Raw genomic sequence first — 54,648 nt, 5'->3', positions numbered from 1 at the left:
GCGAGCATGTGCACCTCGAACATGCGCTGGAATGTTTCAGCTTCCTCACCCGGTGTCTCCGGGTGCCAGTCCGATGCGTTGTGAACGATCGCGCGTAGGGCGCTGGTGTGCTCCTTGAGTGCAGCGATAAAGGCGTGGATGCCCGCTGCGGCGGAAAAATCGGCATGCAAGGTCACCGCGCCGCGCTCACGAAGGCGAGCCAGACTTGCTCGAGGGGTGCGGTAGCTCACGATTACCGGCTGGCCTTCATCAAGCAAGCGTTCGGCGCAATGCAGGCCGATGCGCTGGCTGGCACCGGTAATCAGTATCGGGGCCGTCGGCTGGGTCATGCTGGGATACCGAGTGGGACGGGGAAAGTCGCGCCGCCTGTGCAAGGCAGCAGTGCCTTGCCAGCTTACACCAGGGTGCGCAACGACCCTACTCTGCGGGCGTTTTCGTGTGTGGAAAGACGGGCATCTACGGTGCTGCTAAGGAGTCTCGGGCGCGTCGGAGGTGGCCTGTGTGGAAAGCTCTGGCTGCAACTCGGGATGCAAACGCTGATGCTGTTCGTACAGATAGGAGCGGATGCGTTCGGCATCTTTGTCCTGCGGATATTCGACTTCGTAGGCAGTCATTCCACCTTCGGCATGGCGGATCCGATGAGCGTCGATCTGAAACGAGTCTTCGCCCGGCAATGCCAGCCGCATGTGCAGATGTTTGGGCGCCTGATGCTTGGCTCCGGCGTCGACCAACAGGCCGTTGGGTGACAACTCATGCACGCTCAGCGCGGTTTCGTTGCCATCGTCGGAAAGTAGTGGCAGCGGTTCGTCCAAGTGTAATCGCCAGGCGCGAAGTACCGGTCCGCGTTCATAGATGGTCGGAGGCGCGAGCTGCAATTGTACCGCCTGGAATTCATCCTGCTTCAGCTGCAGCGGGAACGACATGCAATAGTCCTCGAGCTCCGCTTCGAGGGTCAGGTTGGCCTTCGCAGCCAGTTGCAAGAGCAAGCCGTTGGCCTTTTCTCCGCCGTCGACGCGGAAGCCAGCCCGCGTTTCGCCCGGCTCTGCAGACGAGCCACTGACAAGTTCGTTGATGTAGGCCAGTTCGGCACTGGTCAGATCAGTTTTGCTAGGCATCCCGATTTCCCTCTCAAGGTCAGGGCAGACCCGTCTGCCCATGCCTAATCGCTCCAGAGTGCAGCACAGACCTCTACGAGATCCTTTACCACGTCGGCACTGCGACAACACATGCCCGATGTAATTCCCTTCCGCCTAGCGGCGGCACCGTTTTGAAGTGTAGAACCCCTCTGTCGGGATGAGTGTGTCGGATGCGGCATAATGCTCGGCTTTAATCTAAAACGGAGCTCATCATGAAAGTGGCCATCCTCTCCGGTACCGTCTATGGCACAGCTGAAGACGTTGCCCGCCATGCTGCGACGGTACTCAAAGCGGCGGGGTTCGACGCCTGGCATGATCCGCGCGCGCAGCTGGCGCAGATCCTGGACTTCGGACCGCAAGCATTGCTGGTGGTGACTGCCACCACTGGGATGGGCGAGCTACCGGACAGTTTCGTCCCGCTCTACACGGCGATTCGTGATCAGTTTCCGGCCTGGCAGGGCTTGCCAGGCGGGGTGATCGCACTGGGCGACGCCAGCTATGGCGATACCTTCTGCGGCGGCGGGGAGTTGGTTCGGGAGTTGTATGCCGAGCTGGGCGTACGCGAAGTGCAGGAAATGCTGCGCCTTGATGCCAGCGAAACGGTAACGCCGGAGACCGACGCCGAGCCCTGGCTGGAAAGCTTTGCCGCAGCTCTGCGTGGCTGATAAGTAGGCAAGGCCGGCGGTGGCCTGGCGGCGGTCAGTCTGCCCGGCGAGCGAAGGCTTGCAGGTGCGGATAGAACGCTTGGAAGTCCTGCAGCAGCGGCTCATATAGCCGTTCCATTTCCTCGACACCGGCGAGCAGCCCTTCGGGGCGTGACAAACGCCGGCTCATGCCGGCCACAACCTGCTCCATCACGGAAAACTCCCGATAACTGCCGAGCCAGTCCTGAGCGGCCATGCGCGGCGCGATTAGCGCCAGCGTGCCGGGGAGCTCGGCTTCCTCAAGCAACACCTGATACACCCGCGCGGTGAAATGCTGAAGGGGCTCTTCGGCGTAGTGGGGCCAATGCGCCGCCAGGCAATGATCGAAAAAAAGATCGACCAAGATGCCTGCGTAGCGTCGTCGCTCGCGGGGAAAGCGCTGCTTGGCTTGAAGGACAATCGGGTGGCTATCGGTAAATACATCGATCTGTCGGTGCAGGCGAATGCCCGCTTCGATATCGGCTGGCCATCGGTCCTGTAAGGGCCCTTTGACGAAGTCGCCATAGAGACTGCCGAGCAGCTGCCCGGGCCGCTCGCCGCCGAGATGAAGGTGCGCAAGATAGTTCATGAGGCGAGTCTAGCAGCGCTTGCTTGCGCTCAGCTTGCATCAGGCAGCGTTGGCGATCGGCATCAGCTGCGAAGGACCGTACAGCGCTTCGGCGATCGCATTGTGGCAACGACGGGCGAGTGGGTTACGTTGCGTGTCATGGCTGGATAGCGGGGCCAGCAGCTGGATTTCCACCACTGCTGTATCTTCCGCCAGTAGCCGAAACAGATGTGAAAGCAGATCGTCGTCGCCGATAAAGGGGGCTATCGGATCGATAACGCCGTTGCGCAGATATCGAATCGCAACGGGCTGTACCGGCACACCCGTATCGATCGCACAGGCTAGCAGTCTTGAGTGGAATGTGCGCAGCGAAGTGCCATCGGTTGTGGTGCCCTCGGGGAAAATCAGCACGCTGCTTCCTTGCCCCAGTTCCTCGCTCATCTGCTGGCTGAGCAACGTACTGTCGCTACCGCCGCGCTGGATGAAGCGGGTTCCAGCCTCGGTTGTTAGCCAGCCAATCACCGGCCAATGACGGATCTCGGCTTTGGCGAGGAAGGTCATCGGTTGCAGCAGGCCCAGCAGGGGGATGTCGGTCCACGATAGGTGGTTGGCGACCCACAACATCGGCTTATCTGGCAAATCGCCTGTCACACGAATCTGAAATGGCAATGCCGCTGCGAGCCGCCCCAGAAACGAACGGCACAGCTGCTGACGCGCAGCTTGAGCGGGATTAAAGCCCAGCACCGTGCGCAGTTTCAGGCTGCAGGCCAGTACCAGGCCGTAGAGAATCACCATGGCCAATCTCAAGAGACGAAAATACAGCCTGATCCTGCGCATTCAGACCGCTGCCTTGAAGTGCCGGGCGTAACGCGGGCACAGCTCGTCGCGCTTGAGGAGAATGAAGAGGTCTGCGACCTGAAAATCTGGATCCCAGCAAGGTTCACCGCAGATCTTTGCACCCAGTCGCATGTAGGCCTTGAGCAGCGCAGGTGTCTCAGCGATGACGTTGTCGGGCAACGCGAGCGCTGGTAGCGGGTTTTTAGGGCATGCGTGTAGCAGCTCCGTCGAAAGATGACGTTCGCGCAGTCGCTGCATGATGGCCTGGGCCTGGACGCCGCCGTCGCGCATTGGAATGCTGGCGCAGCCCATGAGATATCGATAGCCACCTTGGTTGAGCACTTCAGCCAGTTCCGCCCAGAGCACGGCGATGGTCGCGCCGTTGCGGTAGGCCGGATGAACACAGGTCCGGCCAATCTCCAGGATCGGCCCTTCAAGTTTCGCCAGGCCTTGTAGGTTGAATTCGTTTTCGCTGTAGAACCGTCCCAATCCACGCGCCGTCTGGTTATCGAGCAGGCGCGTGGTTGCGACAAGCTCCCCGCTGCCTGAGTCGCGTACACCGATATGGCTGCAGTAAGCGTCAAACTCATCGCTGTCCAAACCGGCCTCGCTGCCCTGCATCTGAGCGCCATACTCGCCGTTGAATACCTGATAACGCAGCGCCTGAGCCTCACGTAATGCATCGTCGCCGAGCAGGCGTACCGCCTGCAGTTGTCGCGTCACGCGGGGGAAGGCAATGGTGGTCATGCTCGATCTCCTGGTCAGCCTGGCAGTGGCAATGCATCCGGAGCGCATGGTTGTTATGGTTGGCGTTCCGTCAGTCCGTGATGCCAGAGGCTAGGCAGGGGCGGTGTCACGGTTGTTACGGATCCGTGATGCTTGGATGACGGCATTCAAGCCCCCAGAACCAAGCGAATCTGCTGGAGAGAACCGATGTCTTGGCACACTGTGCTTGGTCCGATTGAACGCTTGCCGCAGCCTGCGGCGCTGGACGATTGGTTTTGCGAGGTACAGGCCAATGGAGGCGGTGACCCGTTCGAGTTGGCGGTGCGCGGCGGCCGTCAAGCCGCCACGCCTGGTCTGGCGTTTCTGGTCGGCTATCAGGCCGCGTTGCGACGGCTCTGGCCGTCGGCGCCAGCGGGTATCGGTGCGCTATGCGCGACCGAGCAGCGTAAGCTGCGCCCGGCGGATATGCAGACTCGGTTGGATAAATTGACGCTTACCGGCAGCAAGGACTTCGTCATTGCTGGATCAGCGGCGGCCTGGTTGTTGGTTCCGGCACGAGACGAGGCGCCAGGCGAGCCGGCAAGGCTCAGCCTGTGCGTCGTGGGTTCCGGTGATCGGGGCGTGACTATCGAGGACATGCCGCCGCTGCCGCTGGTACCGGATATCGTGCATGGGCGCTTGCGCCTCGAGCGGGTGCCATGTCAGCGGTTGGCGGGTGACGGCTGGGACGACTACGTCAAGCCGTTTCGCACGCTGGAAGACCTGTACGTGCTCGTCGCCATGGTCAGCTGGTTGTATGGAATCGCCTTGGAGTGCGCATGGCCGCAGGCGCTGCAGCTCAGGTTGATCGGTCTGCTGGCGGCTGCAGCCGAAGTATCGCGCCTGCCGCCTGCTGAGGTTTCGACGCAGCTGTTGCTGGCTGCGCTCGATGCACAATGGGCCGCAACCTTACCTGCGCTGGATACGGCCCTCGATGAAGGTCCGGTCCATTGGACCAAGCTATGGCAGCGCGATCGCGGCATATTGCAGTTGGCGCGCCACGCACAGGCCAAGCGGCTGGAGAAGGCAGCGGCGGCTTTCGCAATGACGCCTCAGTGTGACCGGGACTGAACGATGCGATAAAGCCACCGAGGCGGGAACTCTGCACGGCGGCGCGAACCTATAACAGGCGTGCCATCACGGCTTACGACAGGAGCCGCTGATCCTGGCGAGGCGCATTCCGTGCCTGAGCGTTCACCGGACAAGGATTTCAATGTCTTCCAGCTGTATCGGTAGTTGCTTCCCCGCGTGGTCTGCCCGAGGCATGCAAGCGTGATGCTCGCCGGCGAGGTGTTTCCGTGGCGCGAAGGTAATCGTTTTCGGTTGCTGCTCGACGGCCCACAATTTTTTCCACAGATATTGCAGCGTATCGATACTGCGCAGCAGCGTGTGGATATCGAGCTTTATCTGGTCGAGGACGGGCTCTGTACGGATCGGCTCGTCGACACGCTGATTGCCGCAGCCGGTCGTGGTGTACGCGTGCGCTGCCTGTTCGATGGCTTCGGTTGCTTGAAACTCGGGCAGAAGACGCGTCAGCGGCTGCTCGACGCAGGGGTCGACCTGCGCCAATACAACCCGCTCAAGCTAACGCTCAAATTCCGCAACCTTCATCGCGATCACCGCAAGCTGATCCTGATTGATGACCTGTGCTGTTTTGTTGGCGGCGCCGGTGCGACAGACGAGTTCTGGAACCCGGCCAAGCCGGACGAGCATTGGCACGAGGCGATGGTGGAAATCAGCGGGTCGGTGATGGAGGACTGGCAGCGCCTGTTCGATGTGCAATGGACCCTGTGCCTCAAACGCCGGATCTGGCAGCTGCCGCTGCCTCGGCAGCTGCCGAAGATACCCGCCGCGCCCGATGCGCTTGATGGAGCAGGGCGAGTGGCCTATTCCGCTGCGCGTCAGCATCGAGACATTCTCCACAGCCTGTTGCGCAATCTGCGAAGGGCTGAGCGGCGTATCTGGCTGGCCACACCGTATTTTCTGCCGACGGGCAAGGTCCGGCGGGAGCTGCTGCGCGCGGCTCGCCGCGGCGTCGAGGTTCGACTGCTGCTGACCAGCCGCAACACCGACCATCCGTCCGTGCGCTATGCCGGGCAGCGTTTCTATCCAAGACTGCTTCGCGCAGGCGTGCGAATTCATGAATATCAGCCACACTTTCTGCACCTGAAACTCGTGTTGGTCGATGACTGGGTGAGTGTCGGCTCGTGCAATTTCGATCATTGGAATCTGCGCTGGAATCTTGAGGCGAACCTGGAAGCGGTCGACTCGCAGCTAAGCGCCGACGTTGCCAGGAGCTTCGAGCACGACTTCAATCAGAGCCTCGAGATCGACCTGCAGCAGTGGCACGCGCGCCCCCTTTACCTGCGGATGTACCAGCGGCTGTGGGGCCTGCTCGATCGGCTCGTGATCAATATCTTCAACCGAAGCGGCTGACGGCACGCGCCGAGCCGTTTATAAAGTGTCCAACTGAAAAGGGAGAGCGTTCTGATGGCTGCGAAGAAAATTCTGATGCTGGTCGGTGACTACGTCGAAGATTACGAAACCATGGTGCCGTTTCAGGCCCTGCAGATGGTCGGTCATACCGTGCATGCGGTCTGTCCGGACAAGAAGGCTGGCGACACCGTGCGCACAGCGATCCACGATTTCGAAGGCGAGCAGACCTATAGCGAAAAGCCCGGCCATAAATTTGCGCTGAACTTCGATTTCGCCGAGGTGCGCGCCGAGGACTATGACGCATTGGTGGTGCCGGGAGGCCGCTCGCCTGAGTACCTGCGGCTCAACGAGCAGGTGATAAAACTGGTGAAGGCATTTGGTGACGCGAAAAAGCCGATTGCCGCGGTGTGCCACGGCGCTCAGTTGCTGGCTGCCGCTGATGTGCTGCGAGGGCGTGCATGTAGCGCTTATCCCGCCTGCGCGCCGGAGGTTCGGCTGGCCGGTGGTGAATTCGTTGATATCGGTGTCGACGAGGCGCATACCGAGGGCAATCTCGTGACCGCTCCGGCGTGGCCGGCGCATCCCGCTTGGCTGGCAGCATTCCTCGAGCTGCTCGGGACCCGCGTCAGCCTGTAATATGCTGCTCCGTTCGAAGGCCCGCTCCGGCGGGCCTTTTTATTCACCCGCAGGTGCTGCCTGCTCAAGCTCCGAGGCCGCAATGTCCCAACCCCAAGACCCGCTCCATGGCGTGACGCTGGAGTCGATACTCGTCGAGCTGCAAGCTCACTATGGCTGGGAAGGGCTGGCGGAGCGGGTCGATATCCGCTGCTTCAAGAGCGACCCCAGTATCAAGTCGAGTTTGACGTTTCTGCGCAAGACGCCATGGGCGCGGGCGAAGGTGGAGGGGTTGTTCGTTCAGCTGCGCCGGAGCCGGCGTGATTAGTTGATGATCTGCGCTGCAACTGGCGTCCTGTAAGCAAAAAGCCCGGCAATGAGCCGGGCTTTTTATTGGCGCTATCGGTTATTGCACCTCTACAGCCAGGTTTTCCGCGATCTTCTTCTGCCAGATCGCCGGCCCGGTGATGTGCACCGATTCGCCGTTGGTGTCGACCGCGACGGTGACCGGCATGTCCTTCACTTCGAACTCGTAGATCGCCTCCATTCCCAGTTCGGCGAACGCCAGCACCTTGGACTTCTTGATCGCCTGGGCGACGAGATAGGCCGCACCGCCGACCGCCATCAAGTACACCGCCTTGTTGTCCTTGATGGCCTCGATGGCGATAGGGCCGCGCTCGGACTTGCCGATCATGCCCAGCAGGCCGGTGCTCTCGAGGATTTGACGGGTGAATTTGTCCATGCGCGTCGCGGTGGTCGGGCCGGCGGGGCCAACCACTTCGTCGCCGACTGGATCGACCGGACCGACGTAGTAAATGAAGCGACCCTTGAGGTCCACCGGCAGCTCTTCGCCCTTGTTCAACATGTCGACCATGCGCTTGTGCGCGGCGTCGCGACCGGTGAGCATCTTGCCGTTGAGCAGAACGGTTTCGCCCGGCTTCCAGCTCTGCACTTCTTCCGGTGTGATGGTGTCGAGGTTGACGCGACGCGCGCTCGGGCCGGCTTCCCAGACGATTTCCGGATAGGCGTCGAGCGGTGGCGGGGTCAGTTCGGCCGGGCCGGAGCCGTCGAGCACGAAGTGGGCGTGGCGTGTGGCAGCGCAGTTGGGGATCATGCACACCGGCAGCGAGGCTGCGTGCGTCGGGTAATCCATGATCTTCACGTCAAGCACGGTAGTCAGGCCGCCGAGGCCCTGCGCACCGATACCCAGTTGGTTGACCTTCTCGAACAGCTCCAGACGCAGCTCTTCGATGCGGTTCTGCGGGCCGCGGGCCTTCAGTTCGTGGATGTCGATGGATTCCATCAGCACTTCTTTGGCCATCACCGCGGCTTTCTCCGCGGTGCCGCCGATGCCAATGCCAAGCATGCCCGGCGGGCACCAGCCGGCACCCATGGTCGGCACGGTCTTCAGCACCCAGTCGACGATCGAGTCGGACGGGTTGAGCATGGCCATCTTCGACTTGTTTTCCGAACCGCCACCCTTGGCCGCTACGTCAACTTCGACCTTGTCGCCGGGAACGATGGAGTAGTGGATGACCGCCGGCGTGTTGTCTTTGGTGTTCTTACGGGAACCTGCGGGGTCGGCGAGGATCGAAGCCCGCAGAACGTTCTCCGGCAGGTTGTAAGCACGGCGGACGCCTTCATTGATCATGTCGTCCAGGCTCATGCTGGCGTCGTCCCAGCGTACGTCCATACCCACGCGCACGAATACGGTAACGATGCCGGTGTCCTGGCAGATCGGGCGGTGTCCGGTGGCGCACATCCGCGAATTGATCAGGATCTGCGCCATGGAGTCACGGGCTGCCGGTGACTCTTCACGCAGGTAGGCCTCGTGCATCGCCTGGATAAAGTCGACGGGGTGGTAGTAGGAGATGAACTGCAAAGCGTCAGCAACGCTTTGTATCAGGTCGTCTTGCTTGATCACGGTCATGCAGCGCGTCCTCTTGGCGGGGCGGAAACAGCGCGTATCGAGACAACGACCGACACGCTCAGGTAAAAATGCGCGGCAGTATAACCTGCCGTAGAGCAGCGAACACAGACGGACCAAAGGTGAAGGGATGCACAGGGAAAACTGGTATGACGCTGCCTGCGACTTGGCGTTGCGCGAAGGGCTGAGGCATCGACGCCCCATTGGCGCGAGCGCAATAAAGACGACCCTGTTTAAGATGATAGTTCGCTTGCCCGACACAACTGCGTATAGGTTTTTTACAAGGGCCGGCGTAAAGTGTGACGAATTGCCACTATGGGAAGGATTCCATGCGCGCTAGTCGTGACGAGAGCGAACAGCAAGCGCTGCAGTTATTGGTGACCAAGCGCTTCGGCATGGCGGCCGCCACCTACGGTCTGGCGTTGCTGCTTACCTGGATCACTGTGGCTGCCGGCTTTTATCAGGCGCCGGTCGAGACAGCAATCGCGGGGTCAGTGATGATTGCGGCCAGCCAGTTGACCTTTTTCTGGGTCTTCTATCGAGGCCATAACCTGCGCTTTCGCGACCCCAGCCTGACCGAGCCACAGGTGCTGGTTGCCCTGGTCTGGCTGACCTTCTTTCTGTTCAATCTCGGCGACAACCGTGGATCGCTGCTGGTGCTGTACGTACTGGTGCTGATGTTCGCGGTGTTTCTGCCACCGAAAAACTTCCTCCGTTACGCCCTGTTGGCACTGTTCAGCTTCGTCGGAATGGTGTTCTTCGACGCGCAAATGGGCTACCTGAACGACCCGCAGACGGCACTGCTGCAAACCGGCGTATTGCTGGTGACTCTGGTCTGGATGTGCTTGTTCGTCGGCTATGTCTACAGGTTGCGTCAACGCATGCGTCAGCGCCGCTTTGCGCTGCAGGCGCATCAAGAAACGCTGCGCGGCATGATGCGACAGCTGGAAGACCTGGCCTCGACCGATGAGCTGACGGGTCTCTACAACCGTAGGCATTTCCTCCGAAAGGCGGAAGCCGAGCTGAGCCGGCTGCGGGCGGGGCATCAGTCAGGCCTGGCCCTGATCGACCTCGACTACTTCAAACGGATCAACGATCTGCACGGGCACGCGGTGGGCGATCGTGTTTTGCAAACCTTTGCATCCGTGGCGCGCTCCTGCCTGCGAGACGACGACATACTCGCCCGCTACGGGGGTGAAGAGTTCGTTCTGTTGTTGCCGAACACCGATGCCGAGCAATTCCGCGCCTGTTGCGAACGCTTGCGCGAGGCCTTCGCCAATGCCCAGCCGCCGGAAGGAAATATGCAGGCCGGTCATTTGAGCCTTTCCGTTGGTTTGACTCTGCTTCATGAAGGCGATGATCTGGACGAATCCCTGCAGCGTGCCGACGACGCGCTTTACCGGGCCAAGGGCAACGGTCGGAATCGGTGCGAGACCAGCTGGGCGACGGTGAATGCCTGAGATCAGCCACGGTGGGCGGACCTGGCGAGTGGCGGAGGGCAGCAACCTGCTCGATGCGCTCAATGATGCCGGCTTGAACGTGCCGTTCAGTTGCCTTGCGGGCAGTTGCCATGCCTGCTTGGTGCGCTGCCTGCAGGGCGAACCGCAGGATGCACGCCCGCAGGCACTCGACTCGGCCCGTCGGCTGGAAGGTTGGAGGCTTGCGTGCCAGTGCAGCGTGACCGGAAATCTCGATGTGGCGACGTTCGATCCTGCGCGCGAGGGGCTTCCGGCACGGGTAGAAGGATTCGACTGGCTAGATGATCGGGTTCTGAGATTGCGCTTGATCCCCGAGCGGCCGCTGCGCTACCACCCAGGCCAGCACGTGCTGTTGTGGAGCAACCATGGAGTCGCCCGGCCCTATTCGCTGGCGAGCGTGCCTTGGGAAGAGCACTGGCTTGAGTTTCACCTCGATTGCCGGCACAGCGGTGCGTTCTGCGACTCAGCTCGCACCCTGACCGTTGGTGACAGTCTGCGCCTGGGCCAACTGCATACGGGCGCGTTGCGTTACGAGCCCGAGTGGCAGATGAGACCTTTATTATTGTTGGCTGCCGGTACGGGAGTTGCCCCGCTTTGGAGCTTGGTGCGCGAAGCACTGCAACACGGGCACCAGGGGCCGATTAGGCTGCTGCATTTCTGCCGGGGCGGGTCCTATCTGCGAGCACCGCTTGAGAATCTTGCGGAGCTAAATGGCAACCTGAGGGTTGAATGCGTCGATTGGGAGCAGGCAGGCAGCCGCCTTCAGTCGCTGCAGGCCACGTCACGCCAGGAGATTGCGCTGATCTGTGGTGGAAAGGCTTTTGTCGAAGACTGCGCCAAGCGCATGTTTCTGGCGGGATTGCCGCGGGGGCAGATACTGAGTGACGCTTTTCTTACGCGTCAGTCCGGAGTTTAAAAGGGTTAGGAGGCATTGACCTCGCTAGGGAAAAGGCGCGCCAGGCGGTACCTGGCGCGCCGCGCCGCGCCGCGCCGATCAGGTCAGGGAATCGCCTACACGCAAGATTTTCATGGTGTTGGTGCCACCCGTTCCGTGATAGGTGTCGCCCTTGGTCAGGATCACCCAGTCGCCAACATTGACGATGTTGCGCTTGAGTAGCTCGTCCACTGCCGACTGGCTGACCTTGTCGGCCGGTAGCGCAGCTGGGTCGAAGGGGATGGTTTGCACGCCGCGGATCATGGCGACTCGGGCCTGGGTTTCGCGATGGGGCGAGAAGGCAAAGATCGGTACCGACGAACGAATCCGCGACATGATCAACGGGGTGTAGCCACTTTCGGTCAGGCTGATGATCGCCTTGACCCCTGGGAAGTGGTTCGCCGTGTACATCGCTGCCAGCGCCGTGCTTTCGTCGCTGCGCTCGAAGCGTTGACCCAGGCGATGGCCGGATTTGGTACTGGTCGGATGTTTCTCGGCACCGACACACACGCGCGCCATGGCCTTGATCGCTTCGACCGGATACTCGCCAGCGGCGCTTTCAGCTGAAAGCATCACCGCGTCGGTGTAGTCGAGCACGGCATTGGCTACATCGGACACTTCGGCGCGGGTCGGCATCGGGTTCTGGATCATCGACTCCATCATCTGGGTCGCGGTGATCACCAGCTTATTGTTGCGGCGCGCGTGCAGAATGATCTTTTTCTGGATGCCCACCAACTCGGCATCTCCAATTTCCACGCCGAGGTCGCCACGCGCGACCATCACGCCGTCACTTGCACGGATCAGACCATCCAACGCTTCGTCATCGGCCACGGCTTCGGCGCGCTCGATCTTGGCGATCAGCCAGGCGCTCGAGCCGGCTTCGTCACGCAACCGCCGAGCCAACTCCATGTCAGCCGCGTCACGCGGGAAAGAGACTGCGAGATAGTCCAAGTTCATGTCGGCGGCCAGCTTGATGTCGGCCTTGTCCTTGGCAGTCAATGCCGGCGCGGTCAGGCCGCCACCGCGACGGTTAATGCCCTTGTTGTCAGACAGCGGCCCGCCGATCAGTACGGTGCAGTGCAGCTCATCGGCTGTGCTGCTGTCCACGCGCATGACCACGCGACCGTCGTCCAGCAGCAGTTCGTCGCCAACACTGCAGTCCTTCACCAGATCCGGATAATCGATGCCGACCACTTCCTGGGTGCCAGCATCGCGGGGGTGGGTGACGGAGAAGCGAAAGCTGTCGCCTTCGGCCAGTTCGATGCGCTTGTTGGCAAACTTGGCGATACGGATCTTCGGTCCTTGCAGGTCACCCAGCAGCGCAACGAAGCGACCATGCTTCGCGGCGATATCCCGTACCAGCTGCGCCCGGGCGCGGTGCTCATCTGGCGTCCCGTGGGAAAAGTTCAGGCGGGCCACATCGAGCCCGGCGACGATCATTTTTTCCAGCACCTCAGGTGAACTGCTGGCTGGACCCAGCGTGGCGACGATTTTGGTACGGCGCGAAGTCATTCAATGCTCCTTTTTCAGAATGGCCGCGAGGCTACTATGCCGGGCGGCTGTAGTCATCGTTGGGCTGCACTACTCTTTCGGCAGAGCATGGAGAGGCGCGCAATGGACATTTAGCTGGACGGATGGACTGCAGTTTTCGCAACGACGGTCGATAATTCGGCATCGGAGGAGTCACCCATGCGCACCCTGTTTATCCTTGTTCTGGCCACCCTCAGCGTAGGCTGCAGCAGCAGAAATGCCCTTGATCGCCATCTCGACGCGGCCTATACGCAATACGAGTTGGGTGATTGCCACAAAGTCATGCTCGAACTCTCCCAGGCCGAGCGGCGCAGTCGACCACGCGATAACCTGCAACCGGAAATATCGCTGCTGCGCGGTCAGTGCTTGGAGCGTCAGGGTCTATTTGTCGATGCGGCACAGACCTATCAGTTCATTCAGTCGCGCTATCCAGCCAGCGAATACGCCTTTCGCAGTCGTGCCAGGCTGGAGACGCTGCGTCAGTTGGGGCACTATCAGCCGGAGGAACGGGTGGTGATCCACGCCATCAAACCCTGACACAAGGCCGGCCAACAGACCGGCAGGGAAGGAACCCATGCGTATCGCAGTACTGATAGTCAGCATTTTGTTGGCCCCGCTGGCGGCCGCCGATATCTACCGCTGGGTTGATTCCGCGGGCAATGTGCATTTCAGCGCGAAGCCGCAGCCAGGTGCGGAGCCGGTCGAGGTTCGGCCGCAGGTGATCGATAGAGACGACGCGACCCGCGAGCGGCAGGCGCGCACGGAGCGCTTCTTCGAGGCTCGTCGCGAAGAGCAGGAGGCGGCCAATGTGGCGGCGAGCGCTAGGCAGGCGCAACGAGAGCGCGAGTGCCAGCAGCTGCAAAACCGTTTGTCACGCCTGTCTCATGGAGGGCGCTATTTCAGTGCCGATGCAAAGGGTGAGCGCGTCTACTACAGTGATGAAGAAATAGGGGCGGCGCGGCGGCAGTTGGCCAGTCGTATCAGTCAGAACTGCAGCTGAGTGGCCGGAGACGGCGGCAGCGATAAAACTTGGCGGCAGGCCCGCAATCGATGGACATGCACAATCAACGCAGTATTCAACGGCATCAATTGCCGTATTACCTCAACGTGTTCAACCATTTCACGGACAAGCCGTTGGGTTTCATTGGCAACCTGTCCGAGTCCGGGCTGATGCTCATCAGCCCCTACCCGATGATGACTGACATACGTTTCGATATGCGTCTGAAAATTCCAGGCCAGCATAGCCAGCTGCGTTACGTCGATTTCAGTGCGATCTGTCGTTGGTCACGCGAAGACGTTACGCCCGGCAGCTTCGATTCAGGTTTCGTATTTGTCTCACCGCCCCGTGAGATTCGCGAAATGATCGATGCGCTGCACCACTACTTCAGCTTTCGTCCCATGCAGCACATTCCACCGGCGCGACTGCCGCGTATCGAGTCAGCCGGTAACAAGGCCGCCGATCAGGATTGCTGCCAAGGTACCTGAACGCCATCTGCGATACGGCCAGCTGTGCGAGGCACAAGCGCTTTCTGCTTGAAAGTGAGCACACATCGGTTACAGCACACCACCTTTCTTCCACGCCAGATAGCGACTGATCAGCTCTGGTCCCAGCTCGTGCGGGCGGGCATCGAGCACTGGCACGCCGTGGGCGAGAAGCTGTTCATGAAGCCGGCCCCGAGCGCTTAGGTAGTCGAGCGTGCCGCAATAATCGAGGGCGTCCTGAAAGCTGCGGACAGGCTGCTGGCGTAGGTTGTCTAGAACCGGCTCGCGCAGGCTCACGACCAGTACACGATGGCGACGGGAAAGCTGCCGGACGGCGCCGAGCAGTGTCTCGTCGTCCTCGTCGCGCAGATTACTCAGGATGATCACCAGTGCGCGGCGTTTCTGCAGCGTCAGCACATCGTTGGCGGCAAACGTGAAATCGGCCGGTCGCTGCGTGTTGGCCAGGTCATAGACGCCATTGAGCAACGCGTTGAGTTGCGTCTGGCCTTTGGCTGGGGCGAAGAAGCGCCGTTGCTCGGTGGCGAAGGTGTAAAGACCCAACGCGTCGCCCTGGCGTAGGGCGACATATCCCAACAGCAGGCTTGCATTGAGCGCATGATCGAAGTGCGTGAGCGGACCGTCCTGGCTACGCATGCGTCTGCCGCAATCGAGCATGAGCAGAATCTGCTGGTCGCGGTCGTCCTGATATTCGCGAACGATGGGTACGCGTTTACGGGCTGTTGCCTTCCAGTCGATCTGGCGCAGGGTGTCGCCTTCCCGAAATTCGCGCAGTTGGTGGAAGTCCATGCCAAGCCCCCGCCTTGGTTGCTGGCGCACACCCAGGCGGCTCAGCCAGCGGTCCACCGCCATCAAGGGCGCACCGTGCAGCTGGGTGAAGTCGGGATATACCTTGGTCTGCGATTGCAGCGGCAGCAAACGGCGTTCTCGCCACAGCCCCAGTGGGCTGAACAAGCGAATCTCGCAGTGCTGGAAATGGAAGTGGCCGCGCCGCATCGGTTGCAGGCGGTAATTGAGCTGGCAGTGCTGCCCCGCTGGTAGCTGCACCTGCTGTGGCAACTCCTGCACGTCGAGCCCGGCCGGCGCATGGTCGAAAATCTCGGCATGCATGGCTTGCGCCTGCGGATGTCGAATCTTGAGCTGAACGTCATGCCAACGGCCCAGGGCGAGATTGCCAGCCAGCACGCGTTGCAGCTCAGGCGAGGGCAGGCGGCGCAGGCGCAAGGCGTCGACAGTGGCCACCAATCCCAGGCATAGCAACAACCCCCACCAAGCCGTATGAGCACCCGTGAACAGGGGGCTGCCGAGCGCCGCTGCGATACCTAGCAACAGTCCTAGGCAGAGCAGGGCGGCGAAGGCGTAGAGCAATCGACGTGACGGATTCATTGAAGGGCTCGCAGGCCGGTTGGCGTCACAGGCGCGGGGCCGCGATCTGCTCAAGCAGCTGCTGGAGCAGTTGGTCCACCGAAGTGCCTTCGATGTCGAGTTCAGGTGAAAGCCTGACGCGATGCCGCAAAACCGCCAGGGCGCAGCCTTTTACATCGTCCGGGACGACGAAATCGCCGCCGCGCAACAAGGCGCGTGCTCGGGCGCAGCGCACCAGCGCGATCGATGCCCGTGGTCCGGCCCCTAGCGCCAATCCAGGCCAGTTGCGGGTGGCTCGGGCCAGCCGGACGGCATAGTCGAGCACCTGATCGTCCAACGGCAGGTCACTGGCAATTTTCTGTAGCGCCTGGACATCCTTTGCCTGCAGCAGAACCCGCAACCCACTGACATCGAGAATATCGGTGCGAACCGATCGAGTGACCTGACGAACCAGGGCCAACTCTTCGTCCGCCTGGGGATAGTCCATGCGCAGCATCAACATGAAGCGGTCAAGCTCGGCCTCCGGCAACGGATAGGTGCCTTCCTGCTCGATGGGGTTCTGCGTGGCCATCACCAGGAACGGCTGCGGCGCGGCGAGCGCGCGGCCTTCGAGGGTGACCTGACGCTCCTGCATGACTTCCAGCAGCGCCGCCTGGGTCTTGGCAGGCGCACGATTGATCTCGTCAGCCAACAATAGGTTGGTGAACACCGGGCCCTTGCGCAACTTGAACTGTTCGCTGGCCAGGTCGTAGACCGCATGGCCGGTGATGTCGCTGGGCATCAGGTCCGGCGTGAACTGGATACGCGCGAAGTCGCCACCAAAGCACCGTGCCAGTGCCCGCACCAGTAGCGTTTTGCCAAGCCCCGGTACGCCTTCAACCAGCACGTGACCGCCCGCAATCAGCGCTGTGAGCACGCCGTCCACCACGTCCTGTTGACCAATGACGGCTTTATGCAGCTCTTGGCGTAGCGCCTGTGCAAGTTGGCTGGCGCGCTGGCGCTGCGTGTTCGGGCTCGTATTCGGAGCCACGTCGTTCGGTTCCGGTGTTGTATCGCTCATAACGCATTCCTGATGCTTTGCAGGCGGGCAACCTGACGGGTGAAATCGGCATTACCCATCTTTTTATCCAGCGACGACCGCATGGCATGGGTAACGGCTTCAATGGGAGTTCGGCTTAGCTGCGCGAGGACCTTGCACAGGTCCGCATGGTCGAGCGCCACCAGATTGGGATGACGGTGCTGAGCTTGACGGAGAATGTCGTTCTGCAGGGTGGCGATCAGGTGCCGCTGTCCGGCGCGCCGGTAGAGAAAATCTGCACTGCCTCGCAAATGCTCTCGAAGCTGTCGGCGACCTCGGTCGGCGGGTTCCAATAGCGGGCCTTGGCGCTGCGCTGCGTGCCAGCAGCCCAGCAGCAGTAACAAAAGTGCGGCGGACAAGGCTTCGGGAAAATAACGCAGCAACCGTTGCAGCAGACCGTCATGGTCGGTGCGATAGATCAGCGTCACGTCGCGGTCCTGGGTGAGATACCACAGCAGCCAGGCATGGTCGTACTGGGCAATCGCATCGTTCTGCCAGATCCAGCTGTCGGTGAGTGCGGTGATCAGGCCGCTCCCGTGCCGCAGTTGCAGCATGTGCGTCGCGCTGGCGCTGTTGGCCCATGCATGCGCACTGCCACCGGCGTCGTAAAGGTGATAGTTGGTGTCGAAAGCGAGATAGGCGGGGGCGTTCTCGTTCTCCAGATAGAGGCGGGTCAGCACGGGGCGCTTCTCTGCGTTGGCAGCAGCATCGGCGACGTGGCTGTCGTCGGGCTTCTCGCTGACTTCGTGCTGCTGCAGGTTCAGCGCATCGAGTAGCAAGTCGCCGCTGCTGCCGGCGTTTTCGTCCCAGATCCGCTCTGCGACAAACACCAGGTGGCCACCCTTATCAACCCAGTGCAACAGGCGTTCGGCCTGGGCGGGCGTCATGGTGCTGCGCTCTCCGAGCAATAAAAGCACCTGCCGACTGTCCTTGGTTTCGGTAAGCCCGCCGAGGCCTTGCGCATGATCGACCGCACGCCCCTGGTCGGCCAGGAAGCGCTCTGCAGCGAGATACGGATTGCCGCGCACTTCCGGTGCCGGTCCATGCTCGATCGTTTCTTCGTAGGGGGTCGCCCTGCTGATTGCAAAAAACAGCATCAGGCCAAGCAGCAGCGCGCCCGCTATTAGCAGCAAAAGACGACGCGGCCTAGTCATGCGAGGCCTCACTGCCAAACACAGTGCGCCAGCGCTGGCAAAGCTCGTCTCGAGTCGCATCGGGAGGCAGCTGGTTCCCATAGGCCAGGCCAAGCCAGTGGCGGGTCAAGGCCTCGGCGTAGTCGAGCAGCTGTGGCTGAGCCTCGTGTCGCAGCAGTTCGAGTATTTCACCCTCGGTATGCGAGCTTTTCAATGGCAGTTGCCGCTCGTGCAATAGGCGGCTGAGAAAAGCCCGGTAGAGCAGCCCGAGCGCTTCACGTGGATGATCGTGCCAAAGCCGCTGCACCTCGGCGATTACGTCGGGCGGAAGGCTTTCGGGTTGCACGTCCAGTCCGAACAGTGCGGAGGGCGCAGGTTGCCGTTGCCTGAATCGCAACGTCTGACGTGGGTTCACGTACAGCTTGATCCAGTCCCGATAGCGCCATAGCAGCCATCCGGTCAGGCCGAACAATGCGGCCCAGAGGAATACTTCGATCACGCTTGCCAGACGGTCGGGGCGCTGTGCCACCAAATCGCTACGTAGCAGCCGTTCAAGCAGGCGCGCGAACCAGCCCGGCTCGCCATCCGCCTGTTCAGTGAAGCGCCAGCGGGTAACGGTCTCGCGGTTTCGGAAAGGTGGCTGGTCGAGTAACTCTCTGATCCGCTCACTGGCTTCCCTGCTGGTCAAGGGCTGCTTGAGCAGGCGATCACTTTGTGGGCCGGAGGCCTCTTTCGTCTGAACTGTTTCGTCTGCATCAGGCGCAGCCAGTGCGGCGTTGGGCACCGGCAGCAACCACAGCCCCATCCCTACTAGCAGTACCGGGAGTAAGGTCTTCACGCGCGCCTGCAGACGACGAAACGTCAGTTCGACATCCCAGGCCTCAAGCGTGGTTCGGCGGTTCAGATACAGGCTGAAACCGCTGGCGACATAGATCGGCTCCCAGATCACCAGCACAAGCGCATACATCAAGTTGGACAAGTGTTCGAGCCATAGCCAGTCGCCGCTCATGCCGAGCAGGTCCTGCCAGTTCCAGTCGGCCAGCATTTGCTGTGGGATGAGCATGTACATCAGCGCGAGGGCACCTAGCCACAACCCCATCTCCAGGTGCATGCCGACCAGAGTCAACCAGGATGCGGCCCGGCTGTCTCGTTGCCCCAGCACAGCGAGGCGCTGCTGGCGGGCCGAGCCACTCAGTTGCTCGAGCTGGAGCACTGGAAGGTCGAAACTTCGAGTCACGCTGAAACGGCGCCAGGTCACGCTGGCAAGCCACTGGGAGCGCAGCAGTTGCGGCAGCGCCCTGAGGCTTTGGCGCAGGGTCGGTGTGTCGCCGAACAGCGCCCTCGACAGGATGAACAGTGGTAGTCGTTCATAGAGCGGCTTGAGCCACCAGAACAGCAACAAAGCAAGCGTCGGGTATTGCCAGAACAACAGGCTGAACAGGGCGAATATCGGCAGCGTCACCAGCGCCCAGCTGAGCATCAGTAGTGCGGCATGACGGCGTGCCAGGAGAACGCCGAGATCCAGCGCCTCCCAGGCGGTGCGAGGACGAATTGCCATGCTGGCATCATTCAGCTGCATGGAGTCGCCGTCCGCTTTGTGACAGATAGGCGCCGACCAGCAGCCACAATAGCGCGCCCACGGCGTATTTGACCGGGGCTGAGGGATAAGTCATCGAAGACCAGTACGCCTCGATAAAGGCAGCAATCAACAGGAACAATATGGCTCCCGCGATCAGTTGCACTGCCGTAGCGGCCGCCAGGCGCAGTGCCTCGCTGCGTGTGTGGCGGCCAGGCGCGACAAGGGCAGCGCCCAGCTTCAACCCGGCCGCACCCGCCAGGGTGATCGCCGTCAGTTCGAAAGCCCCATGGCCGATGACAAATGACCAGAACGGCTGGTCGTAGCCGATTTCGGTCAAATGGCCGGCAATCGCGCCGATGATCAAGCCGTTGAATAGTAGATAGAACAGGCTGCCCAGGCCGAACAGCAGGCCACCGGCAAAGGTCTGGAACGCGATGCCAATGTTGTGCATCACGTAATAGCCGAACATCACCCAGTCGTCAGCTGACCCACGCTCGCCGAAGCGACCGAGACGGCTGGCGTCGGGGTCGTACATGACTTCCATTTCAGCGACCTGCTCGGGGCTGATCAGGCTATAGACCAGTTCCGGAAATGCCAGCACCAACCCGGCCATGCCCAGCAGACTGCCGTAGAAAATCAGACTCGCGGCTGCCAGGTAGCGCCACTCTGCGCGAACCAGCCTGCCAAAACCGCCCAGAAAGAAGCCGAGCAGGCGACCACCTAGCGGGCTACGGTGGCGATACAGTTGATGGTGTCCGCGTTGAACCAGCAGCTGCAGGCGCTCGACAAAGCGCATGCTGTAGCCGCGCGACTGCGCCAATGCCAGCTGCTGGCAGAGCCTTCGATAGGCCGCTGGAAAGTCAGCGATCAATATGGGTTGGTTGCCTTTGCCTCGCTCCAATGCTGCGAGGGTTTCATCGAACGTCTGCCATTCGGCCTGGTGCCGGGTTTCGAACTGGCTCTGCTTCATGCCGGCCCCACCAGACTGCGAGCAATGCCGTGAATTCGAGTCTCTGCCTGCGCTGGCGCAACCTGCAGCGCTTCGGCCAGGATGGAGGCCAGTTCCAGGCGCCTTTCCGCAGACAGCGTCGAATGGCGCTCGGCAAAGGCGATCAGGGCGTGCTGCTCAGCCAGCGTAAGGGGCAGCGGCGCCGCAACTGGTTCAGCCTCCGGTAGTGCGGGCGCGCTGATGTTGCGCTCGCGGTACACGACCACCGTTCCTGCGGCGAGGTCGCCCAATCGTTTGAATGATGGATGCCAGAGGCAGCAGAGCGACCCGAGAAAGTAGCCGAAAGGCAGCATGTCGACGAAACGCAATAGATTGCGGGTCAGGGAAGAGGCCCAGCCGACCGGCGTGCCGTCGTCATGAATGACGCGCAGCCCTAGCCATTGCTTGCCCGGTGTGCGCCCCTGATTCAACACTTCGAAGAGCACCATGTACCACCATTGCACCAGAAACAGCAGCAGCGCACCGACACCCATGCCAAATTTGCCCAACGAAGCGAATGCAAAGCCCAGAATCGCGAGTATCGCGCCTCTTATCAGCAGGTCCACTGCAAACGCCAGCGCGCGCGGTACCAGGCCGGCTGGATGGAGCAGCAAATCTATACCTTCCGGCGTTTCGACGCGGAGCGTGTTATCCAGCAATGCAGTAGTGGCTGAAAGGGCGGATGTCACGGCGTAGGCTCGCTAGTGGGGGACTGGATGCTATGCGCACATCGCGCATCGAGCAACGGCCCGCGATGCCGCGCCCGGCGAATGAAACCATCGAATAGCATCTTCGGCCATAACCGGTTTGGCAGTTCCGATTGATATGCGGGCAGATTGCTCAGGTCTGTGTCGAAACTCCACTCGAACCAAGTGCTCGACCATTCGTTGAGGGCGGTCTGGCGCGCTAGACTGGGGACGACAATCGAGAAGGAAGCTCCCTTGACCTCCAGCATCTTCTGGTACGACTTCGAAACAACCGGCATATCCCCTCGCTGCGATCGGCCTGTGCAAGTGGCCGGTATCCGCACCAACGAGGCGTTGGAAGAAATTGGCGAGCCGCTGAACATCTACTGTCGTTTGAGTGACGACATTCTCCCGCATCCCGCTGCATGCTTGGTCACGGGCATTACGCCCGCCACGCTAGCGGAAAAAGGCCTGTGCGAGGCGGAGTTCGTGGCCCGGCTGCACCATGAACTGGCTGTGCCGGGTACCTGTGGTGCGGGGTACAACAGCCTTCGTTTCGATGATGAAGTGCTGCGCTACAGCCTATATCGCAACTTTTTTGACCCCTATGCCCGCGAATGGCAGGGCGGTAATAGCCGCTGGGACATCATTGACCTAGTGCGCACCGCCTACGCGTTGCGGCCGGAAGGGATTGTTTGGCCTGAAGAGGAGGGAAGGGTCACGTTAAAATTGGAGCGGCTCAGTGCAGCCAACGGTCTTGAACATTTGAATGCACACGATGCATTGTCCGATGTGCGGGCGACGATTGCCTTGGCTCGGTTGCTTCGTGAGCGTCAACCGCGGCTTTACGACTATCTCTACAAGCTACGTCGTAAACATGCAGTGATCGAGCAAGTCCAGCTGCTCAAACCAATGGTGCACATATCGGGTCGTTTTTCCGCGGCGCGTCATTTTCTATCGGTGGTACTACCGCTGGCCTGGCATCCTCGCAACCGTAACGCGTTGATTGTCTGCGACCTGAACGCCGAATGTGCGCCCCTTTGGGAGGAGCAGGCCGAGGCTATTCGCGAGCGGCTTTATACTCGTCGGGAGGACTTGGGCGAGAAACTTCCGATCCCCTTGAAACTCGTTCACATGAACCGTTGCCCAGTGCTGGCGCCAATGAGCGTGCTGCGCCACTCAGATATCGAGCGGCTAGGGCTGGATATCCAATGTTATGAGGCGAGAGCGGCCGAATTACGCGGGCGGGAACCCGAATGGCGCTGGAAGCTTGCCGACATCTATCAGGAGGATGCGTTTGTGGCGTCGTCGGATCCGGAGCAGCAGTTATATGACGGATTCTTCAGTGAGCGTGACCGGCGTTTGTGCGAGCAAGTACGAAACGCTCCGCCGATTGCGAGTGACGCCGCGCCGCCGTTTGATGATCCGCGCTTGCCAGAGCTGCATTTTCGCTACCGCGCACGTAACTTTCCCGAGTGTTTATCGCCGGCCGAAGCCCAGCAATGGCAAGCCTTTTGTAGGCAGCGCCTGATGGTGCCCGAATTTGGCGCACCGAATACCTTGGAACAGTTTGAGCAAGCGTTCCTGGCTTTATTGCCATCGGCAACAGCCGAACAAGCACGTCTGCTGCAACAATGGTCGCTCCATGCTCGCAGCTTGCGTGAACGTTACATGCTCTGAAGATGCTTGGTCAGGGAACAAAAAAGCCATCTGAGCAAGGCTGCGTCAGATGGCTTTTAGGGGTGTGGCGTAAAACTTAGCCCAACAGAGTGGCCCAGCTTTCAACCTCGTCGGAGCCCCATTGTGCTTTCCACTCTTTCAACGTTTTGTGATTGCCACCTTTGGTTTCAATCACTTCACCGTTGTGCGGATTCTTGTACTGCTTGACGCGGCGGGCGCGCTTGGTCGTGGCAGGCGCCTTGGATGCGCGCTGCGGCTTGTTGCTGCGGGCATCCGGATCGAGTAGAGCGATAATGTCGCGAAGCGACTTTTGATATTCGCCCATCAGCTCGCGCAGTTTGCCTTCAAACTCAAGTTCCTTTTTCAGCTTGTCATCTTCTGACAGGGACTTCAGGCGTTCCTGTAGTTCCTTGATAGCTTCTTCAGTAGCGCGGTATTCATTGATCAGCGACATGTCACTTCCTTGGTATAGGTTTGAACGCAAGTGACGGCAATCATAGACAGCTGCCGCGGACAAGTAAATGTTGGCCTGGGTAAAGTTTTGCTTACTTTGTTTCATCGCGGTGCAGGGCGATTCGAAGTGCCTAGTTAAACCTGGCATCGGTGAAGTACTGCACATAATCGAAGGTCGCGACGGATCCCGTCACGCTTAATATGCCGTCTCGATATTTGATAAAAATCGGCTCCCTATCTTTTGGCGGTGTTGTGTTCCCTTGCCCACTGGGGGCCAACGGCAACTTGGCCCTCCGATTATTACGGTTTTAATCGCAGTGTTTCTTTCGCTCTACAGGGTCGACTCGATCCGCGTGCGGGCGGCAGTCCGTGCCATGCTTTGGTCCGGCTGAATAATATGGTGGTGGTTTTCTTCGCTGCGCTAGAATGCCCGGTCTTTATGGGTAAGCCGGAGTTAACTTAAAAATGCGCACATTCAGGCTGGTTATCGCCTGTCCCGACGGCGTCGGCATTGTGGCCAAGGTCGGTAATTTCCTGGCGACCTACAATGGCTGGATCACCGAAGCCAATCACCATTCCGATCATCAGAGTGGTTGGTTCTTCATGCGGCACGAGATTCGGGCCGACTCGCTGCCGTTCGATCTTGATGGGTTTCGCCAAGCCTTTGCACCAATCGCGCGCGAGTTTTCCATGGAATGGCGCATTACCGACTCAGCTCAGCGCAAGCGGGTAGTGCTGATGGCCAGCCGCGAGTCGCACTGCCTCGCTGATTTGCTGCATCGTTGGCACAGTGGGGAACTGGATTGCGACATTCCTTGTGTGATCTCCAATCATGACGACCTGCGCAGCATGGTCGAGTGGCATGGCATTCCGTATTTCCATGTGCCTGTCCAGCCGGGGCGCAAGGACGAGGCTTTTGCCGAGGTGTCGCGCCTGGTTCGCGAGCAACGCGCCGACGCCATTGTACTGGCGCGCTACATGCAGATTCTGCCGGCCGAGCTCTGCGAGGAATATGGGCAGCGGGTGATCAATATCCATCACAGCTTTCTGCCATCGTTCGTCGGGGCAAAGCCTTACCACCAGGCCTCGTTGCGGGGTGTCAAGCTTATCGGTGCGACTTGCCATTACGTGACCGAAGAGCTCGATGCCGGACCGATCATCGAGCAGGACGTGGTGCGCGTCAGCCATCGTGACAGCATCGAGGACATGGTTCGGCTGGGTAAGGACGTGGAAAAGATGGTGCTGTCGCGTGGTTTGCGCTATCACCTGGAAGACCGAGTACTGGTGCATAGCAACAAGACGCTGGTATTCAACTGATCCATCACGACTGGCGCCGGAGGCGAGATGAGCAACCCACTGGACAAGGCTGGCGCGAAGGCACCACCGATTATCGGTAGTGGTTGTACCCAGCGCTACGACCCTGACCAGATGGGCCCTGAGCTGGGGACTGACTTTCCAGATGCCGAAGCACTCTGGAAGCGTCATCTGAATGCGCTCGATGGTGCAGCCGGTGACACTCCGATTGACGATGCTGAACCCAGCAGCTCGATGCCGGCGGGCTAGCGAGGGCTGCAGACCAATCCACTGCTCGTGAGGCTGCGATGAAACAGACAGGCCGCCTGGTATTAGGTGCTGACGCGACGGGCGAACCCAGCGTCCACCCGCTGCATCTGGCCAATCGTCACGGTCTTATCGCCGGTGCGACGGGTACTGGCAAAACGGTGACCTTGCAGCGCCTCGCGGAACAGTTCAGCGAGGCTGGCGTCGCTGTTTTCGCGGCGGATATCAAAGGCGACTTGTGTGGCCTGGGTGCCGCTGGCGATCCGCAAGGAAAGATCGCCGGGCGGATCGCCAGCATGCCCTGGCTCGACCATCGGCCCCAAGCGTACCCGGTGGTCTTGTGGGACGTGCACGGCGTGAGTGGCCATCCACTGCGGACGACGCTTACCGAGATGGGACCGTTGTTGCTAGGCAATCTGCTGGAGCTGAGCGATAGCCAGCAAGCGGCGCTCTATGCGGCATTCAAAGTGGCCGATCGCGAAGCGCTCCTGTTGCTCGATCTGAAAGATCTCAAGTCATTGCTTGCTCATTTGAAACTGCATCCTGAAGTGCTCGGGGACGATGCAGCCTTGTTTACGAGTGCATCGTCACAGGCGCTGTTGCGGCGGCTGGCGACACTGGAGCAGCAGGGAGCCGAAGCGCTCTTCGGTGAGCCGGCGCTGGCGCTTGAGGACATCTTGCAGCCAGCGCACGACGGGCGCGGACGGATCCATCTGTTAGACGCCAGCCAGCTCGTGCATCAGGCGCCCAAAGTCTATGCGACTTTCCTGCTGTGGCTACTGGCTGAGCTGTTTGAACAGCTTCCCGAGCGCGGCGATGCCGATCGACCTCTGCTCGCGCTGTTCTTCGATGAAGCGCACCTCCTTTTCAACGACACTCCGAAAGCCTTGCAGGACAGGTTGCTGCAAGTGGTCAGGCTGATTCGCTCGAAGGGTGTGGGCGTGTATTGCGTCACCCAGTCCCCCACGGACCTGCCGGATGATGTGCTGGCTCAGTTGGGCCTGCGCGTGCAGCATGGGCTCAGAGCCTATACGGTCAAGGAACAGAAAGCCCTGCGGGCGGTAGCAGAAGGTTTTCGCACCAATCCGGCATTTTCGTCTCTGGACACTTTGGCCGGGCTGGGGATCGGCGAAGCGCTGGTCGGCGGTTTCGAGGACAGAGGCACGCCGTCGATGGCTCAACGTGTTGCAGTTGCGCCTCCTCAATCGCGGATCGGGTCGCTAACTGAGCGCGAGCGACACGACCTGATTGCCAGTTCACCCCTTCGAGGCCGTTACGACAGGCCGGTCGATCGCGAATCTGCTTATGAGATATTGCTCGAACGGGCGAAGCAGGCTTCCGACAACCAAACGCCAGTGAAGGCCGCTACGTCAAGAAACGAGGTCGCCGATGCGCTAGGTGACGCTGCCGGGCGGGTATTCAAGAGCGCAATGCGCCAGGCTGCGACGCAGCTGGGCCGGCAGTTGGCACGCGGGCTTCTGGGCTCTTTGTTGGGCGGTAAGCGGTGATCAGATGCGATCAGTTGCGATGGCTAAGCTGTTGCTGACGGCAGGGCGTGCGGTGCATATTTTTACAACGCTGCGAGTTACTTGGCTTCAGCGGCTTGCTCTGACAACTCTTTTTCGATTTTCTGCAACTCCGCCTTGAATACCTGATCGTGAACGGTCGGCTTTTTACGCCATGGCTTCCGCTCGGGATCGGGCTGCGCGGCATAGGTCGTTATTTCCCCGCCATACACAGCCTGGAAACGGTTGGCTTGCTTCTCCAGTTCGGCGCGTAGTTCTTCTTTTGTCACGTCTTGTTTTGCCTCTTTGTTATAGGTCTATTTGCAGCGCGGCGCGCTAAGGGGTGCGAGCTATAGGCTCGAATGAGGCCCGGCTCGGGTTGGGTGTGTGTGCGGTAGGCGAAACATTACTGCAAGCGGGCTAGGCTAAACAAGCGTGCCCGTAAAACTATCCGGTAGTAATGCAATATTGAGTCATATCATGAAGCATGCCCACGCAAGTTATCGCTAAAAGCGGGCTAGCGGTTTGAGCTGTAAGAACAAGTTTTTGCGGTCGGGGTAGTATTTCGAGGAGCCAGCGAGTTTAGCAATGTGTATCCACGGCAGGCGCTTACAAAAAAACCGCGCCTCATCGGGCGCGGTTTTTTTGCCACATCTAGTTAGCGAGCCGACTGGCTGGCCACATCATTCGGCGCACGGCCATATACATCGTCCAGACGCTCGATGTCATCCTCGCCCAGATAGCTGCCCGACTGAACCTCGATAATTTCCAGCGGGATTTTGCCAGGGTTGGCCAGGCGGTGGATGGACGTCACCGGGATATAGGTGGACTGGTTTTCGGTTAGCAGGAACGTCTTGTCGTTGCAGGTTACCTGGGCGGTGCCGGAGACGACGATCCAATGCTCGGCGCGATGGTGGTGCATCTGCAACGACAGCTGCGCACCCGGGTTGACGCAGATCCGCTTGACCTGGAAGCGACCACCCATATCGACCGAGTCGTACCAGCCCCAGGGGCGGTAGACGGCGCAGTGGTTCTGCGTTTCGGAACGGTTCATGGCGTCGAGCTTGTTCACCAGCTTCTTGACGTCCTGGACCTTGTCCTTGTGAGCGATCATGGTCGCGTCTTTGGTCTCGACCACAACGATGTTATCCAGGCCGACTACGGTTACCAGCTTGCCGTTACCGTGAACCAGGCAGTTGCGGCTGTCTTCGACAATCACGTCGCCTCTGGTCACGTTACCGTTTTCGTCTTTTTCCAACACATCCCAAAGCGATGACCAGGAGCCAACATCGCTCCAGCCCGCAGACATGGGCACGACGCATGCCAGTTCGGTTTTTTCCATTACCGCATAGTCAATGGAGTTGTCCGGGCAGCAGGCAAAGGTGGCTGGATCGATAAGCAGCTCTTCGCCGTTCTTGATGCTGCGCTCCAGTGCAACCCAGCAGGTGTCATAGATATCCGGATCGTGCTTCTTCAGCTCGTCCAGGAAAACGCTGGCACGGAACAGGAACATGCCACTGTTCCAGTAGTAGTCACCGGAATCGACGTATTCCTGAGCGCGAACTTCATCCGGCTTTTCAACGAACTGTGTGACGCGGTTAACGCCTTCTGGCAGCCCGTTACGTCCCTCGTGATCGCATTTGATGTAGCCGTAGCCGGTTTCCGGGCTGGTGGCAGGGATACCGAACAGGACCATGCCACCATTTTCGGCTGCATTGGTCGCCAGGGCTAGGGAGCGCTGGAAGGCTTTATGGTCTTCGATGACGTGATCGGCCGGCAGCACCAGCAGCAACTCGTCGCGGTCATCGGCAAGCAACTTCATCGCTGCAATGGCTATTGCCGGAGCAGTGTTGCGGCCGAACGGTTCAAGCATGAGGCCCTGAGTTTGAAGCTTGCGTGCGGCCAATTGCTCTTTGACGATGAACCGGTGTTCCTTGTTACAGACCAGCAGGGGCGCTTGCATGCCTTCGAAGGCCAGGCGCTCAATCGTCTGTTGAAACAGTGTCTGCTCCGCCGTAAGGGCGAGGAACTGTTTGGGGAATGCCTTCCGCGAAAGAGGCCAGAGTCGAGAACCGCTGCCGCCTGAGAGGATGACCGGAATCATGTTGTTTCTCCTGAATCGTTGAGAAGGGAAAGTTCTTCTTGTCCATGTGGGCGGCCAGAGGTCTGTGCTCGCCATACGCTTCTTGGTCGGGCCTTCAGGTGCCGCGTGCCGTCAAGTTCAGTTGTCCTACAGGACCACTGTTTTCGGGGCGAACTGCGTGCTCCGAGCCTGAATGTGGGAGGTGCTGCCTGGTAGTCGATGGGCGCCGCACTTGATATTGCGGAGCTGATAGCGGTTCCGGGGTCGACGCCTGCGAGCGTCTGAACAATCTTGAGCAGGCAGGTGGGCATGCCGTTCAGCTGCGCTCTATCTGCCTGAGGCTGATGCGCCTGGTAGTCGTTGATAAGTACCGATACTGCGCTGATCCGGCCGGTCTGTTCTCTCTTGAACACGCCCGGCGACCTCACGGGTCTGCCTTGGCTGACACGCTGAAAACCTTGTTTTGAATTCCACTGCACGTTCATGTGCGACGTCCCTTTCCGCCTGGAAATGCCGGTACGCGCTTATGATTGCAGGTGCCTTCGGATAGTTCCCCGCTGGCGTGCCGTCGATCGGGGAGTTTTTGACGGGGGTAGAGGATGCGCCAGGCTGCTGGCGCTGTACGCTGTGATTGGCGGGCGGGTTCAGCTCTGGTGTGCAGGGTAGATCGCGTCTGGAGGCGTGATGGCTGGGCTCCCCCCGCCAGGAAAGCGAAGGGGGCACGGCCCGGCGGAGGGAGTCAGGCTTGAGCGTCTCGCAGAAATACCAGGTGATCAGGCGATGAACTGTCAGGGCAATAGCGATAGCCGTCGTAGTCAAAGCTAGTCAGCTGTTCGGGTTTTTTGATGCGTTCCTTGATCACATAGCGGCTCATCAAACCTCGGGCTTTCTTAGCGTAGAAGCTGATGATCTTGTATTGGCCGTTCTTCATATCCTTGAAGTCGACATCGATCACCCGCGCATTCAGTGCCTTGCGTTTCACGGCGCCGAAGTACTCGTTGGAAGCCAGGTTGAGCAAGACGTCGTCACCCTGTGCGGCCAGTGCTTCGTTGAGCCATTCGCTTATTCCTTCGCCCCAGAAGGCGTACAGATCCTTGCCGCGTGGGTTAGCCAGCTTCGTGCCCATCTCCAGACGATAGGGCTGCATCAGATCCAACGGTCGCAGGACGCCGTAGAGCCCGGACAACATGCGGAGGTGGCGCTGAGCGAAATCGAGATCCTCTTCAGTGAAGTCGTTGGCGTTCAGGCCGGTGTAGACATCGCCCTTGAACGCGAGGAGCGCCTGCTTGGCATTGTTCGGTGTGAAGGTCGCGTCCCAACTGCCATAGCGAGCCACATTCAGCGCTGCGAGCTTGTCGGAGAGGTGCATCAGTTCGCCAATTTGCTGAGGCGACATGTCGCGCAACTGGCTGATCAGCGCCTGCGCGTGGTCCAGGTGTTCGGGCTGGGTGAAACGTTGGGTCGTCGGTGGGGTGTCGTAGTCCAGAGTCTTGGCTGGGGAAATCACCATCAGCATGCAACGGTCTCCTTTAATGTCCGCAGATTCTAGGCGGTATAGCCGTTGTCGCTCCAGCTATGGCCTCGATTAGTTGTTGACCTTGACTCGGGGCGAGGGGGCACGCTCTTCTGTGATCTGACGAAGGAGGACACATGACCGACTGCAACCACTCGCACTGGCAGCCCTCGCACGATTACCGTCCTCTTGAGACGGGCGCAGAAAAACAGACCTGGGCTGTTGTGCTGCTGACGGGCTTGGCCATGGTCGCCGAAATCGTCGCTGGCTATTGGTTCAACTCGATGGCTTTGCTGGCGGACGGCTGGCATATGGCATCGCACATGGTGGCGATCGGCATGTCGGCGATCGCCTACTTACTCGCCCGACGCTATGCGTACGACCGGCGTTTTGCCTTCGGAACCTGGAAGATCGAAGTGTTGGCGGGCTTTGCCAGCGCTGTATTGCTGGTAATGGTGGCCTTGCTGATGATTGGCGAGTCGCTGATGCGCTTCTGGTCACCGGCCCGGATCGGTTTTGACGAGGCGCTATGGGTTGCGGTGATCGGTTTGTTGGTGAATATGCTGTCCGCCTGGCTGCTACGCGACCAGCCCCACCATCATGGCCACGATCACGATCACGATCACGATCACGATCATTCAAGCGCGCCAGGAAAGGACTTGAACCGTCATGCGGCTTTCATCCATGTGTTGACTGATGGCCTGACCTCAGTCGCTGCGATTGTGGCCTTGCTGGGCGGCAAATACTTCGGTTGGGGTTGGCTAGATCCGCTGATGGGCATCATCGGTGCGATCGTGATCCTGATCTGGGCCAAAGGCTTGTTGCGTGAAACGACAAAGGCGCTGCTGGATCGAGAAATGGACGATCCACTGGTGCGGCGGGTGCGGGAACGGTTGGAGCAACTGCCGGATACCGACGTGACCGATCTGCATCTGTGGCGAGTCGGGCGTGCGCAATACAGCTGCATCGTCAGTGTTGTCACTCATCAGCCATATTCCGCCGATCGCTACAAGGCTCAGCTGGCTGAGTTTCCAGAACTGGTACATGTGACGGCGGAGGTGAACAGGTGCGGCGAAAACGCGCAGGCTGATTAGCGAGACTAATCCTGGTTCAGGGCTGCGCCAAGCGCTATTCGTCGTTCCGATAAAAAAACATCATCAGTTTGAAAAAGACTTTTTCCTGTCATCTTTTTTGCGGTATTACCTCATGCAAGACCGCCGAAACCTGCACTCACAGGTGGCGGCCTCTGGGTGGCCCCAAGCCCCTGCCACCCAAGTCCGCTCACCTTGCGCACGGTGGTTCTTTCTGCGGCGGAGCGCTTTGGCCCTCCGTCGATCCGGCTCCGAAAAGGTGATCGCGTATGGATGACTACGGCAGACCCCGCGCAACTCAGCCCACCCTTTACGTTCTTGATACCAACGTTCTGATTCACGACCCCAACGCGCTGTTGAATTTCCAGGAGCATCAGGTCGCCATCCCGATGACCGTGCTCGAAGAGCTGGATCAGCTCAAGACCGGCAAGCACAGCGTGGCTGCAGAATGTCGACAGGTGATCCGCCTGATCGACAAGGTGCTGGGTGACGCTACCCCCGAAGAAGTCGAACTTGGCGTCCCCATTCAGCGTGAAAAAAGCGGCCCGTGCGGCAGCCTGTCGATCCTGATGAGCAAAGTCGCCGATTCAAACGGGCTGCCAGAGGACCTCAACGACAACAAGATCATCAATCAGGTCGTCGATCTGCAGCGACGCAGCGCGGACGTTCCGGTGGTGTTGGTCACCAACGACATCAATATGCGGCTCAAGGCGCGTGCCTGCGGCGTCGCCTCGGAGGATTACCACACTGACAAACTGGTCGACGACGTCGGGCAGCTGTCCCGCGGGTATCACAGCCTCAGCGGGTCGTTCTGGGATAGAGTCAGCAAGGTCGATACTCATCAGGGACATGGCCGCACCTGGCATCGGGTGCAGTTGATCGACAATTTGCCCGCCGTGCACGTCAACGAATTCATTCTCGATGAGCAAGGCTTCGTTGGCTGGATCAAGGGCATTAAGGCCGACGAATTGCTATTGCTCGACATGCATCAGGAGCCCTTGCTCCACCAGGAAGCCTGGGGGCTGCGGCCGCGTGATATTCATCAGGCATTGGCGCTCTTTGCACTGCTCGACCCGGATATTCATCTGGTCAATCTGACGGGTGCTGCGGGTTCGGGCAAGACGATTCTGGCCCTGGCGGCCGCCATTGAGCAGACAGTGGTGAGTAAGCGTTACCGTCGCATCATCGCTACGCGCAGCGTGCAGGGCCTGGATGAAGACATCGGCTTTCTTCCAGGCACCGAGGCGGAAAAAATGGAGCCGTGGCTGGGTGCGATCACCGATAACCTCGAAGCGCTGCACATGGACGACGAGAGCACTCACGGCAGCGTCGACTACATCCTGCAAAAGGTGCCGTTGCAGTTCAAATCCCTCAACTACATCCGCGGGCGCAGCTTCCAGCAGAGCCTGATCCTCATTGATGAATGCCAGAACCTGACGCCGCATCAGATGAAAACCATCATCACGCGGGCTGGTAGCGGGTCCAAGGTGGTGTGTCTGGGCAACCTCGCGCAAATCGATACGCCTTATCTGTCAGCGACGAGTTCGGGGCTGACCTACCTAACCGAGCGCTTCAAGGATTTCCCGCACGGTATGCACATCACCCTGCAGGGCGTGCCTCGTTCGGTGCTGGCCGAGTACGCCGAGGCTCATATGTAATTCGGGAGGGGCAGGGATGCGGTGCGGTCATTGTGTTTACAATGCCGCATCGATATCCGGAGTTGCCCACATATGCTTACTCACCTCGATGCCCAAGGCCGGGCCAACATGGTCGACGTTACTGCCAAGGCCGTTACGGCTCGCGAGGCGGTAGCGGAGGCCAGGATTCGCATGCTTCCCGAGACGCTGCAGATGATCCAGCAGGGCGGCCATCCCAAGGGCGATGTCTTTGCGGTGGCCCGTATCGCCGGCATTCAGGCGGCGAAGAAAACCCATGAATTGATTCCTCTCTGCCATCCGCTGCTACTGACCAGTATCAAAGTCGATCTGCAAGCGGACGGCGACGACTGCGTGCGGATCGAGGCCCGCTGCAAGCTGGCTGGCCAGACCGGCGTGGAAATGGAAGCGCTCACGGCTGCGAGTATTGCTGCGCTGACCATCTATGACATGTGCAAGGCGGTCGACAAGGGCATGGTCATTGAAAGCGTTCGGCTGTTGGAAAAGCTAGGTGGCAAGAGCGGACATTGGCAGGTGCCGGCATGATTCAGATTCAATATTTCGCCCGTTACCGCGAGGCTCTGGGCCTTGATTCCGAACAGCTGGAGTGGGACGCCTCCTGGCAACAGGTCGACGACCTCCGCTTGCGACTGCTAGAGCGCGGGGCCGAGTGGACGGTGCTGGGTGAGCAGAATCTGATGTGCGCGCGCAATCAGGAGCTGTGCAGCCTCGACGAGCCACTGGCCGACGGCGATGAAGTGGCATTCTTTCCCACCGTGACGGGAGGCTGACCATGGGCGTACGAGTCCAACAGAGTCCATTCGACCCTGGCGCCGAGCTCAATGCCTTGCATGCGGCCAATCTCGGTATCGGTGCGGTCACCGGTTTCGTCGGCTACGTACGTGATTTCAACGACGGTCGCGATGTCGCCGGAATGTTCCTTGAGCATGCCCCGGGAATGACCGAGAAAGCGCTGCAGAAGATCATCGACGAGGCTGCTGGGCGCTGGCCGCTGCTCAGGTTGGAGATTCTGCACCGAGTAGGGCGCTTGGAGCCGGGGGAGCCGATCGTGTTTGTCGGTGCCGCCAGCGCTCACCGCGAGGCCGCTTTTGATGGGTGTCGATTCGTTATGGATTATCTGAAGACCCGCGCGCCTTTCTGGAAAAAGGAAGACACCCCGGATGGAACACGATGGGTCGAAGGTCGCTGCAGCGACCGGGATGCGGCCGATCGCTGGCAACAGGGTCCGACCGACTAGCCAAATGCGAGCTAGGATCCGAAGACCAGACTCTAGGTGCATAAAAGGCGAAGCCGGGTCGTGCTTCGCCTTTTTTTTCTGCGCTTAGCGCTTGGGTGGGACAGCTGCCAACAGCTCGGCAGGCGGCATTTCGCAACTGATCGTTCGACCCAGCAATGCCTCGATCGCCGGCAGGGCGAACGAATCGTCTTCCCCGGCAAAACTGATCGACGTGCCGCTGGCCCCAGCCCGGCCGGTACGGCCGATGCGGTGGACGTAGTCGTCGGGGACTTCCGGCAGGGTGAAATTGATTACGTGGCTGATGCCATCGACATGAATCCCGCGGCCGGCGACATCGGTGGCAACCATCACGCGAATCTTGCCTTCGCGGAAACCTTCCAGAGCTCGGATGCGCTTGTGTTGTGGAACATCGCCTGACATTTGAACAGCGCTGATGCCATCGCGGGTAAGGCGTTCCTCAATGCGACGCACCTCATCCTTGCGGTTGGCGAAGACCATCACGCGGGTCCAGTCATTCTGGGTAATGAGGTTGTAGAGCAACTTGTATTTGTCGCTGCCTGCCACGGCATACACGTGTTGTTCGACTGTGTCGCTGGCCACGTTGATCGCTTCGATCTCGACGATGGCCGGCTCCGTGGTCCACTGCTTGGCCAGATTCATCACGTCTTCGGTGAAAGTTGCCGAGAACAGCAACGTCTGGCGTTCGCTCTTGGGGGGCGTCTGGCGAATGATCTGGCGGACCTGAGGAATGAAGCCCATGTCCAGCATGCGATCCGCTTCGTCGAGCACCAGCACCTCGACCATGTCCAGGTGCACTTCGCCGCGCTGATTGAAGTCCAGCAGGCGCCCGGGCGTTGCTACCAGGATGTCGCAATAGCGGGATTCGAGCGCCTTGAGTTGCTTGTCGAAGTCCATGCCGCCGACAAAACTCATGACGTTCAAACCGGTGTATTTGGTCAGGTTCAGCGCGTCATTGGCGATTTGCACGACCAGCTCACGAGTCGGCGCGATGATCAGGGCACGTGGCTCGCCCATGTATCGGTCCGCAGGTGGTGGGGTTTGTAGCAGCTGAGTGATGGTCGAAATGAGGAACGCGGCGGTTTTGCCGGTGCCGGTCTGGGCCCGGCCGATAGCGTCGCGGCCTTTGAGGGTAAAGCCGAGAACCTGAGCCTGGATCGGCGTGCAATAAGGAAAGCCAAGGTCGTGAATGGCGTGCATAAGCTCGGGGGCGAGCTTGAAGTCATGAAACCGGGTCTTGCCCTCGGCTGGCTCGACTGCGAAATCTTCCAGCTTCCAGACTGGCGCCGGCGGGGCGGCAGGCTTGCTTGCCCGTTCACGGCGCGGCTTGGGGCTGACCTTGGGGGCGTCATCCTGTTGCGTTTTGGTCTTTTCGAAGTACGCCGGGTCACTGGCGCCATGGTGTATTGAGGTGCTGCTTTCAGCTTCGGTGGTCACAGGCTGGTTCGAGCCTTTGCCAAACATCTTCTTTAGTGCTTTGAGCACGGTCTTCTCGTCTTTGTCTTGTAAGGTTTGCTCGCCAGTGTAATGCAAGAAGCAGATACGGCGAAGACTTGCTCAGGGATGGTCGGTCGCAGCGCTGTTTCACCCGCAGACGCGATTTCGGCCCTGTTCCTTAGCTCTGTAGAGCGCGCGATCAGCCACGTTGATGAGGCTGTCCAGATCATCGTTCAATCGCATCGGAGCAACGCCAATCGAGATGGTCACACCCGGCAGTAAGCCGATGGGCGAATGGAACGAGGCGACATCTTCAAGGCTGCGACGTAGCCGTTCTGCAACGTTTCGCGCATCTCCGATGGTCATCTCGGGCAGCAGCACCACGAATTCTTCGCCACCATAGCGCACCAGGCTGTCGGCTGGGCGCAGCAGTTTGCCGAGTGTGTTGACCACCAGGCAGAGCGCATGATCACCCGCCAGATGCCCAAGTTTGTCGTTGTATTCTTTGAAACGATCGACGTCGAGCATCAGGAGCGAGAGTGGTTGGCCGCCCAGCGCGCAACGGGCGCTCTCGCGACCGTAGATATGCTCCAGCCAGCGGCGATTGAACGAGCCGGTCAGCTTGTCGATATTGGCATTCTGCTCGCTATTGATGATCAGGCGGTCGCTCAGGCGCACGCGTTGGCAAAGCAGTTCGGCCAGGTTCTGCATCAGCTGTGGCGAGCGAGTCAGCAACTGCATCGAACGGCGATGCACGCGCAGCAGGGTTGAGTCCTCCAGGGCCAATACGTAGGCCGATGGGGGCAGATCGTCCATGAAGCTGATTTCTCCCGCGCAGTCGCCGGGACCGACTGAGCGAACCGGGCTGCCTTCGAGCGAATCCAGATGGACCGCCAGCTCGCCGCCAAGAACCAGATAGAGATAGTGGTTATGTACGTGCGGCGATAGCAGAATTTCGCCAGGTACGGCCGTGCATGGCTCGAAGACTTCCTGCAGCAGGCGCAGACAGGGTTCGTCTACTCTGTCTAGCAGGCGCGCCTGTCTGAGGTGATGCATTTCAACCCGCCAGCTGGCCGGGTTCATGGCTGCACAATCCGCTCGGATGACATCCTCGTCATGACTATCGCACGCATCCCTTCAAGGCTGGCTAGGTCGGCTTCTGCTGGCCGCGATGCAGCGCTACAACGGCAGGCGCATCGAGTTTTGTTCTACCCATGCCAAGCGTAGCTGTAATCACCAATCAAGACAGGCGCGCAGCGTCACATTTTTTCTTTGCAGTCGGTCAACTATCGCTGAGTACATCAATCCAGCCGAGCGGCCAGCCATTCGCCGATATCGCGAATTTCCTGGGGTATCACCTCGTGGGCCATCGGATAGTCCTTCCATTGTGCCTGCACCTGGTTCTGTATCAGGCAGTCATAGGCGGCACGCCCCATTGCGGGCAGCACGACATCATCCCTCGCACCGTGTAGCGCCAGTACCGGAAGCGCGGCCTGCAATGGCGACAGCTTCAGGTCCGGATTGAAGGTCGGTGCGTAGGTGGACAGGGCAATGACGCCACCCAAAGGGCCGGGCCAGCGCAGGAAGGCTGTGTGATAGACGACTGCACCGCCCTGGGAGAAGCCGGCCAGGAAAATGCGAGCGGGATCGATGCCACTGTCACGCTGTGCCTCGATCAGGTCGATCACGCTTTGCGCTGACTGTTCCAGTTGCGCCTGGTCGATGGCGCGAGCGGGGCTCATTGCGAGGATGTCATACCAGCTCGGCATGGACCAGCCACCGTTAATAGTGACCGCGCGAGTCGGTGCCTGGGGTAGCGCGAAGCGTGTCGTCGTCAGCCGTTGCTGTAACGCTTCGGCGACTGGCTGGAAGTCGTAGCGGTCGGCGCCGAGGCCGTGCAACCAGATGACGCATGCGTCGGCGGTAGTTGCGGGTTCGATGATCAGCGGGTCACTCATGTTGGGCTCCGTTCGGGCGGCACGCGCCAGGTTGGTGCGGGCGCAGAGAAAAAATGCAGCAATCTGCGGCGAGGTTACCTGTACCGAGCTTGGCAATGAAGGGCACGGAAGCCTTCGGGGGGGCTTTCAGAGTTCTGGTACGCCGCTTGCTTTGTCTGATTTGCCCAATGCGCCGGAAGTCACGGCACTTCTGCAAACTGCGTGTAGGGAGGAGTTGCTGATAATCAAACGGCGGCTAGACTGAGGTCAGTTTCTTCTTCGCCCTCTCGAAAGGTATCGAGCGGCAGCCTGTGATCCAGGCGGAAGACTCTGACCACAAGAATAAAAGCAAACTGGAGGTTTCGATGATAAGGGTTAAATCCACACTGGCCGTGCTTGGTGCCGCGACACTTTTGGGCGCAAGCGGCTTGGCTCAGGCAGGGGCGACTCTGGACGCGGTGAAGAGCAAGGGTTTCGTGCAATGCGGCGTCAGCGACGGGCTACCTGGCTTTTCCTACACCGATGCCAAGGGTGAGTACAAGGGAATCGACGTGGATATCTGCCGTGCCGTTGCGGCTGCGGTGTTCGGCGATGCGAGTAAGGTCAAGTACAGCCCACTGACCGCCAAGGAGCGCTTCACGGCGCTGCAGTCCGGTGAAGTCGACATGCTGTCGCGTAATACGACATGGACCAGTTCGCGTGATGCTGCAATGGGGCTGAACTTCACCGGCGTCACCTACTACGACGGGCAGGGTTTTCTGGTCAACAAAGCGGTCGGTGTTTCCAGCGCCAAGGAACTCGACGGCGCGACCGTCTGCATCCAGGCGGGCACTACCACCGAACTGAACCTTTCCGACTACTTCCGCGCTAATAACCTCAAATACACCCCGATCACCTACGACACTTCCGATGAAAGCGCCAAGTCACTGGAGTCAGGACGTTGCGACGTGCTCACTTCTGACCAGTCCCAGCTTTATGCCCAGCGCATCAAGCTGGCCAAGCCGGACGACTACATCGTATTGCCTGAGGTCATCTCCAAAGAGCCACTCGGCCCGGCCGTGCGTCAAGGCGATGAAGAATGGTTCGATATCGTTCGCTGGGCATTGTTCGGGATGATCAATGCGGAGGAGCTGGGTATCACTTCGGCCAATGTCGAAGAGAAGGCGAAGAACACCAAGAATCCTGACGTGGCTCGTCTCTTGGGCGCCGAAGGTGAATACGGCAAGGATCTGAAATTACCTAAGGATTGGGCGGTTCAGATCGTCAAGCAAGTCGGCAACTATGGCGAAGTGTTCGAGCGCAATATCGGTTCAGGTAGCGAGCTGAAGATCGAGCGCGGCCTGAACGCGCTTTGGACCAATGGAGGTCTGCAGTACGCACCCCCAGTGCGTTGACCGAGCTGGGTTGGCGCTCTGCCGACCTTGTTTCAAGGATGAGCGCTGCCGGTGCCTGTGCACCGGCAGCGCCGTATGAGGTTTCTTGATGCGAACCATTGCCAAAGCAGGAGCCGCCCGCGGCTCGTTGCTCACGGACCCGCAGGCGCGTGCCTTTCTGTTTCAGGTCATCGCCGTAATAACAGTAGTAGCGATCGGCTGGTTTCTGTTTCACAACACTCAGACCAACCTCGCCCACCGAGGCATTACGTCAGGCTTCGGTTTTCTCGATAACGCTGCCGGTTTCGGCATTTCCCAGCATCTGATCGACTACAGCGAGAGCGACTCTTATGGTCGTGTCTTCTGGGTTGGCCTGCTCAATACGCTGCTGGTCAGCATCATCGGGATCATCCTGGCCACTATTATCGGGTTCATTCTCGGGGTGGCGCGGCTTTCGCCCAATTGGCTGATACGCAAGATCGCGACTGTCTATATAGAGACGTTTCGCAACATCCCGCCATTGCTGCAAATTTTCTTTGTCTACTTCGCAGTGCTCAGCCCGCTGCCAGGACCGCGAGAAAGCCTGAGCCTTTGGGATGTGGTGTTCATCAACAACCGAGGCGTTCAGATGCCCGCGCCCAGTGCTGGGGAAGGCTTCTGGTCGTTTTGGGTGGCGATGTTCGTCGCGCTGGTGGCGATCGTCATGCTCAATCGCTGGGCACGTGCTCGGCGTCACGCCACCGGCCAGACGTTTCCCATCTTTTCAGCCAGCCTGGCATTGTTTATCGCAATCCCTTCGATCTCCTCGCTGGTGATGGGGGCGCCTTTTCTTTGGGAGGTGCCCGAGCTTCAACGGTTCAACATTCGCGGCGGCTGGGTTGTGATCCCCGAGCTGGTGTCGATTGTGCTTGCGTTATCGATCTACACCGCGGCTTTTATCGGTGAGACAGTCCGTGCAGGTATCCAGTCGGTCAGCCACGGGCAGACCGAAGCGGCCGCTTCGTTGGGCCTTCGTCCGGGACGTGTGTTGCGTCTGGTGATTATCCCCCAGGCCATGCGGGTGATCATTCCGCCACTCACCAGCCAATACCTCAATCTTGCGAAAAACTCCTCGCTCGCGGCTGCGATCGGTTATCCCGACATGGTTTCGCTGTTTGCCGGGACGGTGCTAAACCAGACCGGTCAGGCGATCGAAACCATGGCCATCACCATGAGTGTGTACCTCGCCATCAGCATCAGCATCTCGCTGCTGATGAACTGGTACAACAAGCGCATTGCGCTGATCGAGCGGTAAGGACGAGCGCATGACGACCCATACTTTCAAACCGGACCTGCCGGCGCCCTCCACCAATATTGGTGTGGTGGGCTGGATGCGGGCCAATCTGTTCTCAAGCTGGATCAATACGGTGCTGACGCTGGTCGGCCTTTATCTGATCTGGTTGGTAATCCCCCCGATCATCGACTGGGCAATGATTAAGGCCGATTGGACAGGCGAAACCCGTGCCGACTGCAGCCGTGAAGGGGCATGCTGGGTGTTTGTGCAGACGCGTTTCAGCCAGTTCATGTACGGCTTTTACCCGCCGGAGCTGCGCTGGCGCGTGGACGCCACTGCCTGGCTCGCCATCATCGGCGCGGCGCCGCTGTTCTTGCGTCAGATGCGGCACAAGGCGAGCTACGGTATCGCTTTCCTGGTGATCTATCCGTTGTTGGCCTACTGGCTGCTGCATGGCGGTTTCCTGGGCCTGGAGACCGTTCCGACCAGCCGCTGGGGCGGCCTGATGCTGACCATCGTTATTGCCGCTGTCGGCATTGCCGGTGCGCTGCCGCTCGGGATTCTGCTGGCCCTGGGCCGACGTTCGGATATGCCGGCGATCCGTGTCCTGTGCATCACCTTCATTGAATTCTGGCGCGGCGTGCCGTTGATCACGGTGCTGTTCATGTCCTCGGTGATGTTGCCGTTGTTCCTGCCTGAGGGCATGAATCTCGACAAGCTGATGCGCGCCATGGTGATGGTGGTGTTCTTCGAGGCGGCCTATATCGCCGAAGTGGTGCGCGGTGGCCTGCAGGCGATTCCCAAGGGTCAGTACGAGGCGGCGGCGGCGATGGGTTTGGGCTACTGGCGCAGCATGGTGCTAGTGATACTGCCGCAAGCGCTGAAGATGGTCATACCCGGCATCGTCAATACCTTCATCGCTCTGTTCAAGGACACCAGTCTGGTGATCATCATCGGTCTGTTCGATTTCCTTAACAGCATCAAGCGCGCCACCTCGGACCCTGCCTGGCTAGGTATGTCGACTGAAGGTTACGTATTTGCGGCGCTGGTCTACTGGATTTTCTGTTTTGGCATGTCGCGCTATTCCATGCACCTGGAACGCAAGCTCGACACCGGTCATCGAAATTAGGAGAGGCAACATGAACGACACATCTCTGCAACCCGAGCAGCCTGAGCAGGCCGGTGAACCGGTCATTCAGATGCAGGGTGTACACAAATGGTTCGGCCAGTTCCATGTGCTCAAGGACATCAATCTCAACGTGACCCAAGGCGAGCGCATCGTATTGTGCGGGCCCTCGGGATCGGGAAAGTCTACGACCATTCGTTGTCTCAACCGCCTTGAGGAACACCAGCAAGGGCGCATCGTGATCAATGGTGTGGAGCTGACCAACGATCTCAAGCAGATCGAAGCGATCCGCAGCGAAGTGGGCATGGTATTTCAGCACTTCAACTTGTTCCCGCACCTCACCGTCCTGCAGAACTGCACGCTGGCACCCATGTGGGTGCGCAAGATGCCGCGTCGCCAGGCCGAAGAAGTGGCCATGCACTATCTGGAACGCGTACGGATTCCGGAGCAGGCTGACAAGTTTCCGGGGCAGCTTTCCGGGGGGCAGCAACAGCGCGTCGCGATTGCCCGGGCGTTGTGCATGAAGCCGAAGATCATGCTGTTCGACGAGCCCACATCGGCGCTGGACCCGGAGATGGTCAAGGAAGTGCTGGATACCATGGTTGGCCTCGCCGAAAGCGGCATGACGATGCTCTGCGTGACCCACGAGATGGGCTTTGCACGCACCGTCGCTGACCGGGTGATCTTCATGGACAAGGGGGAGATCGTTGAGGAGGCGGAACCCGAGACCTTCTTCACTAATCCGAACAACGAGCGCACCAAGCTATTCCTCAGCCAGATCCTCCACTGATTCAGCGTTACATCGGGGGCGTGAGTCATCAGCTCGGACTGAACGCTCACCTTCCGTCACTGAGCTTAAATCGGCGGCGTCCCCTTAGCCTCGGACGTCGTCATGGGCTAGAATACGCGGCCCGACTGCTCCCCCCTCCGAGGCTGTTCCGACGATGTTGATCCTGCGCGGCGCCCCCGCTCTTTCCGCCTTCCGTCACGGTAAGCTCCTGGCCCAATTGACCGATAAGGTCCCCGCTGTCAGCGGGTTGTACGCCGAGTTTGCTCATTTCGCCGAGGTATCCGGCACGCTTGGTGCGGATGAGCAGCAAGTACTGGCCCGGCTGTTGAAGTACGGCCCAAGCGTTCCGGTTCAGGAACCGGCAGGAAGGCTGTTTCTGGTCATTCCACGCTTCGGCACCATCTCGCCATGGTCGAGTAAGGCCAGCGACATTGCGCGCAACTGCGGCCTCGACAAGATTCAGCGCATTGAGCGCGGCATTGCCTACTACGTCGAAGGCGATTTCTCGGAGGCCGATGCTGGCTTGGTCGCAGCGGCTCTGCACGACCGGATGACCCAACTGGTGCTCGAGCAGTTCGAGGGTGCGGCGGATCTGTTTAGCCACGCACAACCCAAACCGCTGCGCGCGATCGATGTACTAGGCGGCGGCCGTGCCGCGCTGGAACAGGCCAATGTGGAGTTGGGTCTGGCTTTGGCCGAAGACGAGATCGATTACCTTGTTACCAGTTTCAACGGCCTTGGGCGTAACCCGCACGACATCGAGCTGATGATGTTTGCGCAGGCCAACTCCGAGCATTGCCGTCACAAGATTTTCAATGCCAGCTGGGACATCGATGGTGAAAGCCAGGAGAAGTCGCTGTTCGGCATGATCAAGAACACCTTCCAGATGCACGGCGAAGGCGTGCTGTCCGCTTACAAGGACAACGCCGCTGTCATCGTGGGTAACGTGGCCGGACGTTTCTACCCGGACGCGGAAACGGGCGAGTACGCGGCGAGCCAGCAGCCCGTGCACATCCTGATGAAAGTGGAAACGCACAACCATCCGACCGCAATCGCGCCGTTCCCAGGCGCGGCCACTGGCTCGGGTGGCGAGATCCGGGACGAGGGCGCTACCGGGCGCGGCGCCAAGCCCAAGGCCGGCCTCACAGGATTCACCGTCTCCAACCTCAACATTCCTGGCTTCGAGCAGCCTTGGGAAGTGCCGTACGGCAAACCCGAGCGCATCGTGACGCCGCTCGACATCATGATCGAGGGGCCGCTGGGTGGCGCAGCGTTCAACAACGAATTCGGCCGTCCGGCCCTGAACGGTTATTTCCGGACCTTCGAGCAGACAATCAGCACCCCGCGAGGCGAAGAAGTGCGGGGTTACCACAAGCCGATCATGCTGGCTGGCGGTATGGGCAACATCCGTGAAGATCATGTTCAGAAAGCTGAGATCTCGATTGGCGGAAAACTGATCGTGCTCGGTGGCCCGGCGATGCTCATCGGTTTGGGTGGCGGCGCAGCCTCATCCATGGCGACCGGCAGCAGCTCCGCCGATCTGGATTTCGCATCGGTGCAGCGTGACAACCCTGAGATGGAGCGTCGCTGCCAGGAAGTGATCGATCGCTGCTGGCAGCTCGGCGACAAGAACCCGATCAAGTTCATTCATGACGTCGGTGCTGGTGGCCTGTCTAACGCCTTCCCGGAGCTGGTTAATGACGGCGGTCGTGGCGGTCGTTTCGAACTGCGCAACGTGCCTAACGATGAGCCTGGCATGGCGCCCCATGAGATCTGGTGCAACGAATCCCAGGAGCGATATGTACTGTCAGTCGATGCAGCGGACCTCGAGCGTTTCGAGGACATCTGCACGCGTGAGCGCTGCCCCTTCGCTGTAGTCGGCGAAGCCACGGCCGAGCCGCACCTGACGGTAGCTGACAGCCATTTCGGCAACAATCCGGTTGATATGCCGCTCAACGTCCTGCTCGGCAAAGCGCCGCGCATGCATCGCAGCGCTGTTCGCGAGGCCGAGCTGGGGGATGACTTTTCGCCTGATCAGGTCGACCTGTCCGAGGCGATCGATCGCGTACTTCACCATCCAGCAGTCGCCAGCAAGAGCTTCCTGATCACCATCGGCGATCGCAGCATCACCGGCATGGTCGCGCGTGATCAAATGGTCGGGCCGTGGCAGGTCCCGGTGGCTGATTGCGCAGTCACGGCTACTAGCTATGACGTTTACACCGGCGAAGCCATGGCCATGGGCGAGCGCACACCGCTGGCCCTGCTCGACGCACCCGCATCGGGCCGCATGGCCATCGGCGAAACACTGACCAACCTCGCTGCAGCACGTATCGAGAAGATTTCCGACATCAAACTTTCCGCCAACTGGATGGCCGCTGCTGGGCATCCGGGTGAGGATGCGCGCCTGTTCGACACAGTCAAGGCGGTAGGCATGGAGCTGTGTCCGGAGTTGGGCATCACCATTCCGGTCGGCAAGGACTCCATGTCGATGAAAACCCGCTGGAGCGAAGAGGGCGTAGACAAGTGCGTGACCTCGCCGCTCTCGCTGGTAGTGTCCGGCTTTGCCCCGGTTGTTGATGTCCGCCAGACCCTGACGCCGCAGCTGCGTCTGGACAAGGGCGAAACCGATCTGATCCTCATCGACCTGGGTCGCGGCCAGAACCGTATGGGCGCGTCCATCCTGGCGCAGGTCTACGGCCGGATGGCGCGTCAGGCGCCGGATGTCGACGATGCGGAGGATTTGCAAGCCTTCTTCGCCGTAATTCAGGGGTTGAACGCAGACGGGTTGTTGTTGGCTTACCACGACCGTTCCGACGGCGGTTTGCTGACCACTGCGCTGGAAATGGCGTTCGCCGGCCATTGCGGACTCAACCTCAATCTCGATTCGCTTGTTGAAGCGGCCACTCACATCCCGGCAGCGTTGTTCAACGAAGAGTTGGGGGCGCTGATCCAGGTTCGCCAGGGCGATACGGAAATCGTTCTCGCACAGTTCAGCGCGGCAGGCCTTGCCGATTGCGTTTCGGTCATCGGGCAGCCGGTCAATAACAGCCATGTGGCAATCAAGTTTGAAGGCGCAGATGTTTTCGCCGGTGATCGCCGTCTGCTTCAGCGGCAGTGGTCCGAGACGAGCTATCAGATCCAGCGCCTTCGGGACAATGTCGACTGTGCCGATCAGGAATTCGACGCACTGCTTGAAGAAGACAACCCGGGCTTGAGCGTTACCCTAGGTTTCGACGTGAACGACAATATCGCCGCGCCGTACATCAAGCGTGGCGTGCGGCCCGAGGTGGCGATCCTGCGTGAGCAGGGCGTCAATGGGCAGACTGAAATGGCGGCTGCGTTCGACCGTGCAGGTTTCGCCGCCGTCGACGTGCACATGAGCGACATTCTGTCGGGACGTATCAGTCTGGAGCGATTCAAGGGGCTGGTTGCGTGTGGCGGTTTCTCCTACGGCGACGTGCTGGGGGCTGGCGAAGGGTGGGCCAAATCGATTCTGTTCAATGGCCGCGCTCGCGAAGATTTCAGTGCGTTCTTTGAGCGCAAGGACAGCTTTGCCCTTGGCGTCTGCAACGGGTGCCAGATGTTGTCGAACCTTCACGAACTGGTACCCGGCAGCGAGTCCTGGCCGCACTTCGTGCGTAACCGTTCCGAGCAGTTCGAAGCGCGTGTGGCGATGGTACAAGTGCAAGACTCGCCATCGATCTTCCTCCAGGGAATGGCCGGATCGCGCCTGCCGATTGCCATTGCCCACGGCGAGGGTCACGCGGAATTCGAAAGCGAAGAAGCGCTGCTTGAAGCGGACTTGTCCGGGACGGTAGCGCTGCGCTACATCGACAATCATGGCAAGGTCACCGAGCGCTATCCGGCCAACCCTGGCGGCTCGCCGCGCGGCATTACGGGTCTCACCACGCGGGACGGACGCGTGACGATCATGATGCCGCATCCGGAGCGTGTATTCCGTGCCGTGACCAACTCGTGGCGCCCTGACGAGTGGCAGGAGGATGGCGGCTGGATGCGCATGTTCCGTAATGCCCGGGTCTGGGTAGACTGAGGTTGGATTAGGGTAGAGAGCCCGAAGCGTGCAAGCGTTTCGGGCTTTTTCTTGTCCGAAGACGAGCCGCCCCGCCATTGCTGAACCAAGCAACGACGCCAACGTCTGATCTTGACCTGGGGCACCCAATACGCTCTGGACCTGAACACAATCCACTCGGTGGAGCGCATGCTCCGCCAACCGTTTCTGTGCGGAGATGTTGATGTACAAGCTGTGTTTCTATGTTCCGGAAAGCCATCTGGATGCAGTCAAGAAAGCGGTTTTCGCGGCGGGCGCCGGGCGTATTGGCGCTTACGATAGTTGTTGCTGGCAGGTGCTAGGGCACGGGCAGTATCGCCCGCTGGAGGGCAGCACGCCGTTTCTCGGACAGCATGGCCAGGTCCAATCGGTATCCGAGTGGAAGGTTGAACTGGTGGTCGCTGATGAGCTGATCCACGATAGCGTTAAGGCGCTAAAGCACACTCATCCATATGAGACGCCTGCCTTCGAGGTGTGGCGACTATCCGATTTGCAGTTCTGATTGAATGATGTCCAAAGAAAGCCGAGTCGCCATGGGCGACTCGGCTTTTTTGCTTCATGGGGTCGATCAGACGCTAACGTTGAGGCGAACCTCGATATTCCCGCGTGTAGCGTTGGAGTACGGGCAGACCTTATGCGCGGCTTCGGCCAGCTGCTCGGCTGTGGACTGCTCCAGGCCTGGCAAGCTGACGTTCAGCTCTACTTCGAGCCCGAAACCTCCAGGAATCTGGCCTATGCCAACCTGGGCAGCGACTGACGTATCGGTGGGAAGCGGTTGCTTTAGCTGGCTCGCGGCAAACTTGAGTGCGCCAATGAAGCAGGCCGAATATCCTGCGGCGAAGAGTTGCTCCGGGTTGGTGCCATCACCGCCTTGTCCGCCGAGCTCGCGGGGAGTGGACAGTTTTACGTCGAGCAGGCCGTCGGACGACGCAGCTCGGCCGTCGCGGCCTCCGGTTGCGGTGGCAGTGGCTGTATAGAGCGCCTTGATGCTTTGCATGATTCGCTTCCTTCGAGAACGAGTAGGCTGATTAACTTATAGCGATAATATTTAGCGCGCAATGTAAATATCAGCATCTCTCGTGCTTATGCGGTTTGGCATCAGAAGGGTAAGGCCAGCTAGCCGTCAGTCGCGAGCCAATAATGCGCTTCGAAGGGAAACGAGTTGATCGCGAAGTGCTAGCAACGCTTCGTGTGATTGCCCGGTGCATTCGAGCATGCAGGCGGGAAACTCACGAGCCTGCTCCTTCATTGCCCATCCGGTCTCCGTGAGACGCAATTCGACCACTCGCTCGTCGCGGCTGCTGCGGGTCCGGCTGATGAGGCCTTCTGCTTCCAAACGTTTGAGCAGCGGAGTCAGGGAACCCGGCTCCGTCATGAGGCGAGCACTGATCTCGCTGACCGTGAGGCCGTCGCGCTCCCAGAGAACGAGCATGGCCAGGTACTGCGGGTAGGTCAGGCCGATGCTTTGTAGCAGCGGCTTGTAGGCTTTGGTCATCTGCAGCGAGGCAGAATACAGGGCGAAACACAGCTGATGGTCCAGCTGCAATTGCTCGTCTGAAGAGGGCTTCGTCATGGGTGGTCGAGTGGCAAGGAAATGGCTTTCACGGTAACGCGCAGCCTTGCTTGCTGCCAAGCTCGGCGCTCGTTCAGGGACGAATCTCTATCAGGGTGCCGTCTTTCACCAGATTCCAGATTTCGCGCATGTCATCGTTCTTCAGGGCGATGCAGCCCTCAGTCCAGTCGAGCGTGTGGAAGTACCATTCGGGATACTCCTCATCGACCGGTGTGCCGTGCAACATGATCATGCTGCCCGGTTTCGCGCCTTCGCTGCTCGCGCGAGCCAGGTCCTTCGCGTTCGGGTAGGAAATGTGCATTGCCAGGTTGTACTTGTCAGAGGCTTTGCGCCAGTCGATCCAATAAAGGCCTTCGGGGGTACGCTGGTCACCTTCGCGTTGTTTGGGCCCGGCTTGCTTGCCGAGGGAGACGCGGTAGCTCTTCATGCTGACGCCGCGGCTGATCAAATGAAGCTTGCGCTCGGACTTGACCACCAAGACCTTGTCGATGAAAGCCTCGTCAAGGGCAGGGGCCGCGTTTGCAAAGGAAAGGGTGGCGAAACTAAAGCAAACAATCGCTAACAGCCAGCGCATTGGGGCGAATCCTGAATCCAAACTGCATCAGACCTGTCTGCGCGCCACCCGCATTGCCTCGATGGCTTCGTTGCGCACCGGGAAGGTCTGCTGCACCCGGTCGGCGAAGAAGTATTCTAGGGTACGGCCAACGGTCGGAAAAGCCAGCTCTGACCAAGGGATGTCGGCTTGTCGGAAAAGCCTGACTTCCAGACTTTCGTCTCCTGGAGAAAATCGCTCATCGACCAGGTCTGCGCGGAAGAACATGTAGACCTGGTTGATGTGCGGCAAGTCGAACAGCGTATACAGCTGCAGATCGGAAACCCGGGCGCAGGCTTCCTCAAGTGTTTCCCGCGCTGCTGCCTGCTGTACGGTTTCGCCGTTTTCCATGAAGCCTGCAGGCAGTGTCCAGTATCCGCGTCGTGGTTCGATTGCGCGTCGGCAAAGCAGTAGATGTTCATCCCAGACGGGCAGGCAGCCAGCAACGATGCGTGGGTTTTGGTAGTGAATCGTATCGCAGGACGTACAGACGAATCGCAGCCTGTTGTCTCCGTCGGGCACCCGCTCAATGACCGAGTCGCCGCACTGGCTGCAGAATTTCATCATGACTCCTTCGTTTGCGTATTTCGTTCGGCCGGGCTCGATAAGCGAGCTGGCTATTGCTGAGAGCCGGCCTGTTGCGAAAAGTTTGCCACCAACGATTGGCCTGGTCGAACCTGTCCACTTGCGCTGTGCCAGGGCGGCTGGATTTTGGCTTGGCCTGTCTTGGGCGCCTCGGTGATTCATGCCATGATGCCAGTCAAAGACAGAAAGAGAAGTTCCATGCTGGACAAGATTCTCCAACGGGTGCGTGATTACTCTCCGCATCTTCTGGAGCCGGAGGGTAGGATGCCCGAGGCGGCCGTACTGATGCCCATTACCCGCAGTGATTCGCCGGAACTGGTGCTGACGCTGCGCGCCAGTGGTCTTTCTACTCATGGTGGCGAGGTGGCGTTCCCCGGAGGGCGGCGCGACCCAGAGGATCGTGACCTGATCCACACCGCGCTGCGCGAAGCTGAAGAAGAGGTTGGACTGGCGCCTGGAATAGTGGAAATCGTTGGGCCTCTCAGTAGCCTGGTTTCGCTGCACGGTATTCATGTCACGCCTTTTGTCGGCATCGTGCCGGACTACGTCGAATATCGCGCCAATGATGCGGAGATTGCCTCAGTGTTCTCCGTGCCGCTGGATTTCTTCTGCCAGGATGCGCGTGAAGTGACCCACCGGATCGACTATCAGGGCGGTGCTTGGTACGTCCCGTCTTACCGATATGGCGAATACAAAATCTGGGGACTGACAGCGATCATGATCGTCGAGTTGGTCAACCTGATATATGACGCCGGGATCGAAATGCGTCGGCCTCCCGCGTCCTATGTCGATCTGAGTCAGAAGAGGTCATAACCGTGAAATATCGCTTGGGTGATTCCCTCGTTGAAAGCCATCCGCAGAGCTGGGTAGCGCCAAATGCAACGCTGGTCGGCAAGATTCGCTTGGAGGCTGGTGCCAACGTCTGGTTTGGTGCGGTGCTGCGTGGTGACAACGAGCTGATCCATATCGGTGAAAACAGCAACGTGCAGGACGGCAGTGTCATGCATACCGACATGGGCTATCCGCTGACGCTGGGGACCGGCGTTACCGTCGGCCATAACGCCATGCTGCACGGCTGCACCGTCGGCGATTACAGTCTGGTGGGGATCAACGCCGTTATCCTCAACGGCGCGAAGATCGGCAAGTATTGCATCATCGGCGCTAATACCTTGATCGCCGAAGGCAAGGAAATTCCGGACGGTTCCTTGGTGGTCGGTTCGCCAGGCAAGGTGGTGCGCGAATTGACCGACCAGCAGAAGAAAATGCTCGAAGCGAGCGCGGCGCATTATGTACATAACGCCCAGCGCTATGCGCGTGATCTGGCGGAGCAGGACGATTGACTGCAGACGAAAAGCCGGTTGCATCACCCTGTGTAAGTGTTTGTGCGTTGAACGACGACGATATCTGCACGGGCTGCCAGCGCAGTATTGACGAGATTCGTCGCTGGGGGCGGATGGATAATCCCGAGCGGCGACAGGTACTGCTGCGTTGTCATGAGCGCGCGCTCCAAAGTGGTCTGCTGTTCTAGCGCTGAAGCACAGCACCTTGCTGATCGTCTTTTTCTTTTTGTACAACGAGGAATGTCATGCCCCGAATTGGTACGCCGTTATCGGCCAGCGCTACCCGCGTGCTGCTCTGTGGTTCTGGTGAGCTCGGCAAGGAGCTGGCGATCGAGCTTCAGCGTCTGGGTGTGGAGGTCATCGCGGTAGACCGTTACGCCAACGCCCCAGCCATGCAGGTTGCGCACCGTCACCATGTGATCGACATGCTCGATGGTGCAGCGTTGCGGGGCGTCATCGAACAGGAAAAGCCGCACTTTATCGTTCCTGAAATCGAGGCGATCGCCACTGCGACGCTAGTGGATCTGGAGCGTGAGGGCTATACCGTTATTCCTACGGCGCGGGCCGCACAGCTCACCATGAACCGGGAAGGTATCCGCCGGCTGGCCGCTGAGGATCTCGCGCTACCAACCTCGCCATACCGTTTCGCTGATTCGCTGGAGGAGTGCCGTTCAGCGGTCTCTGCGCTCGGCTTTCCCTGTCTGATCAAGCCTGTCATGAGCTCCTCGGGCAAGGGGCAATCGGTTCTGCGCAGTGAGGCTGATCTCCTCGAGGCCTGGGAATATGCCCAGGCCGGTGGCCGAGCAGGGAAGGGGCGCGTGATCGTCGAAGGCTTCATCGATTTCGATTATGAAATTACGTTGCTGACCGTTCGGCATGCGGGCGGGACCACCTTCTGTCCTGCGGTGGGACATCGGCAGGAAAGGGGTGACTATCAGGAGTCGTGGCAGCCGCAACCGATGACGGCTGCAGCGATGGTCGAGGCCGAGCGAATTGCCCTGGCGGTCACCGACGCATTGGGTGGGCGCGGAATCTTTGGTGTCGAGCTGTTTATCAAGGGCGACAAGGTCTGGTTCTGCGAGGTTTCACCAAGGCCGCATGATACGGGCCTGGTAACCCTGATATCTCAGGACCTGTCCGAGTTCGCCTTGCATGCGCGAGCGATCCTTGGACTGCCAATTCCGGCGATCCGCCAGTTCGGCCCGTCTGCTTCCGCCGTGGTGCTGGTGGAAGGGGAATCCGATCAGGTGAGCTTCGGCAATCTGGCTGCTGCGCTGACCGAGCCGGATACCGCGCTGCGGTTGTTCGGCAAGCCGGGCGTCAGTGGGCAGCGGCGTATGGGTGTTGCGCTGGCTCGTGACGCATCGATAGAAGCCGCGCGTGGCAAAGCGTTGCGGGCGGCCTCGGCGATTGATGCAAAGCTATAGTTACCCTGGCTCGCCATTGAGACGCCGGTTATTGAGTGTCGCTTTTTGATTCCTCTGGCGCCTCGATTACCCAGGCACGCACGCTTTTCACGCGGTTGTCCGCAGCCTGCAGGATCTCGAGTCGGTACTGGTTGATCTGCAGGCATATCCCACTATCGGGGATGTGTTCGAGTGCCTCTGTAATCAACCCGTTTAGCGTCTTGGGGCCATCGCAGGGTAGCTGCCAACCCAGGGCGCGGTTGACTTCACGCAAATAGGCTGCGCCGTCGATTACCAGGGTGCCGTCGTCCTGCGGGTGGATGTCCGGGCTGCGCAACGCGTCCTGATTGCTGAACTCGCCGACGATCTCTTCGAGAATGTCTTCCAGGGTCACGATTCCCAGCACATCACCATACTCGTCGACGACAATGCCGATCCGGCGTTTTTGCTTCTGGAAGTTGACCAATTGGGTGGAGAGGGGGGTGTTCTCCGGAATGAAGTAAGGGTCGTTGCATGCTTCCAGCAGGCTTTCTCGGGTCAGCTGATCATGGCTGAGCAGGCGCGCGATCTGACGCATGTGCACGATGCCTTCGATCTGGTTGATGTCCTTGCGAAACACGGGAAGGCGGGTATGAGGTGTTGTGCGCAATTGAGTCACGATGGTTTCGAGGTCATCTTCCAGGTCTATGCCGGCGACCTCATTACGCGGAATCATGATGTCGTCGACGGTCACCCGTTCCAGGTCGAGGATACCGAGCAGCATGCTTTGCCGTTTCATCGGCATGTCACTTCCCGATTCATGGACCACGCTACGCAGTTCTTCTGTAGACAGGCTGTCGCTACCTTTGTTGGTCAGATCAACACCGAGCAGCCTGAGCAATCCATTGCTGATCCAGTTGAGCAACGCCACCAGCGGATACAGTACCTTTTGTAGCATCAGCAGCGGGAGGCTGACAGGGTAGGCAACTGCTTCAGGTCGCAGGGCTGCGAGGGTTTTTGGTGTTATTTCCCCGAAAATCAGCAGGACTATCGTCAGACCGATGGTTGCGATCGCAATCCCGGCCTCCCCCCACAGCTTGATGGCTAGGACGGTGGCAATGGCAGAAGCGAGGATGTTGACGAAGTTGTTGCCGACCAGGATGGTTCCGAGCAGCCTGTCTGGCCGCTCAAGCAGGGCGCTAGCGCGTTTTGCTCCGCGGTGTCCTTCCTTGGCCTGGTGGCGCAGGCGATAGCGGTTGAGACTGAGCATTCCGGTTTCAGAGCTGGAAAAGAAAGCCGAGCACAACAGCAGGAAGACCAGCATGCCGAGCAGAAAGCCGGGGTGTAGATTTTCCACGTAGTGGTCCTAGATGTGCAGGATGAATTCGCGGACCAGCTTGCTGCCGAAGTAAGCCAGCATCAGCAAGCAGAAGCCTGCCAGTGTCCAGCGGATGGCCTTGTAGCCGCGCCAGCCTAGCTGATGGCGGCCCCATAGCAGCAGGCCGAAGACCACCCAGGCGACCACCGACAGCAGCGTTTTGTGTACCAGATGCTGGGCAAACAGGTTATCGAGGAAGATCCAGCCGGAAATGAGCGATGCTGACAACAGTAGCCAGCCGGCTAGCAAGAAGCCGAACAGTAGGCTCTCCATGGTCTGCAGCGGAGGGAAGTTCTTGATCAGGCCGGACGGGTGCTTGTGCTTGAGATGATGATCCTGCAGCAGCAATAGCAACGATTGAAACACGGCGATCGTGAGCATCCCGTAAGCAAGGATGGAAAACAGGATGTGCGCCAGTATCCCCGGCTGCTCGGCGATGGCGGGTGCCGTGCCGGACGGTGCAAACTGGGCGAACAGCACCGTCAGGCAGCCGAGGGGGAAGAGCAGCAGCAGCAGATTTTCGACAGGCATTCGGTAAAGCGCGAGCAGGATCAGCAGAATTACGGCCGCAGCAATCAAGCTCGAAGCAGTGAAGAAGTCCAGGTGCAGGCCGCTCGGTGACAACAACTGGATGAATAGACTCACCCCGTGTGCAACGAGCGCCAAGGCGCCCAGGATAAGAAGCAGACGCTTGTCCGGCACGGTGCGTTGCGCCAGGCGCAGGCCCTGGTATCCGGTGACGCCGGCGTAGAGGCAGGCGGCAGCTAGGCTCGGGAGCAAAGGGTGCATAGGTCTGTTAGTAGGCTCGAAAGGCGCTGAGTGTGGCATAAACACCGGGTGCGCAAAAGTACACGGTTGGCTGCCGGTACTGCCGTGGTGCGGGTCAATGGGCGGACAACCGACAGGTGGCGGTGCCCCTGGTAGGTATGGATTTGTCCTGCTCGATGAAAAGCACGGGCGGCGGGGTACCAGCCTGGGGCATGCAGCTTCTATAATCGGCGCCTTAACCACACCCAGCGTGGAAAACGGCACATGTTTGAAAACCTAACCGACCGCCTCTCGCAGACGCTTCGCCATGTTACCGGCAAGGCCAAACTGACCGAGGACAATATTAAGGACACCTTGCGCGAAGTTCGCATGGCATTGCTAGAAGCCGATGTCGCGCTACCCGTGGTCAAGGAGTTCGTCGCCAGGGTCAAGGACAGGGCAGTCGGTACGGAGGTCTCCAAGAGCCTGACGCCTGGTCAGGCTTTTGTGAAGATCGTTCGCGCCGAGCTGGAAGAGCTGATGGGCGCGGCCAACGAAGACCTCGATCTTAGTGTGGTGCCGCCTGCGGTAGTGCTGATGGCTGGCCTCCAGGGTGCGGGTAAGACGACGACGGTCGGCAAGCTGGCAAGGTTCCTCAAAGAGCGCAAGAAGAAGTCGGTGCTGGTGGTTTCAGCCGACGTCTATCGCCCGGCAGCGATCAAACAGCTGGAGATGCTCGCGACGGAAGTAGGGGTGACTTTTTTCCCTTCCGATACCAGCCAGAAACCCGTGGAAATCGCACTGGCGGCGATTCGTGAGGCCAAGCTCAAATACATCGATGTGGTGCTCGTCGATACGGCCGGCCGGCTGGCCATCGATGCTGAAATGATGGCCGAAATCCAGGCCGTTCATGCGGCGATCAAGCCGGCCGAGACATTGTTTGTGGTTGACGCCATGACGGGTCAGGACGCTGCGAATACTGCTAAGGC

Annotated in this window: 56 protein-coding genes (2 of these 56 only partly in view); 30 read left to right on the top strand and 26 right to left on the bottom strand. The window is 59.7% G+C overall.

Annotation, left to right across the window (positions count from 1 at the left end; all coding sequences use genetic code 11):
- Both folM and ACQKIK_RS04010 read right to left on the bottom strand, forming a co-directional pair.
- Positions 1-329, bottom strand: partial view of a dihydromonapterin reductase gene (folM, locus tag ACQKIK_RS04015; RefSeq protein WP_241530380.1) — the start only. It extends 382 nt beyond the left edge of the window; 329 of the gene's 711 nt are visible here — the first part of the coding sequence; it begins with the start codon at positions 327-329; its stop codon lies off the left edge, out of view.
- Positions 330-467: 138 nt separating this feature from the next.
- A complete protein-coding gene (locus ACQKIK_RS04010) occupies positions 468-1,115 on the bottom strand; it encodes a PilZ domain-containing protein (protein ID WP_241530381.1) in 648 nt (215 codons plus the stop codon).
- Positions 1,116-1,348: 233 nt separating this feature from the next.
- On the opposite strand from ACQKIK_RS04010, the gene ACQKIK_RS04005 reads away from it, so the two are divergent.
- The gene (locus ACQKIK_RS04005; RefSeq protein ID WP_064481679.1) at positions 1,349-1,801 is read left to right on the top strand and encodes a flavodoxin; all 453 of its coding nucleotides are present in this window, start codon (positions 1,349-1,351) and stop codon (positions 1,799-1,801) included.
- Between the two features lie 34 nt (positions 1,802-1,835).
- Here the strand turns inward: ACQKIK_RS04005 and ACQKIK_RS04000 are convergent, their stop codons facing one another.
- From ACQKIK_RS04000 to olsB, 3 genes are read right to left on the bottom strand one after another with little or no spacing between them, the layout of a single operon-like run.
- Positions 1,836-2,408: an acyl carrier protein phosphodiesterase gene (locus tag ACQKIK_RS04000; RefSeq protein WP_499134838.1), complete on the bottom strand. Its 573-nt coding sequence runs from the start codon at positions 2,406-2,408 to the stop codon at positions 1,836-1,838.
- Between the two features lie 39 nt (positions 2,409-2,447).
- Entirely contained in the window at positions 2,448-3,224 is a 777-nt protein-coding gene (locus tag ACQKIK_RS03995; protein WP_463307703.1) for a lysophospholipid acyltransferase family protein, read from the bottom strand.
- Positions 3,225-3,971, bottom strand: a complete 747-nt coding sequence (gene olsB / locus ACQKIK_RS03990; RefSeq protein WP_046162771.1) for an L-ornithine N(alpha)-acyltransferase — start codon at positions 3,969-3,971, stop codon at positions 3,225-3,227.
- Between the two features lie 186 nt (positions 3,972-4,157).
- Between olsB and ACQKIK_RS03985 the strand changes: the two genes are divergently transcribed.
- The 4 genes from ACQKIK_RS03985 (at position 4,158) to ACQKIK_RS03970 (ending at position 7,368) form a co-directional block, all read left to right on the top strand.
- Complete coding sequence (locus ACQKIK_RS03985) at positions 4,158-5,060, top strand: acyl-CoA dehydrogenase (protein ID WP_499134836.1); 903 nt, start codon at positions 4,158-4,160, stop codon at positions 5,058-5,060.
- A gap of 204 nt (positions 5,061-5,264) precedes the next feature.
- The gene (locus ACQKIK_RS03980) at positions 5,265-6,425 is read left to right on the top strand and encodes a phospholipase D-like domain-containing protein (protein ID WP_499135192.1); all 1,161 of its coding nucleotides are present in this window, start codon (positions 5,265-5,267) and stop codon (positions 6,423-6,425) included.
- A 51-nt stretch (positions 6,426-6,476) separates the two neighbouring features.
- Positions 6,477-7,061 (top strand): DJ-1/PfpI family protein, encoded by a 585-nt coding sequence (locus tag ACQKIK_RS03975; protein WP_499135189.1) that lies wholly within the window; start codon positions 6,477-6,479, stop codon positions 7,059-7,061.
- An 82-nt stretch (positions 7,062-7,143) separates the two neighbouring features.
- Positions 7,144-7,368, top strand: a complete 225-nt coding sequence (locus ACQKIK_RS03970) for a VF530 family protein (protein WP_045429526.1) — start codon at positions 7,144-7,146, stop codon at positions 7,366-7,368.
- A 78-nt stretch (positions 7,369-7,446) separates the two neighbouring features.
- On the opposite strand, the gene ACQKIK_RS03965 is transcribed toward ACQKIK_RS03970, so the two are convergent.
- On the bottom strand, positions 7,447-8,970 hold the full coding sequence (locus ACQKIK_RS03965) for a fumarate hydratase (protein ID WP_045429523.1): 1,524 nt from the start codon (positions 8,968-8,970) through the stop codon (positions 7,447-7,449).
- Positions 8,971-9,296: 326 nt separating this feature from the next.
- Between ACQKIK_RS03965 and ACQKIK_RS03960 the strand changes: the two genes are divergently transcribed.
- Positions 9,297-10,427 (top strand): GGDEF domain-containing protein, encoded by a 1,131-nt coding sequence (locus ACQKIK_RS03960; RefSeq protein ID WP_045429517.1) that lies wholly within the window; start codon positions 9,297-9,299, stop codon positions 10,425-10,427.
- A complete protein-coding gene (locus ACQKIK_RS03955; RefSeq protein ID WP_499134834.1) occupies positions 10,420-11,361 on the top strand; it encodes an iron-sulfur-binding ferredoxin reductase in 942 nt (313 codons plus the stop codon). Before ACQKIK_RS03960 ends, ACQKIK_RS03955 begins: the two co-directional genes overlap by 8 nt.
- A 78-nt stretch (positions 11,362-11,439) precedes the next feature.
- On the opposite strand, the gene pyk is transcribed toward ACQKIK_RS03955, so the two are convergent.
- Positions 11,440-12,891 (bottom strand): pyruvate kinase, encoded by a 1,452-nt coding sequence (gene pyk, locus ACQKIK_RS03950; protein ID WP_045429512.1) that lies wholly within the window; start codon positions 12,889-12,891, stop codon positions 11,440-11,442.
- Between the two features lie 177 nt (positions 12,892-13,068).
- On the opposite strand from pyk, the gene ACQKIK_RS03945 reads away from it, so the two are divergent.
- Genes ACQKIK_RS03945 through ACQKIK_RS03935 form a run of 3 tightly spaced genes read left to right on the top strand, consistent with a single transcriptional unit; the run spans position 13,069 to position 14,394 of the window.
- Positions 13,069-13,446, top strand: coding sequence for a tetratricopeptide repeat protein (locus ACQKIK_RS03945; RefSeq protein WP_499134833.1), 378 nt, complete (start codon positions 13,069-13,071; stop codon positions 13,444-13,446).
- A 37-nt stretch (positions 13,447-13,483) separates the two neighbouring features.
- Positions 13,484-13,909, top strand: coding sequence for a DUF4124 domain-containing protein (locus ACQKIK_RS03940; RefSeq protein ID WP_241530388.1), 426 nt, complete (start codon positions 13,484-13,486; stop codon positions 13,907-13,909).
- A gap of 50 nt (positions 13,910-13,959) precedes the next feature.
- Positions 13,960-14,394 carry a PilZ domain-containing protein gene (locus ACQKIK_RS03935; RefSeq protein ID WP_045429504.1) on the top strand — a complete coding sequence of 145 codons (435 nt, stop codon included), beginning with the start codon at positions 13,960-13,962 and terminating at the stop codon, positions 14,392-14,394.
- 69 nt (positions 14,395-14,463) lie between these two features.
- Here ACQKIK_RS03935 and ACQKIK_RS03930 read toward each other — a convergent pair whose 3' ends face one another.
- From ACQKIK_RS03930 to ACQKIK_RS03905, 6 genes are read right to left on the bottom strand one after another with little or no spacing between them, the layout of a single operon-like run.
- Positions 14,464-15,795, bottom strand: a complete 1,332-nt coding sequence (locus ACQKIK_RS03930) for a DUF58 domain-containing protein (RefSeq protein WP_045429502.1) — start codon at positions 15,793-15,795, stop codon at positions 14,464-14,466.
- 25 nt (positions 15,796-15,820) lie between these two features.
- Positions 15,821-16,834 (bottom strand): AAA family ATPase, encoded by a 1,014-nt coding sequence (locus ACQKIK_RS03925; RefSeq protein ID WP_045429500.1) that lies wholly within the window; start codon positions 16,832-16,834, stop codon positions 15,821-15,823.
- On the bottom strand, positions 16,831-18,006 hold the full coding sequence (locus ACQKIK_RS03920) for a DUF4350 domain-containing protein (RefSeq protein WP_256044682.1): 1,176 nt from the start codon (positions 18,004-18,006) through the stop codon (positions 16,831-16,833). Before ACQKIK_RS03920 ends, ACQKIK_RS03925 begins: the two co-directional genes overlap by 4 nt.
- The gene (locus ACQKIK_RS03915; RefSeq protein ID WP_045429497.1) at positions 17,999-19,564 is read right to left on the bottom strand and encodes a DUF4129 domain-containing protein; all 1,566 of its coding nucleotides are present in this window, start codon (positions 19,562-19,564) and stop codon (positions 17,999-18,001) included. Before ACQKIK_RS03915 ends, ACQKIK_RS03920 begins: the two co-directional genes overlap by 8 nt.
- Positions 19,551-20,534, bottom strand: coding sequence for a stage II sporulation protein M (locus ACQKIK_RS03910; RefSeq protein ID WP_499134830.1), 984 nt, complete (start codon positions 20,532-20,534; stop codon positions 19,551-19,553). Before ACQKIK_RS03910 ends, ACQKIK_RS03915 begins: the two co-directional genes overlap by 14 nt.
- Positions 20,531-21,241 (bottom strand): RDD family protein, encoded by a 711-nt coding sequence (locus ACQKIK_RS03905; protein WP_499134828.1) that lies wholly within the window; start codon positions 21,239-21,241, stop codon positions 20,531-20,533. The genes ACQKIK_RS03910 and ACQKIK_RS03905 overlap by 4 nt, the downstream gene beginning before the upstream one ends.
- Positions 21,242-21,493: 252 nt before the next feature.
- Here ACQKIK_RS03905 and sbcB point away from each other — a divergent pair, with 252 nt between their 5' ends.
- The gene (gene sbcB / locus ACQKIK_RS03900) at positions 21,494-22,918 is read left to right on the top strand and encodes an exodeoxyribonuclease I (RefSeq protein ID WP_499134827.1); all 1,425 of its coding nucleotides are present in this window, start codon (positions 21,494-21,496) and stop codon (positions 22,916-22,918) included.
- Between the two features lie 76 nt (positions 22,919-22,994).
- Here sbcB and mvaT read toward each other — a convergent pair whose 3' ends face one another.
- On the bottom strand, positions 22,995-23,372 hold the full coding sequence (mvaT, locus tag ACQKIK_RS03895; protein WP_045429487.1) for a histone-like nucleoid-structuring protein MvaT: 378 nt from the start codon (positions 23,370-23,372) through the stop codon (positions 22,995-22,997).
- A 464-nt stretch (positions 23,373-23,836) separates the two neighbouring features.
- On the opposite strand from mvaT, the gene purU reads away from it, so the two are divergent.
- The 3 genes from purU to ACQKIK_RS03880 are packed head-to-tail and all read left to right on the top strand — an operon-like array spanning position 23,837 to position 26,439.
- On the top strand, positions 23,837-24,688 hold the full coding sequence (purU, locus tag ACQKIK_RS03890) for a formyltetrahydrofolate deformylase (protein WP_045429484.1): 852 nt from the start codon (positions 23,837-23,839) through the stop codon (positions 24,686-24,688).
- A gap of 27 nt (positions 24,689-24,715) precedes the next feature.
- The gene (locus ACQKIK_RS03885) at positions 24,716-24,934 is read left to right on the top strand and encodes a hypothetical protein (RefSeq protein WP_499134825.1); all 219 of its coding nucleotides are present in this window, start codon (positions 24,716-24,718) and stop codon (positions 24,932-24,934) included.
- 38 nt (positions 24,935-24,972) lie between these two features.
- Positions 24,973-26,439, top strand: coding sequence for a helicase HerA-like domain-containing protein (locus ACQKIK_RS03880; protein ID WP_499134823.1), 1,467 nt, complete (start codon positions 24,973-24,975; stop codon positions 26,437-26,439).
- Positions 26,440-26,516: 77 nt separating this feature from the next.
- Here ACQKIK_RS03880 and ACQKIK_RS03875 read toward each other — a convergent pair whose 3' ends face one another.
- The 3 genes from ACQKIK_RS03875 to yaaA all read right to left on the bottom strand — a co-directional run bounded on the left by ACQKIK_RS03875 (position 26,517) and on the right by yaaA (position 30,035).
- On the bottom strand, positions 26,517-26,726 hold the full coding sequence (locus ACQKIK_RS03875) for a hypothetical protein (protein ID WP_045429477.1): 210 nt from the start codon (positions 26,724-26,726) through the stop codon (positions 26,517-26,519).
- Positions 26,727-27,094: 368 nt separating this feature from the next.
- A complete protein-coding gene (locus ACQKIK_RS03870; protein WP_499134821.1) occupies positions 27,095-28,540 on the bottom strand; it encodes a mannose-1-phosphate guanylyltransferase/mannose-6-phosphate isomerase in 1,446 nt (481 codons plus the stop codon).
- A gap of 718 nt (positions 28,541-29,258) precedes the next feature.
- On the bottom strand, positions 29,259-30,035 hold the full coding sequence (gene yaaA, locus ACQKIK_RS03865; RefSeq protein ID WP_499134819.1) for a peroxide stress protein YaaA: 777 nt from the start codon (positions 30,033-30,035) through the stop codon (positions 29,259-29,261).
- Positions 30,036-30,169: 134 nt separating this feature from the next.
- Here yaaA and dmeF point away from each other — a divergent pair, with 134 nt between their 5' ends.
- The 5 genes from dmeF to moaE all read left to right on the top strand — a co-directional run bounded on the left by dmeF (position 30,170) and on the right by moaE (position 34,036).
- Positions 30,170-31,126, top strand: a complete 957-nt coding sequence (gene dmeF / locus ACQKIK_RS03860; RefSeq protein ID WP_064481698.1) for a CDF family Co(II)/Ni(II) efflux transporter DmeF — start codon at positions 30,170-30,172, stop codon at positions 31,124-31,126.
- A gap of 266 nt (positions 31,127-31,392) precedes the next feature.
- A complete protein-coding gene (locus ACQKIK_RS03855; protein WP_499134817.1) occupies positions 31,393-32,781 on the top strand; it encodes a PhoH family protein in 1,389 nt (462 codons plus the stop codon).
- 72 nt (positions 32,782-32,853) lie between these two features.
- Positions 32,854-33,324 carry a cyclic pyranopterin monophosphate synthase MoaC gene (gene moaC / locus ACQKIK_RS03850; protein WP_499134815.1) on the top strand — a complete coding sequence of 157 codons (471 nt, stop codon included), beginning with the start codon at positions 32,854-32,856 and terminating at the stop codon, positions 33,322-33,324.
- A complete protein-coding gene (locus tag ACQKIK_RS03845; protein ID WP_499134813.1) occupies positions 33,321-33,569 on the top strand; it encodes a MoaD/ThiS family protein in 249 nt (82 codons plus the stop codon). Before moaC ends, ACQKIK_RS03845 begins: the two co-directional genes overlap by 4 nt.
- A 2-nt stretch (positions 33,570-33,571) precedes the next feature.
- Positions 33,572-34,036, top strand: coding sequence for a molybdopterin synthase catalytic subunit MoaE (moaE, locus tag ACQKIK_RS03840; RefSeq protein ID WP_499134812.1), 465 nt, complete (start codon positions 33,572-33,574; stop codon positions 34,034-34,036).
- An 84-nt stretch (positions 34,037-34,120) separates the two neighbouring features.
- Here the strand turns inward: moaE and rhlB are convergent, their stop codons facing one another.
- The 3 genes from rhlB to ACQKIK_RS03825 all read right to left on the bottom strand — a co-directional run bounded on the left by rhlB (position 34,121) and on the right by ACQKIK_RS03825 (position 37,449).
- Positions 34,121-35,539 (bottom strand): ATP-dependent RNA helicase RhlB, encoded by a 1,419-nt coding sequence (gene rhlB / locus ACQKIK_RS03835; protein ID WP_499134811.1) that lies wholly within the window; start codon positions 35,537-35,539, stop codon positions 34,121-34,123.
- Between the two features lie 99 nt (positions 35,540-35,638).
- Positions 35,639-36,574 (bottom strand): GGDEF domain-containing protein, encoded by a 936-nt coding sequence (locus ACQKIK_RS03830; protein WP_499134809.1) that lies wholly within the window; start codon positions 36,572-36,574, stop codon positions 35,639-35,641.
- Between the two features lie 218 nt (positions 36,575-36,792).
- Entirely contained in the window at positions 36,793-37,449 is a 657-nt protein-coding gene (locus tag ACQKIK_RS03825) for an alpha/beta hydrolase (RefSeq protein WP_499134807.1), read from the bottom strand.
- 344 nt (positions 37,450-37,793) lie between these two features.
- On the opposite strand from ACQKIK_RS03825, the gene ACQKIK_RS03820 reads away from it, so the two are divergent.
- The 6 genes from ACQKIK_RS03820 (at position 37,794) to ACQKIK_RS03795 (ending at position 46,561) form a co-directional block, all read left to right on the top strand.
- Positions 37,794-38,822, top strand: a complete 1,029-nt coding sequence (locus ACQKIK_RS03820) for an amino acid ABC transporter substrate-binding protein (RefSeq protein ID WP_045429453.1) — start codon at positions 37,794-37,796, stop codon at positions 38,820-38,822.
- Between the two features lie 88 nt (positions 38,823-38,910).
- Positions 38,911-40,095 carry an amino acid ABC transporter permease gene (locus tag ACQKIK_RS03815; protein WP_499134805.1) on the top strand — a complete coding sequence of 395 codons (1,185 nt, stop codon included), beginning with the start codon at positions 38,911-38,913 and terminating at the stop codon, positions 40,093-40,095.
- A 10-nt stretch (positions 40,096-40,105) separates the two neighbouring features.
- Positions 40,106-41,203, top strand: a complete 1,098-nt coding sequence (locus ACQKIK_RS03810) for an amino acid ABC transporter permease (protein WP_499134803.1) — start codon at positions 40,106-40,108, stop codon at positions 41,201-41,203.
- A gap of 10 nt (positions 41,204-41,213) precedes the next feature.
- Entirely contained in the window at positions 41,214-41,990 is a 777-nt protein-coding gene (locus ACQKIK_RS03805) for an amino acid ABC transporter ATP-binding protein (RefSeq protein ID WP_045429444.1), read from the top strand.
- A gap of 154 nt (positions 41,991-42,144) precedes the next feature.
- Positions 42,145-46,041 (top strand): phosphoribosylformylglycinamidine synthase, encoded by a 3,897-nt coding sequence (purL, locus tag ACQKIK_RS03800; RefSeq protein WP_499134801.1) that lies wholly within the window; start codon positions 42,145-42,147, stop codon positions 46,039-46,041.
- 202 nt (positions 46,042-46,243) lie between these two features.
- Complete coding sequence (locus ACQKIK_RS03795) at positions 46,244-46,561, top strand: YqfO family protein (RefSeq protein ID WP_046162747.1); 318 nt, start codon at positions 46,244-46,246, stop codon at positions 46,559-46,561.
- 66 nt (positions 46,562-46,627) lie between these two features.
- Here ACQKIK_RS03795 and ACQKIK_RS03790 read toward each other — a convergent pair whose 3' ends face one another.
- The 4 genes from ACQKIK_RS03790 to ACQKIK_RS03775 form a co-directional block, all read right to left on the bottom strand.
- Positions 46,628-47,056 (bottom strand): organic hydroperoxide resistance protein, encoded by a 429-nt coding sequence (locus tag ACQKIK_RS03790; RefSeq protein ID WP_045429435.1) that lies wholly within the window; start codon positions 47,054-47,056, stop codon positions 46,628-46,630.
- A 126-nt stretch (positions 47,057-47,182) separates the two neighbouring features.
- Positions 47,183-47,632: a MarR family winged helix-turn-helix transcriptional regulator gene (locus ACQKIK_RS03785; protein ID WP_045432098.1), complete on the bottom strand. Its 450-nt coding sequence runs from the start codon at positions 47,630-47,632 to the stop codon at positions 47,183-47,185.
- Positions 47,633-47,705: 73 nt separating this feature from the next.
- Complete coding sequence (locus ACQKIK_RS03780; protein ID WP_499134800.1) at positions 47,706-48,206, bottom strand: L,D-transpeptidase family protein; 501 nt, start codon at positions 48,204-48,206, stop codon at positions 47,706-47,708.
- Positions 48,207-48,233: 27 nt separating this feature from the next.
- Positions 48,234-48,788: an NUDIX hydrolase gene (locus ACQKIK_RS03775; protein ID WP_499134798.1), complete on the bottom strand. Its 555-nt coding sequence runs from the start codon at positions 48,786-48,788 to the stop codon at positions 48,234-48,236.
- 219 nt (positions 48,789-49,007) lie between these two features.
- Here ACQKIK_RS03775 and ACQKIK_RS03770 point away from each other — a divergent pair, with 219 nt between their 5' ends.
- The 4 genes from ACQKIK_RS03770 to purT are packed head-to-tail and all read left to right on the top strand — an operon-like array spanning position 49,008 to position 51,576.
- Complete coding sequence (locus ACQKIK_RS03770; RefSeq protein ID WP_499134797.1) at positions 49,008-49,622, top strand: CoA pyrophosphatase; 615 nt, start codon at positions 49,008-49,010, stop codon at positions 49,620-49,622.
- 2 nt (positions 49,623-49,624) lie between these two features.
- Positions 49,625-50,149 carry a gamma carbonic anhydrase family protein gene (locus tag ACQKIK_RS03765; RefSeq protein ID WP_499134796.1) on the top strand — a complete coding sequence of 175 codons (525 nt, stop codon included), beginning with the start codon at positions 49,625-49,627 and terminating at the stop codon, positions 50,147-50,149.
- The gene (locus ACQKIK_RS03760; RefSeq protein ID WP_046162743.1) at positions 50,146-50,337 is read left to right on the top strand and encodes a DUF1289 domain-containing protein; all 192 of its coding nucleotides are present in this window, start codon (positions 50,146-50,148) and stop codon (positions 50,335-50,337) included. The genes ACQKIK_RS03765 and ACQKIK_RS03760 overlap by 4 nt, the downstream gene beginning before the upstream one ends.
- A 57-nt stretch (positions 50,338-50,394) precedes the next feature.
- The gene (purT, locus tag ACQKIK_RS03755) at positions 50,395-51,576 is read left to right on the top strand and encodes a formate-dependent phosphoribosylglycinamide formyltransferase (RefSeq protein WP_499134795.1); all 1,182 of its coding nucleotides are present in this window, start codon (positions 50,395-50,397) and stop codon (positions 51,574-51,576) included.
- Between the two features lie 28 nt (positions 51,577-51,604).
- Here the strand turns inward: purT and ACQKIK_RS03750 are convergent, their stop codons facing one another.
- Both ACQKIK_RS03750 and ACQKIK_RS03745 read right to left on the bottom strand, forming a co-directional pair.
- Positions 51,605-52,891, bottom strand: a complete 1,287-nt coding sequence (locus ACQKIK_RS03750) for an HlyC/CorC family transporter (RefSeq protein WP_045429416.1) — start codon at positions 52,889-52,891, stop codon at positions 51,605-51,607.
- 9 nt (positions 52,892-52,900) lie between these two features.
- A complete protein-coding gene (locus ACQKIK_RS03745; RefSeq protein ID WP_045429414.1) occupies positions 52,901-53,701 on the bottom strand; it encodes a cytochrome C assembly family protein in 801 nt (266 codons plus the stop codon).
- A gap of 243 nt (positions 53,702-53,944) precedes the next feature.
- Here ACQKIK_RS03745 and ffh point away from each other — a divergent pair, with 243 nt between their 5' ends.
- Positions 53,945-54,648: the 5' portion of a signal recognition particle protein gene (ffh, locus tag ACQKIK_RS03740; RefSeq protein WP_045429411.1), read on the top strand. The gene runs 676 nt beyond the window's last position; only the first 704 of its 1,380 coding nucleotides appear in the window; it begins with the start codon at positions 53,945-53,947; the stop codon falls past the right edge of the window.

This window comes from Pseudomonas sp. NPDC047961 (genome assembly GCF_050272435.1).
GTDB lineage: Bacteria > Pseudomonadota > Gammaproteobacteria > Pseudomonadales > Pseudomonadaceae > Stutzerimonas.
This window is presented reverse-complemented; position numbering and strand designations above follow the sequence as displayed.

What these genes read in the sequence shown, in the direction of transcription:
- ACQKIK_RS03960 (WP_045429517.1), top strand. Translation starts at nt 9,297, where the DNA reads ATGCGCGCTAGTCGTGACGAGAGCGAACAGCAAGCGCTGCAGTTATTG.
- ACQKIK_RS03995 (WP_463307703.1), bottom strand. Translation starts at nt 3,224, where the DNA reads ATGCGCAGGATCAGGCTGTATTTTCGTCTCTTGAGATTGGCCATGGTG.
- ACQKIK_RS03970 (WP_045429526.1), top strand. Translation starts at nt 7,144, where the DNA reads ATGTCCCAACCCCAAGACCCGCTCCATGGCGTGACGCTGGAGTCGATA.
- ACQKIK_RS03855 (WP_499134817.1), top strand. Translation starts at nt 31,393, where the DNA reads ATGGATGACTACGGCAGACCCCGCGCAACTCAGCCCACCCTTTACGTT.
- ACQKIK_RS03825 (WP_499134807.1), bottom strand. Translation starts at nt 37,449, where the DNA reads ATGAGTGACCCGCTGATCATCGAACCCGCAACTACCGCCGACGCATGC.
- ACQKIK_RS03955 (WP_499134834.1), top strand. Translation starts at nt 10,420, where the DNA reads ATGCCTGAGATCAGCCACGGTGGGCGGACCTGGCGAGTGGCGGAGGGC.
- ACQKIK_RS03940 (WP_241530388.1), top strand. Translation starts at nt 13,484, where the DNA reads ATGCGTATCGCAGTACTGATAGTCAGCATTTTGTTGGCCCCGCTGGCG.
- ACQKIK_RS03820 (WP_045429453.1), top strand. Translation starts at nt 37,794, where the DNA reads ATGATAAGGGTTAAATCCACACTGGCCGTGCTTGGTGCCGCGACACTT.
- moaE (WP_499134812.1), top strand. Translation starts at nt 33,572, where the DNA reads ATGGGCGTACGAGTCCAACAGAGTCCATTCGACCCTGGCGCCGAGCTC.
- mvaT (WP_045429487.1), bottom strand. Translation starts at nt 23,372, where the DNA reads ATGTCGCTGATCAATGAATACCGCGCTACTGAAGAAGCTATCAAGGAA.
- ACQKIK_RS03745 (WP_045429414.1), bottom strand. Translation starts at nt 53,701, where the DNA reads ATGCACCCTTTGCTCCCGAGCCTAGCTGCCGCCTGCCTCTACGCCGGC.
- ACQKIK_RS03810 (WP_499134803.1), top strand. Translation starts at nt 40,106, where the DNA reads ATGACGACCCATACTTTCAAACCGGACCTGCCGGCGCCCTCCACCAAT.
- ACQKIK_RS04010 (WP_241530381.1), bottom strand. Translation starts at nt 1,115, where the DNA reads ATGCCTAGCAAAACTGATCTGACCAGTGCCGAACTGGCCTACATCAAC.
- ACQKIK_RS03845 (WP_499134813.1), top strand. Translation starts at nt 33,321, where the DNA reads ATGATTCAGATTCAATATTTCGCCCGTTACCGCGAGGCTCTGGGCCTT.
- ACQKIK_RS03965 (WP_045429523.1), bottom strand. Translation starts at nt 8,970, where the DNA reads ATGACCGTGATCAAGCAAGACGACCTGATACAAAGCGTTGCTGACGCT.
- ACQKIK_RS03925 (WP_045429500.1), bottom strand. Translation starts at nt 16,834, where the DNA reads ATGAGCGATACAACACCGGAACCGAACGACGTGGCTCCGAATACGAGC.
- yaaA (WP_499134819.1), bottom strand. Translation starts at nt 30,035, where the DNA reads ATGCTGATGGTGATTTCCCCAGCCAAGACTCTGGACTACGACACCCCA.
- purT (WP_499134795.1), top strand. Translation starts at nt 50,395, where the DNA reads ATGCCCCGAATTGGTACGCCGTTATCGGCCAGCGCTACCCGCGTGCTG.
- ACQKIK_RS03830 (WP_499134809.1), bottom strand. Translation starts at nt 36,574, where the DNA reads ATGAACCCGGCCAGCTGGCGGGTTGAAATGCATCACCTCAGACAGGCG.
- ACQKIK_RS03935 (WP_045429504.1), top strand. Translation starts at nt 13,960, where the DNA reads ATGGACATGCACAATCAACGCAGTATTCAACGGCATCAATTGCCGTAT.
- ACQKIK_RS03920 (WP_256044682.1), bottom strand. Translation starts at nt 18,006, where the DNA reads ATGACTAGGCCGCGTCGTCTTTTGCTGCTAATAGCGGGCGCGCTGCTG.
- ACQKIK_RS03915 (WP_045429497.1), bottom strand. Translation starts at nt 19,564, where the DNA reads ATGCAGCTGAATGATGCCAGCATGGCAATTCGTCCTCGCACCGCCTGG.
- purL (WP_499134801.1), top strand. Translation starts at nt 42,145, where the DNA reads ATGTTGATCCTGCGCGGCGCCCCCGCTCTTTCCGCCTTCCGTCACGGT.
- ACQKIK_RS03910 (WP_499134830.1), bottom strand. Translation starts at nt 20,534, where the DNA reads ATGAAGCAGAGCCAGTTCGAAACCCGGCACCAGGCCGAATGGCAGACG.
- olsB (WP_046162771.1), bottom strand. Translation starts at nt 3,971, where the DNA reads ATGACCACCATTGCCTTCCCCCGCGTGACGCGACAACTGCAGGCGGTA.
- ACQKIK_RS03815 (WP_499134805.1), top strand. Translation starts at nt 38,911, where the DNA reads ATGCGAACCATTGCCAAAGCAGGAGCCGCCCGCGGCTCGTTGCTCACG.
- ACQKIK_RS04005 (WP_064481679.1), top strand. Translation starts at nt 1,349, where the DNA reads ATGAAAGTGGCCATCCTCTCCGGTACCGTCTATGGCACAGCTGAAGAC.
- ACQKIK_RS03805 (WP_045429444.1), top strand. Translation starts at nt 41,214, where the DNA reads ATGAACGACACATCTCTGCAACCCGAGCAGCCTGAGCAGGCCGGTGAA.
- ACQKIK_RS03770 (WP_499134797.1), top strand. Translation starts at nt 49,008, where the DNA reads ATGCTGGACAAGATTCTCCAACGGGTGCGTGATTACTCTCCGCATCTT.
- ACQKIK_RS03980 (WP_499135192.1), top strand. Translation starts at nt 5,265, where the DNA reads ATGCTCGCCGGCGAGGTGTTTCCGTGGCGCGAAGGTAATCGTTTTCGG.
- dmeF (WP_064481698.1), top strand. Translation starts at nt 30,170, where the DNA reads ATGACCGACTGCAACCACTCGCACTGGCAGCCCTCGCACGATTACCGT.
- ACQKIK_RS03945 (WP_499134833.1), top strand. Translation starts at nt 13,069, where the DNA reads ATGCGCACCCTGTTTATCCTTGTTCTGGCCACCCTCAGCGTAGGCTGC.
- ACQKIK_RS03885 (WP_499134825.1), top strand. Translation starts at nt 24,716, where the DNA reads ATGAGCAACCCACTGGACAAGGCTGGCGCGAAGGCACCACCGATTATC.
- ACQKIK_RS03870 (WP_499134821.1), bottom strand. Translation starts at nt 28,540, where the DNA reads ATGATTCCGGTCATCCTCTCAGGCGGCAGCGGTTCTCGACTCTGGCCT.
- ACQKIK_RS04000 (WP_499134838.1), bottom strand. Translation starts at nt 2,408, where the DNA reads ATGAACTATCTTGCGCACCTTCATCTCGGCGGCGAGCGGCCCGGGCAG.
- ACQKIK_RS03930 (WP_045429502.1), bottom strand. Translation starts at nt 15,795, where the DNA reads ATGAATCCGTCACGTCGATTGCTCTACGCCTTCGCCGCCCTGCTCTGC.
- ACQKIK_RS03780 (WP_499134800.1), bottom strand. Translation starts at nt 48,206, where the DNA reads ATGCGCTGGCTGTTAGCGATTGTTTGCTTTAGTTTCGCCACCCTTTCC.
- moaC (WP_499134815.1), top strand. Translation starts at nt 32,854, where the DNA reads ATGCTTACTCACCTCGATGCCCAAGGCCGGGCCAACATGGTCGACGTT.
- purU (WP_045429484.1), top strand. Translation starts at nt 23,837, where the DNA reads ATGCGCACATTCAGGCTGGTTATCGCCTGTCCCGACGGCGTCGGCATT.
- ACQKIK_RS03795 (WP_046162747.1), top strand. Translation starts at nt 46,244, where the DNA reads ATGTACAAGCTGTGTTTCTATGTTCCGGAAAGCCATCTGGATGCAGTC.
- pyk (WP_045429512.1), bottom strand. Translation starts at nt 12,891, where the DNA reads ATGACTTCGCGCCGTACCAAAATCGTCGCCACGCTGGGTCCAGCCAGC.
- ACQKIK_RS03880 (WP_499134823.1), top strand. Translation starts at nt 24,973, where the DNA reads ATGAAACAGACAGGCCGCCTGGTATTAGGTGCTGACGCGACGGGCGAA.
- ACQKIK_RS03790 (WP_045429435.1), bottom strand. Translation starts at nt 47,056, where the DNA reads ATGCAAAGCATCAAGGCGCTCTATACAGCCACTGCCACCGCAACCGGA.
- ACQKIK_RS03775 (WP_499134798.1), bottom strand. Translation starts at nt 48,788, where the DNA reads ATGAAATTCTGCAGCCAGTGCGGCGACTCGGTCATTGAGCGGGTGCCC.
- ACQKIK_RS03785 (WP_045432098.1), bottom strand. Translation starts at nt 47,632, where the DNA reads ATGACGAAGCCCTCTTCAGACGAGCAATTGCAGCTGGACCATCAGCTG.
- ACQKIK_RS03985 (WP_499134836.1), top strand. Translation starts at nt 4,158, where the DNA reads ATGTCTTGGCACACTGTGCTTGGTCCGATTGAACGCTTGCCGCAGCCT.